The following is a 57671-nucleotide window of genomic DNA, read 5'->3' as shown; positions in this document are numbered from 1 at the left end:
CCAGCATCATAGGTAATGGCACGGATAAGGGCAGCACCGTCTAAAGTGACATTGGTGAGTAGGTTTTTCTTGGTTGCATCGTAGGTGTAAGCAAGCTTACGACCAGAAGGTAAGGTGAGGTTGCTTAACTTGTCACCAATGGTGTAGGCATAAGCTACAGCCAGAGTTGGTTTGGTTCCTGTCCATGTAGTAATAGTTTTATTGGTTTGTGATTTACCAACGATACGATCATAATCATCGTAAGTGTAAGAGGTGTCAACACCATAGGCACTATCGGCAGATGTAATCTTATCTAACCGACCAAAACGGGTCTGGTCATAACTGAAGGTGAGGTTGCTGACCAGTGTAGCTGGTGTAGTCGTTGCTGAGTTGGTACAAGCAGTTTGTCCTACACGCTCCAATGCATCGATACTAGTATTATCACATTTACGAGAGCCGTAAAGAGATTGAGTCAGCAGGTCTGCTTCGTCATAGGTATAAGATTTAGTCCCATAGTCAGTATTGATTTCTTTGGTTAAGACTTTACCGTTACGATAAGAATAAGGATTTGTACCAGCATTTAAAGCATCAAGCTCAGTTAAAGTACTATCTTGCAAATCATAAGTTTTAGTATCGATATTACCCAAGCCATCAGTATGAGATGTTACACGGTTTAGTGGGTCATAGGTCCATTTTTCTGTAATACCTAAAGCAGAAGCAGTTTGAGTGAGGTTGCCGTTAAGATCATAAGTATTGGTAACCCAGTTCTTGGTTGCATCGGTACCGCTGACGGTTTTTAGTGGACGGCCATTCGCATCTAAAGTTGTAGAGCTTTGAGTAAAGATGGTTGCACCAGTACTATCGGTTAATTTTTCTGATGAGATTATGCCATTACCATGATAGGTTTTATTGACCACACTGCCATTCGGTAAAGTAGTGCTAGTAACTTGGTCTTTAACATCATACGTATAGGAAGTGTTTTCACCATCTGGATTGGTTTCAGAGCTTAGACGTTTTAACGTGTCGTAAGTATAGGTTGTAGTTTTACCTGTAATAGTTGTTGTTGCAGTACCTTTGCCGGTAATTTTACTGGCGACAGTACCATCTTCATTATAATTGAATTTATCGACTAGACCTGTAGGGTAAACGACACGTTCGGGTTGACCAAAAGAGTTATAATCAACATAGCTGGTGGTACGCGTTGTAGCATTCACCACTTGAGCTTCGGATGCTTTATTACCAAAAGCATCGTAAGTATAGGTGACTTTGTCAGTTGTGCCGGTACGAGGTCCATCAACAGTTGAAAGTAGTCCATTCGCTAAATAGGTGTAATCAGTTGCTTTTGATGTACTGCCTGTTTGAGAGGACGTCTGTGTCGATTTGGTGATTTGCCCAAGTGTGTTAATGGTATTGGTCTGAGTAATGTTACCTCGTTGAACAGTACTTGGTATATCGAAATCCGTCGTGTAGGTTGCGGTCGTTGTACGGGCACTAGTTGAACCTACTGCTTCAGTACGACTAGTTAATCTATTTTTACTATCATATTGAAAATCCGTCCGGTTATTATTTTTATCAACTACACGTGCTAATTGACGTATGTCTTTTTTAAATAATAATGATTTAACTGGTTTTCCATCATAGCTTAAACAACTTGGGCCTGTCGATGTAGCTATATAAGCAACAGCTGGTCCCTCATTATTTGAACCATTTTCAACAGTAAATACTTCAGAAGCTAATGGACTAGTAGAAGGGGAAGGTGGTGTAAGAGTCAGAGTAGATTTTTGATAAAAAGGTTTATCATTTACAATTTGACTAAAATCTTCTGTAAACTTTAGAACACCAAAATCTTTTGTTTTGTCGGTATAACTTGAAATAGAATTATCATTTGCTTCCCATTTTCTTAATACTAATCCTTGTTTTGAGTATTCTGAAATGATGGGAATAGCTACGCCCCGAAGTGTTTGTTGGCTATCTGAATATAAACCTTTGTGTATATAATTTTTATTATAAGTATACTCTTCAGTTCCGTTTGCAGTTGATATCGCTTTGGTTAAAATAAAATTCTCTTTATCGCTACCCTGCTGACGATAATTAATAGGTTCATAAGTGTAAATGACAGTTTGTTTATTTAAATTGTTTGAGTTTGTACTAACGCTAGAAACTAGACCTCTTAATTTTTGACCTAATGCTGAAGTGTCTGAACCATCAAAATTTATATAATTAATCTTAAGCTTATTTCCTAAATTATCAGCGATATCTGTAAGCACTTGAACCGTTAAAGTTGATTTCTTATAAGAGCTATAGTTTAAGTCTATTGTTTTTCCACCTGGATATTTAATTTTGGTAAGATAAAACTGCTCGGTAATATTTCGAACTCCAGATAAGGCTTTAAATGTATATTCAATGCCTTTTCTCTTTATCGTAATATTAGTACTGTCATCATCAGTAACGCTAAACTCAGTATCAGGACTAGGGTTGGTATCATTCACATTACTGATAACTTTATAAGTGCCATCCGACTGTTTTCTAAGAGTGGTAGGATAGCTTTCACCTGGGAAACTTAAAATATATAAGCGATATATATTAAATTGTGGGTTACCAAAAGTGAGTAATCTATAATCAAAATTATGGCTCCACCCCATTCCTATAAATGCTCGATTTTCTAGGTATGATGTTGCAAATGCGCCATCTAAACTTTTACCTTCACTTGTTCTAAACTCAGGTTTATAATCTAATTGTAGAGTCGTATTATAAGTTCTTGAGAATGGAAGGGGACCTTTAATATCCTTGCTACTTAATGTTATCTGTTTAGAAGTTACATCAATTCCAGTCAAGCATGAGTTTATAGGTTTATTAGATGTAGATAAATATGATTGCTCATATGTTTCACCTGCACCTGTAGTGAGAGCATGTCCAGAGACAAAGTAACCCGTAGATAGTAGAGTTACTAGTATTTTATTAAGTTTCATAATTTCCTGTTACAGTAATTGTAAATTTGTAAGTTTTAGGTTAATTTCTTATTGCTTATGTATTTAATTTTTTTATTCTAGTATTTTATTTTTTTAAAAGGAAGTGGCTTTAAAAATATTTTTATATTTTAAATAAAGGCTTATTTTTTGTAATAACAGCTTTGGAAAGTTTTGAATGTTAAGAAAAACAAAATTTAGTAGAGGTTTTACTTTGCTTGAACTTATGATTGTTCTAGTTATTATTGGATTGTTGGCTGGTATTATTGGCCCCAATCTTTTTAAAAATTTAGAAAAATCAGAAAGTACTACTGCAAAAGCACAAGTAGATTCTTTTGTAAAAGCAATTGATCAATATCGTATAGATAATGGTGATTTTCCTAGTAATACAGAAGGATTACAAGCTTTAATCACTGCGCCAGCTAATGCAACAAGATGGAAAGGACCTTATATTAAGAAGATCCCTTTAGACCCTTGGGGAATGCCTTATCAATATCAATATCCTGGAGAGCATAATTCAAATAATTATGATGTTTTCTCTTTTGGTAAGGATAAAGTTGCTGGAGGTGAAAAAGATGAATTCCAAGATATCGGTAATTGGTAATGCAGTCTTTTAAGGTCCGCGTTCTTAACTCAAGCGGTCAACGTGAAATTCTTAATCTAACTGATGAAAGTTCTGAAAAGATAAAAAAAGATTTAGAGAGTCAGGGATTACACGTTTTATCAGTTGAGCAGCAGGGAAAGGGTTATTTTACCTTAAAAAAGAAAAAATCTATTAAATTTAATGTCGTGATATTTGTGCACGAATTAAGAACGTTACTCATATCTGGTTTATCTTTATCAGAAACATTAGATATCCTTAATGATCACCATGGTGCATCTCAAGACACTCAAGATAACCCGATTTATAAAATACGTAATGGATTACATTTAGGGTTACCTCTCTCTGAAGCAATGAGATCTTGTGAAAATATTTTTCCTGAAATATTAATCGCAACAGTAGCGGCAAGTGAGCGCAATGGGACATTAATTAAAGCATTAACGAGTTATATTAAATATGATGAACAAATCTCTGTAATCCGTTCCAAAGTTTATAATGCTTCTATGTATCCTCTTACGTTAATGATCGTAGCTTTTGGGGTCATTATGTTTCTACTCATGTACTTAGTTCCACGCTTTGGAGCAATTTATGAAGGTATTGACATGGATTTGCCATTAGCCTCAGAGTTGATGCTGAAATTTGGCGCTTGGTTAGGGGAATACCGATTATTATTTATAGGCATGGTTTCTATTATTATTTTTATATCTATTTATAAGGTCCAAAAGCAGGGTTTGGAACCAACTTTTATGGCGGTTTTGTCAAAAATTTCTCCTTTAAAAAGAAGATTAGAAGTGATGTATTTATCCCGATTTTATCGAGGACTTTCATTGTTGTTAGATAGTGGAGCTTCTGTGACACAAGCTTTTAATTTATCTCATTCATTACTTCTACCTATACAACAAAAAAAATTACTACAAGCAAAACAATTAATTTTAGAGGGGCGTGGTTTAAGTTTTTCCTTAGATCAGGCTCATTTAACTACGGCTGTATCGAGCAGGCTTTTGAATGCGGGCGATAAAAATGGTGAAATTGTTGCAATGCTTGATAAATCGGCAGAATTCCATGATTTAGATTTAACGCAGTTTGTAGAAAAGGTATCCAGATTACTAGAGCCTATCTTGATGCTGGCAATTGGATTATTTATTGGTGTAATCGTTGTGTTGTTATATATGCCAATTTTTGGGCTAGCAAGTGGATTACAGTCATGAATATTAAAAACAGTATAAAAGATGAAGTACTTGTCGAGTGCTGGTTCACAGCAGAAGAGTTAAAAAGATGGACAATCAGTTTTGATAAGCTCAATAAAACTTTAGCAAATAAAGAACAATGTATTCATATACAAATAGATCAAAGCGATTGGGTGATTTTTGCGCGCAAACCCATGCTCAAGGATTTATCTTGGCTTAGTTATAATTTTCCTCAAGGGTTTAAAGTTGGGCAAATTAAAACTGAATCAGTTGATTCTTTCGCCCATTTATTGCTTCTAGATACAGAAAACCCAAAATCAGAAATCTCTATTGAAAATCGAGAAACTGAGGTCATTAGTTTTGTAAGCCAAGTCTTAGCTAGTGCTTATGATAAAGGTGCGAGTGATATTCATTTTGAAAACACCGTTGATGGACTTATTATTAAGAACCGTATAGATGGGGTCTTAATTCTTGGTGAGTCGGTTAAACGTAAAAATTATGCAGAACAAGTGGTTTCAAGACTAAAAATTCTTGCAGATTTAGATATCTCTGAAAGACGTATTCCTCAAGACGGACGTTTGACTATTCATTTAGGGAAACAAGATATTGATTTACGTGTTTCAATTATGCCTGGGTTACATGGAGAAGATGCTGTTTTACGTATATTGGATAAGCAAGCTTTAACACAAGAGCATGAACCTTTATCACTTGAGTTACTAGGTTTTGATCAAAAAAGCATGATGCAGATTAGACATCTTGCTCAGCAACCTTATGGCATGGTACTGGTTACAGGGCCAACAGGTTCTGGTAAAACAACTACACTGTATGCACTTTTGCATGAACAACATTCAGAACAGCAAAAATTAATAACGATTGAAGATCCAGTTGAATACCAAATCAAAGGGACTTTACAGATCCCTGTAAATGAACGTAAAGGTTTAACTTTTGCAAAAGGACTAAGATCTATTCTTCGCCATGACCCAGATACAATTCTGGTTGGAGAGATTCGAGACCGAGAAACAGCAGAGATTGCAGTGCAGGCGGCATTAACGGGACATTTAGTATATAGCTCGGTACATGCGAATAATGCCTTAGATGTGATTGGCCGATTTCGTCATATGGAAATTGATTTATTTGGTTTTTTAAATAGTTTAAATGGGATTATTGCACAGCGTTTAATTCGTTTAAATTGTCCTAAATGTAGTGTAGATATTCCATTTGATGATAATGCACTACAAGAGGCTGGTATGATAAAAGTTAAAAGCCTATTTCATTTACAGAAAGGAAACGGGTGTGATTATTGTCAATGGACGGGATACAAAGGTCGTAAAGCTATTGCTGAAATCTTAATTATGACAGATGAGCTCCGAGAGCTATTACTTAATGGTACGCCAATGAGTCAAATTAGAAAAAAACTGCAACAAGAAAATATGATTTTTCTGCGCCAGCAAGCTTTGGCAATTGTTGCTCAAGGTCAGACAACTTTTCAGGAAATTAACCGTGTTACATTTATTGAAAGGTAATACCTTATCTATTACTTTAACCACCTATAAATGTTTATGGTTAAGTAAGTATAGCTCCGAAATCATAGCAGGAGATTTTTCATATAATTTGTTAGATCCAAATTGGATAGACCAATTTATTCATGAATTAAAAAAAATTGATATTAAATATAAATTTATAGAAATTACCTTAGACAATTCATTATGCCGTTTTGGTATTTTGCCTCGTCAGCAAGAGTGGCCTGATATAAACGTATTAGAGTTTTTGGCAATAGCTCATTTCAAGGAAAAATACCCAAACTTTTCATCGGGAGATTATAAGTTTTTATTTGATCAAGTAAAATTTAATCAGCCTATTTTTACAGTCACTCTACCTCACTATATTCATGAGGGATTGATGTTATTAAATGAATGTCAAAATATTAGTAATTTTAGTATTTCTTTGTTTAAAATCTTCAATATATTAGACATTAATGAACTTTGGTATGAAGAAGAAAATTTTTTCTATCACGTTGATTGCGTAGTGAATGGAGAGGAAGGAATTAATATTTTTCCTAAAAAGTTTATCAATCAAGAGTCAATAAATATTTGGAATCATCAAAAAGTTAGTGAAATCTTCTTTAAGGGAAAAGGTAAACAATTTAAACATTGGTCAAGTTTAGTAGCAAAAACTCCTGAACAAATTTTAAACTTAATTTGAAATGAAAAAAATTAATATCAATCTTTATGAGAAAAATAATGATAATTTGTTCCTTACAACTTTTGTTGTCATGGTTTGTTTAATTATCTTTTTAAGTATGATTCTTTTTTCTATAAGAAAAGAATATGCTTCTCAAAACCAGTTATGGACTGCAAATATTGAGCTGTATGAGCAACATCAAATTTCGGACCGTAATCTGGAGAAAAAAGAAGCTCCTTTTTCTCAGATGTCATTAAAAGATTTAGATCAATTGATGAGTGTTCGAAGTAACAAAATCAATTTTGATCGTTTGCGTTACTCTTTAGATGGTATTTTGGAGATTGAAGGCAGTTGTTCAGAACTGATGGATTTAACTGGCTTTATTGATGCAGCTCAAACATTGAAAATTAATTTACAAATAAAAAGAGTAGCTAGAGCTGAGAGTGGACTTATCGAATTTGAGTTGGAAAGAAAATGACAATCCAACAATTAATATTAAGACTTAAATGGTCTTTTAAAAAATATGCATCAACATTGAGCATAAGTAAATTGCTTGTTGTTGGTGTAATGGCTTGGGCATTAGGGGTAATTTTTTGGATTATCCCAGCTACATATGAACGAATTTCACAGTTAAAATCCCAAAATGAACAATTAAACCATTACTTAGCTAAGGTAAAAACTACCACTCTAGGTGCGCAGCCGGTTTCGACTAATATAAAACCAGAATTATTAACTAACATTCAATTATATAAAGAAGTTTTTGGATATGTTAAAGAAACGAATACGAATTTATTGGAATATCAGGAAATACATAATAAAAATTTGAATAAATTCCAGTTTTCCGTATCTGGTTCTTGGTTGGATACGCGATTGTTACTAGGAAAAATTCAAACAAATAGTGGTAGTTATATTATTAATTCCATCGATTTCCAAAGAAATAAAAAGGATAATAGTGTCAATATGACTGTCTTACTTCAAGGTAAGGAGTTGCAATGAAAAAAATAGATATAAATAACTTTTTAAATTTAAAAATTCCAGTACAAAAGATTAGAGTTTCAATCTTAGCAGTATTAGTTATAGTTATTGCATTATGGTGTTTAGTTGTACCACCAATACCAGTTGAACCACTTATGATAAATAATTATCAGGGAAAAAATACTGTTTCTATTCCAACTGCTCAAGAGCCATCAGTTATGGTTGAAAGCAATGCCATGCTTAATTATTGGGATTTACCAATATTTAAGGAAGAGCAGGTGGTAAAGCCTAAATTAATAAAACCAAAAGTTATTGAGAAAAAAAAAGAGTTAATGCCAATTCCACCAGAAGTTCCATCTATTCCTACGCAAGTATCTTTACCCTCGATACAGTATATGGGACAGATTCTAGATAAAGAGCAAAAAGTGAATATTTTCCTAAAAGTGGGTGAGGAAAATCTCATATTAGCCCCGAATGTACCTTACAACAATACATGGATAGTTTTGGAAAATACTCCATACCAAGTTGTGATCCAGTATATTCCTGATCAACGAACTATGACTATAAGTAAGTAAATATGGAAAAATCATTTATTTTTTTTAAACAAACATTTAATCTTTCAATGTTAAGCGCAAGTATTATTTTGGGTGGATGTAGTCTGCATAAAAATACAAGTGAGTATGAAATAAATAAGTTAAATAAATTGAAAGATTCGGCTGAAAATAACCCAGCAAAATATAAGTTAGATTATACTTATAAACAACGAGAATTGATTGATAAAAAACTTATTCTTGCACAACAAGCCTTTCTTAACGGTGATTTCAATACAGCATTATCATTGAATCAAGATGTTTTGAAAATTGATTCAGAGAATATGGTTGCAATTGATAATATAAATAAAATAGATAAAATTAAAGATCTTGATTTGCAATTTGAAGTGGCTCAAAAGGCAGCTGATCACGGTAATATTCCTGCTGCTTTGGTAACTCTTCGAGAAATTTTGCAAGTTTCTCCTAATTATTACAAAGCGAATAAGTTAAAAAATGAAATTGAACAGAATAAAAATAGAAATTTATTAAATCCACCAAGTTTAAATGAAAAGCTCGATCAGTTAGTTTCTTTAGACTTTAAAAATGCACCTGTTAGCTCAGTATTAGATTTCCTTGCTCAGTACTCTGGAATGAATTTTATTTTGGATAAAGATGCAAATTTGGATCAAGTGACAACAACTGTGTATGCTAAAAATACGACCGTTAGAGAAGCATTAAAAACAATACTGAGTACTTCTTCTTTGGCTTATAAAATTTTAAATTCAAACTCTTACTTAATTTATCAACAATCGCCAGAAAAAAAGAAAAAGTATGAGGAGTTGATGACAAAATCATTTTATCTGGGGTTTGCTGATGTACAAAAGACTCAAGATTTAATTACTAAACTATATGAACCTAAGGCTATTTTTTTTGATGACAGATTAAGATTACTAATTGTACGTGATAATCAAAATGTCATTGAGAGTATCGATAAGCTATTACAAGCATTTGATTTACCTTCACCTGAAGTAATACTAGATATCGAAGTGTTAGAGGTCAGTCGAGATAATCTTTTAGAATTAGGTATTGATTTTCCAAAGAAAGTTGATGTGAGTTTATTAAATGGTGTTGGTGGAGTAGGTTCATATACGATTAATCAGTTAAGAAATCTAACTTCAGACAGTCTTAAGCTGGTTACAGCAGATAGAATTGCAACAGTGAACTTTCAGCAAACAAGTAGCAAAGCGAATCTTCTTGCTAATCCTCGTATTCGAGTAAAGAGTAAAGAAAAGGCTGATTTTTTAATTGGTGAGAAAGTACCTGTTATCACTACAACAACGAGTGAGTTAGGAGGCTCAATTGCTGAGTCAATTAATTATCTTGATGTTGGTTTGAAACTTGAAGTCTTGCCAGAAGTTAAAGTAAATAAAGAAGTACAAATTGGCATAAAAATGGAAGTTAGCAATATTGCAAAAGAAATAACCTCAAAGAATGGACTTATTGCTTATCAGATAGGGACTCGCAACGCCTCTACAACTCTTCAGCTTAAAGATAATGAAACACAAATGTTAGCTGGTTTGATTCGAGATGATACTCAGACATCAGCTTCACATTTACCCGGTATTGGGAAAATTCCTTTATTAGGAAGGCTATTTTCAAGTACACGCGATACTAAAAATAAAAGTGAAATTGTTTTACTGATAACACCTCGGATTGTAAGACCATTTGAATTGCCAGCACCTTATGTACAAGAACACTTATCTGGTACTGGTGATGAGGTGACAACAACACCTTTAAGATTGATGGACCATTCAATTTATCAGGGTAAAGCTGATTTATCTCAATCAAATACCCCTGCATCAATTGGTGTTCCTAATACATCAGAATCCGTAAACCAATCTGAAGCTCAACAAGTTGGAACAAATACAAATAATATTGATTTCAAATTAGAATCTAACGATCAGGTAAAAGCTGGAGAGATTTTGAAAATTAAGATTCTTCAAAATGCTCCAAATGCACAAAAAATAAGTTTGGATATACAGCATTCTGATAAATTAGAGTTTTCTGAAATGGTATTAGGTATCGCAGCACAAAAAGTAGAGAAAGAGAAAATTGCAGGAGGAACTCGAATTATTTTCTTCCAAACCCCGAACCATCAGGGGGAAACTGCAACAATCAACTTTAGAGTATCAAAAGATTTAGAGGGAACTCAAAAAGTTACTATTAGTGATTATTCTATTGATACTGTTGCAGGTTCCACTGTTAAGAAGGACGCCAGTAAGCAAATTGATAAAGAATTTATCGTTATGAAGCCATAGTTGTTTAGGAATTATGAGTCATGAAGCGCAGCTTTATCTTTATTAAAAATAATACGCAAGGCTTTACCTATGTTGAACTTATGGTATCTCTGGTTTTAATAGGACTATTGGCTTCAATAATTATTCCTGTAACAAGTGTCGTTTCAAAACAGCAAAAAGAAAAAGAGCTAAAGATGGCCCTATTAGAGATTCGGACTGCGATTGATGCATATAAAGTTTCAAGTGATCGTAATGAAATTGCTGATGAGTTTAAAACTGAGTCAGGATATCCAGCAAATTTAAAGGTTTTGATGGGAGTGCCTAGTAAGTATGGTGAAAAAAGAATTATACGATTCATACGAAAAGTGCCTCATGATCCTTTTAATGATCAAATAAAAAATCCAGAACTCAGTTGGGGACTTCGAAGTTATGAAAGCGAAGCTTTGGACCCTAAAGAAGGTAAAGATGTCTATGATATTTATTCTTTATCAAAAGGAACGGGGTCGAATGGTATTGCGTATCGTTTATGGTAGAAATAATTGAAAGCTAATATGAATAAAAAAAATGGTTTCACTATTGTAGAGTTGCTCGTTGTTTTAGCAATTATTGCTTTATTGTTGTCAATTGTTGTCCCAAGATATATTGATAAAATTGATGAAAGTAAGGAAGTTACTTTACGCCAAAATTTGAGTTCGCTTCGTCATAGTATTGATAAATTCTATGCTGATAAAGGATATTATCCTGAAAAGCTAAATGATCTTGTTGAAAAGCGTTATCTTAGAGAAGTTCCTGTTGATCCTATAACAGGTGAGAGACAATGGAAAACAACTATAGACTCACAAGAAGGGCATGGTATATACGATGTTGCTTCATTTAGTAATAATGTGGGAAGTGATGATAAACGTTATTCTGAATGGTGATCAATCATTATGAAGCGAGGAAATCTTGGTTTTGCCTATATTTGGATGTTAGTTATCTTTTCTATTTTGGCTATGACTATAGGCCAATGGTCAGTGAATTATGCAACGCTATTACAGAGAGAAAAAGAACAAGAATTAATTCGTATCGGTAGTTTGTATCAGGCAGCTATCACCAGATACTATAACAACTCTCCACTTGGATATCCAAAATACCCAGTAAAACTTGAGGAATTACTGAGAGATGAAAGGCATTCTGAAATTTTTCGTTATTTACGAAAAATTGAGAAAGATCCAATAACTAATAAAAATTTTGAGGTGATTAGAAATAAAGAAAATGGAATTATAGGGGTTTACAGCCCATCATTTAAAAAGCCTATAAAAATTAAGAACTTTTCCAAAGAATTGGTTGGTTTTGAAAATGCTCACAGTTATAGAGATTGGAAATTTTATATAAATCAATAAAGTATTCCAGCTCTGCAGAGTATTGTTACTTCCTTAAAACTATTCAGAAAGATAATCATTTAATTGGATGAGATAAGAAGCCTAATAACTTTTCGGTTATTTACTAGGTATTTTTACAATAATTCTCAATAACCTGTTAAAAAATGACCAAAAAAGATAAGTTTTTTTTCATTTTCCCCTTGAAGCCTTTTTTTTCATCCCCACAAAAGTGACATCTAAATATTTTGTTATTGCTCTGGATTAAAGCAATAACGATTAATCAAAAAGACTTAGTCTGATGGAGTTAATTATGAGCAACATTCGTCCATTACATGATCGCGTTGTAATTCGTCGCGTAGAAGAAGAAACCAAAACCGCTGGTGGTATTTTACTTCCAGGTTCTGCTGCTGAAAAACCATCTCAAGGTGAAGTAATTGCAGTAGGTAATGGTCAAATCACTGAGAATGGCGTACGTGCTTTGGATGTTAAAGTTGGTGACAAAGTATTGTTTGGTACTTATGCAGGTACAACAGTGAAAGTAAGTGGTGAAGAACTCTTAATCATGAAAGAGTCAGACATTTTAGCTGTGTTGGAAGGCTAATCAATCCATAACTCAATTCATTATCAGATTCAGTATTTAAAAAGATTTGGAGTTTAATATGTCAGCTAAAGACGTAAAATTTGGTGATTCAGCTCGCTCAAAAATGATTGCAGGTGTAAACGTACTTGCAGATGCGGTTAAAGTGACTTTAGGTCCTAAAGGCCGTAATGTTGTGATCGACCGTTCTTTCGGTGCGCCGCACATCACTAAAGACGGTGTGACTGTTGCTAAAGAAATTTCATTAAAAGACAAGTTTGAAAACATGGGTGCTCAACTTGTTCGTGAAGTTTCAAGCAAAACTAATGACATCGCAGGTGACGGTACAACAACTGCGACTGTACTTGCTCAAGCAATTTTAAACGAAGGTATCAAATCAGTAACTGCTGGTATGAACCCAATGGATTTAAAACGCGGTATCGATATTGCAGTAAAAACTGTAGTTGAAAATATCCGTTCTATTGCTAAACCAGCTGATGATTTCAAAGCAATTGAACAAGTTGGTTCTATCTCTGCTAACTCTGATACTACTGTTGGTAAACTTATTGCTCAAGCAATGGAAAAAGTAGGTAAAGAAGGTGTAATCACTGTAGAAGAAGGTTCTGGCTTCGAAGACGCATTAGACGTTGTAGAAGGTATGCAGTTTGACCGTGGTTATATCTCTCCGTACTTTGCAAACAAGCAAGATACTTTGACTGCTGAACTTGAAAACCCATTCATCCTTCTTGTTGACAAAAAAATCAGCAACATTCGTGAATTGATTTCTGTTTTAGAAGCAGTTGCTAAAACTGGTAAACCACTTCTTATCATCGCTGAAGATGTTGAAGGTGAAGCGCTTGCAACTCTTGTTGTAAACAACATGCGCGGTATTATCAAAGTGTGTGCTGTTAAAGCTCCTGGTTTCGGTGACCGTCGTAAAGCTATGCTTCAAGACATCGCAATCTTGACTGGCGCAACTGTTATTTCTGAAGAAGTTGGTATGTCTTTAGAACAAGCAACTCTTCAAGATTTAGGTACAGCGCACAAAATCACTGTTTCTAAAGAAAACACAGTTATTGTTGACGGTGCTGGTGATGCTGCTGCTATCGCTGAGCGTGTTCAACAAATCCGTGCTCAAATCGAAGAGTCTACTTCAGAATATGACCGTGAAAAATTACAAGAACGCGTTGCTAAATTGGCAGGCGGTGTTGCTGTAATTAAAATCGGTGCAGCAACTGAAGTTGAAATGAAAGAGAAGAAAGACCGTGTAGACGACGCTCTTCACGCAACTCGTGCAGCAGTTGAAGAAGGTGTTGTTGCAGGTGGTGGTGTTGCGCTTGTACGTGCTGTAAACGTTCTTGACGGCTTAAAAGGTGCTAACGAAGACCAAACTGCAGGTATCAACATTTTACGTCGTGCGATCGAAGCTCCACTTCGTCAAATCGTTGCGAACGCTGGTGATGAGCCATCTGTAGTGATCAACGCTGTTAAAGGTGGTGAAGGTAACTTCGGTTATAACGCTGCAACTGGCGAATATGGCGATATGTTAGAAATGGGTATTCTTGACCCAGCTAAAGTAACTCGTTCTGCACTTGAGCACGCTGCTTCTGTTGCTGGCTTAATGTTGACTACAGAATGTATGATTACTGACATTCCTGAAGACAAACCAGCTGCTCCAGACATGGGCGGTATGGGTGGAATGGGCGGTATGATGTAATAAACATCAACGTCTAAATAAAAAAATCCCTGCATTTGCAGGGATTTTTTTATTTCTTATATAAATTAAGAAAAAGTTAAGTTGATATTCTTAAACTTATAGTCAGGAACAGTAGCTGTAGTTCCTCTTTTTTGTTACACCATGCTTATCCTTTTATAAGCATGGTTTTTTTTAGCCTAATAAAATGATAAGCCACGTCACTGCAATAATAGACAGTGCAACAAACTGTGCAGCACTTCCCATATCTTTGGCATTTTTAGAGAGTTGATGTTTTTCAAGTGATACGCGGTCAACTACTGCCTCAATCGCAGAATTGAATAGTTCTACAATAATTGCAAATAAACATACAACGACCATAAGTGCATGTTCGCCACGAGTCACATCTAGGAAAAAGCTAGTAGGGATAAGCACAACATTAATTAAAACAATTTGTCGGAAAGCGGCTTCATTTTTGTAAGCTGCCTTAAATCCTGAAATTGAATAACCTGTCGCATTCAAGATGCGCTTGAGTCCGCTTTTGCCTTTGTAGGGAGAATAACTATTCATTCACTTATATTTTTAACACTTTTCATGCATTATATATCGCGGCCCTCAAAAAAAATATTAAATCTTTTTTAAAGATTTTGACTTTATAACTTGATAGAGAAGAAGAGATGAAAAAACTATTTGTAGCATTAGGACTTGTCATGGGTGGCTTACATGTAAGCTATGCAGAGCCTGCTTCAGCTCAGCAAGTACCGGGATATTATAAGCATCAATTTGGTAATTACCGCATCACCTCTTTACTTGATGGCACCATTTATTTAGACCCTAAATTGTTCAAAAATTTGAGTCAGGCTGAGAAGACTAAAATTTTAACCAAGTATGCTGCTGTTAATGAGAAGGGCATTCAGACTTCTGTAAATGCATTTTTAGTAGATGACGGCAAAAGTTTGACGCTTGTTGATAGTGGAGCTTCAAGTTGTTTTGGCCCACAGTTGGGTTCAATTGCTAAAAATCTTGAATTGGCAGGTTATCAGCTTGCTAACGTGAAAACGGTTTTATTGACACATTTGCACCCAGACCATGTTTGTGGAATTGCTAAAGATGGAAAAGCAGTATTTCCTAATGCAACTATTTATGCGCATGAACGTGAAGCAGATTACTGGCTAAACCCAGCTTCTGAAAAAACAGTACCAGCAAATCAAAAAGAAAATTATTTAGGCACTGTTAAAAATATAAAAGCTGCACTTGCACCTTATGAAGCGAAAAAAGCATTCAAAACATTTAAAGATGGCGATGTCATTCAAGGTTTTGAAGTGATCAATACACAAGGGCACACACCGGGTCATCATAGTTTCCGTTTAAAGAGCAAGGGTCAACAAATTGTCTTTGTAGGGGACATTGTCCACTCACATTCTTTACAGTTTGATGCTCCAAAAACTGGTGTAGATTTTGATGTAAATTCTGAGCAGGCAATTAATACTCGTTTAAAAATGTTCGCTGAAATTTCAAATAAACAGCAATGGGTAGCTGCTCCACATTTGCCGTTCCCGGGGATTGGCCATGTATATAAAGTGAATGCAGAGCAATATCAGTGGATTCCTTTATATTTTAATAACAGTCTTGAGAAGTAAAAAAATGGGGCATTCAATGCCCCATTTTTTATTAAGTATTTAATTATTTTGTTGTTTTCTCAAAATTAGTCACAGCTTGACGGCCAAGTGCAGGATCATCGGTAAAGACACCATCTACACCTGCTTTAAAATATGCTTCGAACTCTTTTAAAGCACCTGTTGGACAACGTTCAGCAGGTTTATCGCTACATTTTAAAGGTTGTGGTAAAAAGTTGTTTTCTGGGCGGAAAGTATATGGGTGTACTTTTAAGCCAGCGGCATGTGCATCGCTAATAAATGAAGTGGTTTGTACTGAACCATCAGTATTGAAATTAAGAATATAGTTTTTGCTTGGGCCAACGCCATTTGCATATTTAGCAACATCTTTTAAGCTTTGTGCTGTGGCCAAATCACCATACGTCTTAGATACACCAGATTCAACAAAGTCGGCTGATCGAGATGTTTTTGCATCATATAACTGAATGATTTGTGCATGTTTAAGTGTCTTATGAAGGTCAAGTTGATCTTTTAAATATTTTAAATTGCTGACTTCAAAAGACTGCAAATAGATAGGTGCGATATCACGTGTATATTGATATTTGGCTAGAGTTTTAAGAAGTGTGTCCTCCATAGCCAAATTTTTATTTTTAAAATAAGTCGGATGTTTAGTTTCGATATATAAACCAATAATCTTGCCAGTTTTTTTATAATTTGCTTCGGCAAGTTCAATGACTTGTTCGAGCGTCGGAATTGAATAGAGGTCATTGTAAGCTGTATTTGCTGGTCGGAACTCAGGAATACGCTCACGTGCTTTAACTTGTTGTAATTCATTTAAGGTGAGGTCTTCAGTAAACCAACCCGTTAAATTAACACCATCAATATTTTTGGTGGTTTTGCGGTCCGCAAATTGGGTAAGAGTACTTATATTGGTAGTCCCACCAATTTCGTTTTCATGACGCGTAACCAATACACCATCTTTTGTTGACACCAGATCGGGTTCGATAAAGTCAGCACCATCATCAATCGCTTTTTGATATGAAGCCAAAGTATGTTCAGGACGTAAAGCGCTAGCGCCGCGGTGTCCTATAACTAAAATTTTAGGAAGTTGATATTCTGGTGTAGTTGGTGTCGTTTCAGTTTTATCATCGTCATTACAACCGACCAAGCTAACTAAACTTAAGCATAAAAGTGCTTTTCTAAACATAATTCTACTCATATTGTTTTAGTTGAAACGACTCAAGTATTAAGATTTAGTTTGACATGATCATGAAGAATTCATGAATTTTAAGTGACACTAGTTAACTGGTTCTTTATTGCTTTGTTGGAAATATTCAAACGCGCTTTGTTTTTGTCTTAATTACATTTATTGTTTTATTTCTACTTGTCTTTTTTACATTGCTCGTTGATGATCACATGGTCTCAAAGCGGCATTTACTTCTGTTAATTAACGACACTACACCGGGCAGCCATGCTATCTAAATTTTTTATTGAACGTCCTATTTTTGCCAATGTCCTGGCGATCATTGTTATGGCTTTCGGTATTTTTTCGGTCATGAATTTACCTGTAGAACGATATCCAGATATCGCGCCGCCGAAGATTACAGTGTCAGCCAACTATAGTGGCGCAGATGCGCAAACGGTTGAGCAAAGTGTGACTCAAATTTTAGAACAGCAAATACAAGGGATTGACCACTTACTCTATTTTAGTTCATCAAGTGATTCATCGGGACGTAGCCGAATTACCATTAGTTTTGATAATGGAACCAACCCAGACACTGCTCAGGTCCAAGTCCAAAACAGTATTAGCGGTGTCATACGCCGTTTACCCGATGAAGTTCAGCGCCAAGGTGTGACAGTCAGTAAGTCACTAGGTGATACTTTTATGGTAATTGGTTTATATGACTCGACAGGTAAAACGGGAAATATTGAGCTATCAGACTATTTAACTACGCACGTGGTAGATAACCTGAACCGTATTGAAGGGGTGGGTGAAACTGATGTATTTGGTTCGCAATATGCGATGCGTATTTGGTTAAATCCGGACAAGTTAAAACAATATAATTTAATGCCAAGTGACGTGGCAAATGCAATCACTGCCCAAAATACCCAAGTTGCTGCAGGTGCAATTGGTGATTTACCAGTCATTGATGGACAATATTTAAATACAAAAGTGACGGCTGGATCTCGATTAAAAACAGTCGATGATTTTAAAAATATTGTTGTAAAGTCGAATAAAACGGCGAGTTATGTTTACTTAAAAGATATTGCACGAGTAGAGCTTGGTGCAGAGAACTACCAGTCCTTTAATACGATTAATGGTTATCCTGCGGCAGGTTTAGGTATTTCGTTATCTTCTGGTGCAAATGCAATTCAGACCTCTAAGCTCATTCATCAAACCTTAGATCAGCTCGCAACTAAATTACCAGCCGGATATAAGATCGTTTATCCACGAGATAATACGCCATTTGTTCAAGAGTCAATTAAGGAAGTTGTTAAGACCCTTGTAGAAGCGATTATTCTGGTTATTTTGGTCATGTTCCTATTTTTACAAAGCTGGCGCGCCACTCTTATTCCGAGTATTACCGTGCCAGTTGTTATTCTAGGGACTTTTGCTGTCTTATATGTGCTCGGGTTTAGTATTAACACATTGACATTATTTGCATTGGTACTCGCCATAGGTTTGTTGGTTGATGATGCAATTGTGGTGGTTGAAAACGTTGAACGGCTCATGCATGAACAGCACTTAAGCCCTAAAGAAGCTGCGATTGAGTCAATGGGTGAAATTAGTGGGGCCTTGGTTGGGATTACTTTGGTTTTAACCGCAGTTTTTATTCCAATGTCTTTTTTAGGTGGCTCAATTGGGGTGATTTACCGCCAGTTTTCCATTACTTTAGTTGCCGCTATGGCACTATCGCTGGTTGTTGCACTTGTATTAACCCCCGCCTTATGTGCATTAATTTTAAAACCGAACTCTGAACCTAAGCGTTGGGCAATTTGGTTTAACCAAAAAATTGATCAACTTAAGAATAAATATATCAAGCTTGTTCAGACGAGTATTGATTACAGTAAATCAGTTATTGTGATTTTTGTTGCGCTCATAGTAGTTTTTACGCTGTTCTATAGTGGTTTAAAAAGTGGATTTATTCCTAAAGAAGACCAAGGTATTTTAAGCGTTCAAATTAAATTGGTAGATAGTGCTCCAATTTCTGAAAGTCAGAAAATCGGTGAGCAAGTACGCCAATACTTTCTGAAACAAGAAGATAAAAATGTTGATTTGGTTTTAATTCGTTACGGTCGAAATAATGCCGGTACCGGACAAAATTTAGCACAAGGCTTTGTTGCTTTAAAACCTTGGGATGTCCGTACTGCAAAAGAAAACTCCGCTGACGCTATACAAAAGCGTGCAATGAAATATTTTAGTCATTTAAATAATGCTCAAATTAATGTGACCTTACCACCTTCAGTAAATGGTTTAGGCCAAACGGATGGTCTAGATTTTTGGATTCAGGACTTAAATGGTCAAGGTCAAAACTTCTTAGATGGGATGTTCCGACAGTTACAAACTCAAAGTAAAAACTATTCAACTTTCGAAAATTTTGATAAGCAGTCTACCAATAGTAAAGCAAATCTGAATATCAAGATTGATCAGAAACAGGCTTTGGCAAATAGTTTGGAACTCTCAGCAATTAATAATACGTTATCGAGTGCATGGGGTGGAACTTACGTAAATGACTTTATTGATCGGGGCCGTATTAAACGCGTCATGATTCAAGGTGATGCCCAGTTTAGATCTAAACCTGAAGATTTATATAATTGGTCTGTGCGTAATAGCCAAAATGAAATGGTACCTTTTAGCTCATTTGCAAACTTCAGCTGGGGCGGGGCACCGGAAATTGTGAAACGCTATATGGGATATAGTGCTTTACAGCTACAGGCAGATGTTGCGAGTGGTAGCAGTTCTGGTCAAGCCATGAAGGATGTTGAACAACTCGTAAATCAACAAAAAGATATAGGTTTAGCTTGGACAGGCTTGTCTTTTGAAGAGCAGAAGTCGACGAATCAGGCTGTATGGTTATATCTGATTTCGGCTGGTTTTATTTTCTTATGTTTAGCTGCTTTGTATGAAAGCTTAAGTATTCCTGCTGCCGTAATGACTTCTATTCCGCTAGGTGTAGGGGGAAGTGTCATTTTCTCTTATATCTTTGGTTTGCCAAATGACGTGTATTTCCAAATTGCACTTTTAACTACGATTGGGTTGTCATGTAAAAACGCAATTTTAATTGTTGAGTTCGCTGCATTAGCTCAAGAGAAAGGAAAGAATGCTATTCAGGCTGCTCTAGAAGGCGCGAGCTTGCGTTTAAGACCGATTTTAATGACTTCTTTAGCCTTTGGTGCTGGTGTGATTCCACTTGTGTTTGCACAGGGTGCTGGTGCGGTGAGCCGTCAAGAAATTGGTATTAGTATTTTAGGTGGTGTGATGTTTGGTACTGTGCTGGTTTTATTCTTTATTCCAGTGATGTACGTGTTATTACGCTCACTGTTTAAATCGAAAGCTTCGAGTTAAAAGCAAACAATTTAAAATCAGGCATTAAATCAAGTATATTAAGTTTAACTTCTCTTCATATATTTGATTTAGATGCCTCAAGAAAAAAAACTAACACAGCAACAGGTCATCGCATTAGAACGAGATCTGGCTAAATTTGCAACCATGATGGATAGCGCAGTCCGTATTCCTTTTACAAAGCAGGGTATTGGTGCCGATGCGGCCCTAAGTACCATTCCTATTGCGGGCGATGTAGCGGGGTTTGTTCTGACTTGCTATGCCATATATAAAGCCAAGCAAATTGGTGTACCGCAGCATAAACTCACTCCAGTCATAAAATTGGCTGTAGTCGATGCTGTGGTGGGTTGTATTCCAGTTGCTGGGACTATTTTCGATATTTTTATACGTCCTAGCAGAAAAGCGTTAGACGTCGTCCATACCCACATTCGTGAAGAATATGCGATTCAAAGTGATATGCATGTTGTTCATCCATATTTACATGAAAAGCTTGAAAAGAAGCAGCAACAGTCAGCCTTCTGGCGTAACCCTGTTGTGAGTTGGCTATGGCTACATATACCCGATTTATTGGGGGTGTTTGTGCTTATTTTGATTGGTTTTGCAATGTGGTGGGGAATCAGTTTTCTTTGGGGACTTGCCCATTCAGCCTAATAAAAAAGCCTCCAACTGGAGGCTTTTCATTCACTGTGTTATGGGCAATCTAACTGATGTAGAGCTGCAACACGCTGTTCGATCGAAGGGTGAGTTTGGAACAATGCGGCCAAGCTAAAGCCTTGTTCTTTACCTTCCGCAATAGCGAACGCTTTCATTTCTTTTGGCATTTGGTCAGGTAACTCTGTTTCTGCCTGTAAACGTAATAAAGCAGAAATCATTGCTTGTTTACCAGCTAAACGTGCACCTGCTTCATCAGCACGGTATTCACGGTAGCGAGAGAACCACATCACAATAGCAGAAGCTAGAATACCGAACACGATATCTAAAACCATCGTAATGAGGAAATAACCCATACCAGGTGCTTCATTGTCTTGACGACCAAAAACATTACGGTCGATAAAGTCACCTACTACGCGAGCAAAGAACATAACAAAGGCGTTTACAACACCTTGGATGAGTGCCAATGTGACCATGTCACCATTTGCAACGTGACCAATCTCGTGCGCAAGCACTGCACGTAGCTCATCTTTGTTCATACGCTCAAGTAGACCGCTTGAAACGGCAACTAAGGCATCATTTTTATTCCAGCCTGTTGCGAAGGCATTAGACTGATATGAAGGAAAGATACCAACCTCTGGCATATTAATACCAGCACGTTGAGAAAGTTCAGCGACTGTTTGCAATAACCAGCTTTCAGCTTGGTTACGAGGAGCATTTGGGTCAATCAGTTCTGTACCAGTAGTTTTTTTAGCCATCCATTTGGACATAAATAGAGAGACTAACGAGCCCACCATACCAAACACAAAACAGATGACTAAAAGGTTGCCTAGATTCAAGCCACCCGCGCCATGGTAACTACCGACACCGAAGAGTGACAAAATAATGCCAGCTACAACCAGTACCGCGAGGTTGGTAAGCAAAAACAAACCAATCCGCATCATTGAGAAAATCCTCTTATAAATAAAATATTATCTGATTTATAAATTATAAATCACTCAGCTAATATGCGGCGCTTAGGGGAAAAATTCAAGAAAAAAATAAGGAATCAATACATTCTTTAGTGGATAAGAATATATTTAAATTAAACAAGTTATTTATACAGCCCATCTAAACACAGAGGTATGGGTAATAGATCATTACAATTTTTAGACAATGGGCCTCGTTAAAAGATTAACTGCAATGCATGAGTTGTTTCAATTTACTCGATTCTAATATGCGCAATTGCTGTTGCGTTATTGGTGACATAAGTTCCTGTAGGTGCATCGGTATAGGTACCATCAGCCAAAGTCACAATTTGGCGTGCAGAAGAATATTTAACAGGTTTAGCCGATACTTGTTGTGTTGTGGCGGCTTGAGGTAGCTCTGGGCGACTTACAGTCTGGGTAGAAATATTTGAGTTCGTAAAAGATGAAAGGCTTACCCCAGAAGAATATAAGTTTTGATATCGACTGGTTACTCGGCGAACATAATCTTGGGTTTCACGAAATGGGGGAATGCCGCCGTATTTATCAACGTTGCCTTCACCAGCATTATAGGCTGCGAGTGCCATTTGCGTATTGCCATTAAAACGCTTGAGCAACCAGCCTAGATATTTCGCACCAGCAAAGATATTTTGCTGAGGATCATAAGCGTTAGAAACGTTAAAGCGACGGGCAGTGGCTGGCATGAGTTGCATTAGGCCTTGGGCACCGACTGGAGAGTGGGCATTTACATTGAAACCCGATTCGGTATGCATGACTGCTTTAATTAAACCTTCAGATACACCGTGCTGTTGTGCTGCCTGCTTAATAATATGGTCAAACGCATTTTTATTTTTGCTATAGCTCGGTAGAACAGAAGCTTCTGAAGTGCCCCAGTTTGTATAACTATGAATATTACTATCAGGATAGTAAGTCACTTTTACTTTCTTAAGTGAATTATCATAGCTTTTACGGTTAGTCAGTAAAGTACTGCCATTTTTGTCTTGGTAAACGTACATCTGACCTGCAAAAGTCGACGTTACACCGACCGAAAAAGTGGTCATCCCCAGCAAACAAGAAAAAAGATATTGAACCGAATTTTTCATTTTATGTTATTCACAATTTTAAGGTATTCGAGACTTGTCAAAGAGTTTATCAAAAAATATTAAAGAAAGAAGTTTTGTGTAATTTTTTTTATTTTGGCTGTTTTAAAAAATCAAGCTGTTTTGTTCGAATGATCATCAAAAAAAATTAAAAAAAATTTTTAAAATGATTCTATTGACTTGAATAACTATTTGAAAATTAAAGGTAAAAATGATTGGTTAAAAAATGATCAATTTAAATAAAACCCTTAACAGAAGGTGAAAACAGTTTGTCAAGCACGAAGAAATCCACAATTTTATCCACAGGTTTTGTGGAAAACTGTGGAAAAGTCCAAAAAGTAAGCATTTTGCGCAAAAAATGAACTCATCGGTCAAAATGGAGCACTGCTTTTGCATCATGCCTGAGCATTATGACGACTTCAAGAATTGAAACTATTCTTTTGATGCGATTCCCGTCCGAATCATATAAAATTGCGCGGTATTTTTATTTATGGGTATATCTCGTCTATGTACGCGCCAGTTGAGTCCAACGAAGGATTTAATTTTAAGCCTGAACTTCCAACAAGCTCGGTCTATTATCGTTTGCTTAAGAAGCTTCGCCGTCAAGTTGGACATGCCATTCGTGACTTCAATATGATTGAAGATGGTGACAAGGTCATGGTGTGTGTGTCTGGTGGTAAAGACAGTTATACCTTGCTCGACATTTTGTTGCAGTTCAAACGTATTGCACCGATCAATTTTGACATTGTTGCGGTTAACCTTGACCAAAAGCAGCCGGGCTTTCCTGAAGATGTCTTACCCCGTTATATGGAAGAAAATAACATTCCATATTACATTTTGGAAAAAGACACTTACACCATTACCAAGCGTTTAACACCTGAAGGTAAAACATACTGTGCAGTGTGTTCACGTTTACGTCGTGGTTCGCTTTATGGCTTTGCTCAAGAAATTGGTGCCACTAAAGTTGCGTTAGGCCATCACCGTGATGACATCATTGCAACTTTCTTCTTGAACTTGTTCCATGGCGGCAGCTTAAAGGCAATGCCACCTAAGCTTTTGTCGTCAGATAAGAAGAATATTTTGATTCGTCCTTTGGCTTATGTTGAAGAAAAAGACATTATCAAATATGCCGAATTACGTAAGTTCCCAATTATTCCGTGTAACCTTTGTGGTTCACAAGAAAACTTACAACGTGCCATGCTTAATGAAATGCTACGTGAGTGGGATAAACAATATCCGAAACGTTTACACAGCATTTTTGGTGCTTTACAAAACGTTTCTCCGTCTCAGTTAGCGGACCGTGATTTGTTTGATTTTGAAGCGCTAGATTCTCAGCGCGAGATCGACTTTAAAGACCCTGAAGAACTTAAAAAACGTTTAGATGTAGTGAACTTAAGTTTTGCTGCTGAATAAAACGATTAAGTAAGTCAATTAAAGGCACTTTATAAACAAGTGCCTTTAATGTATCAAAACACTAAAAAATGAATGTTCCGTACAAAAAGTCATAGCCCAACCTTAAAATTACATGCTATAACAACGCACAAGCAGAAGTGCTTCATATGATGTTGTCTGGATAGACAACTAACTAGAGAAATTGAACAAATAAATTTGAGGAAGAATCATGCCTGCATTTTTAACTGATGATTGGTTTGCGACTGTCGAAAAATTAACTGCTGAAGCAGGTGATCTTAATTTGCCACCAGCTCTTGCGAATTTGGCAATTAATTTAGTAGTTACAGATGCTTCTGGAAATACCGAATTAGCTTTAGATGGGGGTAAAATCCAAAAAGGTTTGTCTTCAAATGCCAAAACAACTTTAAATATGGATGCTGAAACTTTACGTAAAGTATTCTTAGAGTTTGATATGGCTGCAGCTATGCAAGCATTTATGACTGGTAAAATTAAAGTTCAAGGCGATATGTCTCAGTTAATGGCTTTGCAAACAGCTAAACCAAGCCAAGAACAAAAAGATTTGTTCAAGAAAGTATTAGAACAAACAACAGTTTAAGTTAAAAAGAATTCATATAAAAAGCTTACCCCAAGAGGTAAGCTTTTTATTTGTACAAACACTGAATTTATCAACTTTTAAATAATAAAAATTAGATATTGATTCGAGGTTGTGCCGTTTTAATGTGCTCAAGATAAGCACGAATACGGGTCACATACTGTACCGCTTGTTTGTACCGACCATTTCGCATTTGATTACGCTGTAAGTACTCATAGAGGTTAACCCATTGGTTTGGATCTTTTCCTTGAGTCTGTAAGCGTTTCTGGATCTGGTTGACTGCACCCGGACCCATATTGTAAGCCACAAGGGCATACCAGTTACGATCTGGGAAAGGAATATCATCATACTCACTTAACATGAGATCATAATATTTCGCACCGCCCTGAATGCTTTGCGCTGGATCGCTACGGTTACTTACACCCATTGCCCGAGCTGTACTGTTGGTTAACATCATTAATCCACGTACGCCTGTTGGTGAAACAGACTCTGGCTTGAGATATGACTCTTGATAGCTCATTGCTGCAAGCAAATGCCAATCTAAATCATACTTCGCTGCGCTTTGTTTGAAGCTAGCTTTGTAAATGGGCAGACGTGTACTTAAATCACGTTGAATCGTAGACCAAGACTCAGGTTTTACAACGTTACGGTTATAAAATGAAGCCAGTTGTTGAGTCAGACCATTTTGCTTGCTTTGACAAACAAAACCACTGGCAGTTTGTGTAAGAGGATCATCTGCTTGTTTAAACACCCAGCTTAAATCAGGATTTAATCCATTTTTTTGCAAATTTACGATATCACCACAACTTGCAGAAAAAGACATTAAACCTTTGCTCTCGATTGAGCTTAAGCCTGCGGTCGTCATGGCAAGATTTGCTTTACCTTGCTGGACCCATTTGAGTGCAGTGGCATTATCTGCCACGATTTTGAAGTCTAGTTTTACATTTAAGCTTTGTGCATAGTTACGAGCGAGGTCATAACCAAAGCCATGCAAAAATTGATCTTCTTTAAAAACGGTAGTCGGGCTTTCTACAGCAACTACAGTTAATGTGTTTGTGTTAACTACAGTATTGTACTGTAGGGTTTTTCCTGCATTAATACTATGAAAGGGAAAAAACATAGTGCTGAGTGCAAGGACTTTCAATGGGAGAGAAGAAAATAAAGAGTTAAGGCAAAGCCTCGACCCAGAACTTGAATTACTGTGCATGTTGTCTCCGCTACAGATAATTTATGCCCTAAAAGCCAGACAAAAAGCTGCCATAACTTCTAAAAGTTGATAAATTCAATAAGGGGTGGGCAGTCATGACGTCATTCAAAATGACATGAAATGAAAAAAACAGACTGTGTAGAAAATCTACATAGTTTTAGGTTGGGTTAAAAAATACTCAACATTTAAGATGCGCGCATCATAATATTCAAAAAAAAGTTTGTCAAATTTTGAACAATTAAATATCGGATATATCAACATAACACCATGAATTTATTAAGGAAGAAAATTTATACACTTATGGTGTGAGAAAATCGGGTATGAAATGCTACATTTTGTAGCCATCATGTTATTACAACGTGAAATTTGATTTATATACTAGGTGACTGCTATAGCTTAAATAACTGAAAAAATAAAATAATTTAGTGATTTTTATTTCTATTTAATTTGTTTACATTTAAATTAAAGCTAAAAGATACCATTAGAAAAAGTATCTTTTAGCTAAAGTAATAACTTTATCAGTTATATCTTATTAAATCTTCCATAGCATTACACCGGTCTGGTAACCTGCTCCTAAAGACCAAAAAACAATAATATCACCTTTATTTATAAGTGATTTTTCTAACCGTTTTTTGTAGGCAATAAAAAAACTACTTACTCCTGTATATCCATATTGATCTCCAATGTATTCAATTTTTTCAGAGGGAATATTGATTTTATCTTGAAGAATATCAATATTTGATTTCGTAAATTGGGATAGTAAAAAACAAGATATATCTTCAATGTTTAAATTATTTTTCTTCAATAATTTATCTAGTGCATCTGCCGCGAATTCCACACTTTCCAAACCAGTAAATGGTGCCCAATGAATTTTTTGTTCCTTACTGTGATAATTCGTTAGGCCATGAGGAGGAAAAACAATAGTTTTACAAAAACTACTATCTGTTTGGTACATCCTGTCAATAATGCCCGAATCATCGGTATTTTTTTCTAGTATTATTGCTGCTGCTGCATCTCCGACAATTGTTGAAGGAATCACCTGTTTTTCATCTCCAAGCATTGTTAGATGATCAGACCCAATCACCAGTGCGCGTTTATAACTTTCTTTTGATGCGAGCAAAACGGATGCTTGTTCAAGAGCAACGAACATTCCTAAACAATTAGCATTTATATCAAAGCATATACAGTCAGTTTTAATATTTAATTCTGAATGAATCAGCAAAGCATTAGTTGGAGATAGATATTCTAATGTTGTAGAAGAAAATATAATAATATCAATGCTGTCATGTGAAATGTTATAATCTTTTAATAATTGTTTTGATGCATTAACTGCCATTGTGAGCGCATTTTCTTCATCATTAATAATGACATGTCTTTTATTTCTTCCTACTTTTTCAAAAATTCTATTTAAACTGTCTTTATCTTCAAATTTATTTAAAAAATATTCATTATTTCTAATTGTTCTTGGATGATAAGTAGATATTGCAGAAATTTTTATACCTTTCATGATTAATAATCTCTTTTTATATAAAAATATAATTGTGTTTTAATTTTGATCAATTAGCGATGGCATTTTATCTACTTTTTTAAATTTAATGATTTCTAATTTTATATAAAATAATATGTATAAATTTGGATATTAATATATTTTTAATATTATAATTTGGGTTGTAATAAAAAATAAAATGAATACTCTGAATTAATTACTGATAACTTATTTTTGTTATGTACCAAATCATTTTACCTTTAGGTGTTTGAACTTGTATTTCATCATCTACGGCTTTACCTAAACAGGCTTTTGCCATAGGTGACTGCAAAGAAATATAGTCTTTGCGACCATAAATTTCTTCATCGCCGACAATACGGAATTTAGTAGTTTCGCCTTCATCATTTTCTAATTCAACCCAAGCTCCAAAATAGGCTTTACCATCTTGTTCCGGCCGATATTCTACTTTTTGGGCAACTTCAAAAAGTTTGGTGAGGTATCTAATCCTACGATCAATTTCACGTAGCTTTCTTTTGTTGTAGTGATAATCTGCATTTTCTGAGCGATCGCCAAGACTGGCTGCCCATGACACAATTTTGGTAATTTCGGGGCGTTCTTTTCTTACAAGATCATTTAGCTCATCTTGCAATCGTTGATAGCCTTCAGCCGTTAATAGTTTGCGGTTCGTCATATAGCTCAAACTTTCTTCATATAGATAGTTTCGTTAGAAACCACATCAGGAATTAAAACTTATCTGTAATTGAAAAGGGGAGAATACCCTGAGTAAAGCGTAAAGCTTTTTTATCTTTGTGACTATGTTATCAAAAAGATAGACCAGTATCATATAGTTATGTGAAGCATGAAGGATAGTTAAAGATAATTAACACTTCCCAAATAAAAATAAGTTTAGGCATAAAAGTAGTAAGAGATAGATAAAAACTCAAAATTAAAGGGTTTTTGTCTTTATTTTGAGCGTTCAGATAAAAACTTAAATAAAAAGGTTTGCCAACTTGCATTTTTGTTTATATTATAGCGCTCGTTGGAAGCGTGGCAGAGCGGTTTAATGCACCGGTCTTGAAAACCGACGAGGGTGTGAATCCTCCGTGAGTTCGAATCTCACCGCTTCCGCCAAAATTCTTAAAAAGCCCTTGTTAATGACAAAGGCTTTTTTTTATACATATAAATTACTAAAAAACTATATCGCTCGATTTCATAAATCTCTAAGTATGGTCTCTCCCGTTCGTGGGTTTGTCAAAGTCACATTTTCAAGCGCCTGAATGGACCAAGAATTATTTTCCTTAATAAGTACAGTAAGAATGAGGGTATCAATTTGATGAGGACCCTGAGGGTGAGCTATGCCCGCAGTTAAGCGACTCCAAAAGTGTGAAATACAGATATCATCACTCATCGGTGTAATGTCTATGAGTTCATTCTCTAGTGTTGAGTCGCTATAGATGGTGTCATGAATAGGCTGATGAAGTGCAACAATTTCATCAACACCTTTAACGTAATGGCCAAAACGATTAACGAAAGTCGCATCTTGATGAAAAAGAGCAGCAAAGGCCTTCATATCATGATTATTCCAAGCAATTTGAAATGCTAAAGGAATGTCTTCTGGGTTTATTATGTGTTGACTCATATCATTCCCACTCTTTAAGTTTTAAGTCCATTTTGAATGTATTATAAATGAATGGGCTTTGACATGCTTAAACGGAACAGCTAGTCACAGCTGGGCATGCAAGTACTTATTCCTATAAACACACCATACTTTTAGCACAAAAACATTTTAGGGGTGAGCAGTATTAAACAACTATAAGTTTGAGCTACTCGATGGATAAGTTTTAGAAAAATAAAGATAAAAATATAAGATAAACAAAATTGACTCATAACGAGTTTAATATGATGAATAATCAAACATCGTCTAAAAATTTAAATAAAAATCTTTTTTTTAGACACTATTTAATTGTTCAGAGCAATACAATTAAGTTTAAAATATGGAGATGTTGTATACAGGATGCCATTTATTAGTTTAATTAAAATTAGAGTTATATAAATCTTGTGAATTATAGGTTTTTACTTGGCTATTTTTGTACGTTTTCTATCCTGAAGACAATGAAAAAATTAAAACATTGCAGCTAAAGGCTTAATTTTTTTAGAAAAGATGATACTAAAGAATCAAGAATTATATATTATTAAATAGACTTTGAAACTAAAACTTTAATCTTGATTTAAGTTCAATTATTTAATTTATGACACATCTAGATTTCTTTAATGAGTCAGAAAAACAAATTATGACTTCATTTGAGCCAAATCAGAAAATTAAAGAGAGTATAAAAATGAACCAGTTTGTAACAAACACGAATAATATTATTCGTGGAAAGTATCATCCGGAATTTTTGCAGTATGAAGTCTTGGCCGATATTTTTGTCCATACTGCACAAACTCTTCCTGATAAAACGGCTTTAATTGAAGCAGATAAAACGTTGACCTATGGTGAGTTGTACCAACAAGCCTTAGTCATGGCTCAGCACTTGACGATCAGAGGGGTGAAACCTGGTCATATTGTTGGGTTATGGTTGCCTCGTGGTATCGAGCTTTTAAAAGCTCAATTGGCGATTTGTTTAAGTGGTGCAGCATGGCTTCCTTTTGATATGGATACGCCAGCTGACCGTATAGCAGTGTGTCTTGAAGATGCTGAATCTGTGGGAATGATTACTACAGATGAATGGTATGCACATTTAGAAGAAGTGCCGCAAGCAAAATGGACAAACACTGAACTACAAAAGCCACTCAGTGAAAATATTCCTTTAGCTAAAACAACCCCAGAACAACCTGCGTATATTATTTATACGTCAGGTTCAACGGGTAAGCCAAAAGGGATTGTGATTACCCAAAGAAATATTTGTCACTTTTTACGCAGTGAAAATAATGTTTTAGGTATTCAAGAACAAGACAAAGTCTATCAAGGCTTTTCTGTCGCTTTTGACATGTCGTTTGAAGAAATTTGGCTTTCGTACTTGGTTGGTGCAACATTGTGGATTGCACCTAAGTCGCTTGTGAGTGACCCTGAGCGTTTATGCCAAACATTAAAGCAAGAAAACATTACCGTATTGCATGCTGTACCGACATTACTTGCTTTATTCCCTGAAGATGTACCTAACTTAAGAATTATTAACTTAGGTGGGGAAATGTGTCCGGATTCACTAGTTGACCGTTGGGCATTACCTCACCATCAAATGTTTAACACTTATGGTCCAACCGAGACTACAGTTACAGCAAGCCTTGAGTCTTTAGAGCGTGGCAAACTCGTTACCATTGGTAAGCCTTTACCAAACTATGGCATGCTGGTCATTAACGCTGAAAGAGAATTACTGCCGCAAGGTGAAACAGGTGAGCTCTGTATTTTTGGCCCAAGTGTGGCAGAAGGATATTTAGGTAGACCTGATTTAACGGCTGATAAGTTTATTGAAAACCCGTGGGCAGAAGGTCCAGACGAACAATCGCTCTATCGTACTGGTGACTTGGCTAAAATTGATGAGTTTGGCCAAGTACACTGTTTGGGGCGTGCGGACGATCAGGTAAAAATTCGTGGTTTCCGTGTTGAACTTGGTGAGATCGAAGCTGCGCTTTGCGATATTGAAGGTATTGGTACAGCGGCAGTTATTCTTCGTCCCGAAGATGGTATTGATCAGCTTATTGCGTTTATTGCACCAGAAATTGATGCGAAACAAGCAATCGAAATTAAAGTACTTCGTCAAAATTTAAGCCAACGCTTACCACCTTATATGGTGCCAAACCGTTTTGAGATTATTGAAGAAGTTCCGCGTTTATTGTCAGGAAAAATTGACCGTAAAGCTTTAAAAGCACGACCACTCACCAGTGTGATTGACCGTAGTGAATCGGACCAACCACAAAACCCGGCAGAAGAAATCTTATTTGGTATTTTGAATCGCTTGTTCCCAAACATGCCGATTAAACTCGATTCAGATTTCTTTGATGACTTAGGTGGTCATTCACTTTTAGCGGCTGTTTTAATTTCGAACTTACGTGAACATCCGGAATATAGCCACTTAACTATCCAAAACTTATATCAAGCAAGACGAGTTGGGGCCATTGCTGCGCTCATGCTAGAGCACCCAACGCCGACTGTATTTGATAGCCAGATTGGACAAGATAACCCTCGTAACCAGACTTATAAGTGGTTATGTGGTATTGCACAGCTAATTACTATTCCGGTTTTAATTTCGATTAATATCTTGCAGTGGTTAGCGCCATTCTTTACCTATCATTATTTTACTGGTGGATCACGAGACAGTATTCCGAATGCAATCGCGATGTCTTTATTGGTTTATATCAGCGTAATTATTGCCAGTTTTGTTGTTTCAATTTCTGTAAAACGACTATTAATGATGGGCGTTGGTGCTGGGCAATATCCATTATGGGGATTGACCTATTTCCGTTGGTGGTTAGCAGACCGTATAGGTAGTATTTCACCTGTCTATCTTTTGTCAGGTTCAACTTTACTTAACTTATATCTGAAAGCGCTTGGCGCCAAAATCGGTCATGATGTTACGATTAGTTCAGTACATATTCGTATGCCATCTTTACTTACTGTTGAAGATGGGGTGAGCATTGGCTCTCAAGTGAACTTGGAAAATGCTAAAGTTGAACATGGTCACTTGGTATTAGGTTCAATTCACTTAAAAGAAGACAGTTATGTGGGCTCTTATGCTGTATTAGAAGAAAATACAGTGTTAGAAAAACAAGCTCATGTAAATGCTTTAACTTCAATTGAATATGACACTGTTATTCCAGCCGGAGAAATCTGGGATGGTACACCTGCTAAAAAGATCGGACATGTGGATGATCACGATAAATTACCAGAGCGTCCAAAATTATCGTTTATTCGTAAAATTGCAGAATATGCATATTATGGAATTAGTGCGTTAATTATTGCGTGTTTGTTCTTTATTCCAATTTTCCCAAGCTTCCTGTTGGTCGACTGGTTAGATGCAAACGTATTTAATATTAACCCGAATGAACATTTACAAATCGCACTGTACTACTTCATTTTAGCGATTCCAGCTAGTGCAATGATGATGATGATTACTGCTGTGATTTCTTCAGTCATTCGTAAAGTTGCATTGCCTCGTCTTGAAACAGGAACCTATGCGGTTCATGGTGGTACGTATTACCGTAAATGGTTTGCTTCGCAAATCTTGGAAACGAGCTTACAAACCTTACATGGCTTGTTTGCGACCATTTATGCGCCAACATGGTTCCGTATGCTCGGTGCAAAAGTAGGTAAAAATACCGAAATCTCTACCGCAAATGGTGTTATTCCAGAAATGCTGGCTTTGGGTGAAGAAAGCTTTATTGCTGATGCTGTAATGCTAGGTGATGAAGAAATCAAAGGCGGCTGGATGACATTAAAATCGACCACCATTGGTAACCGTAGTTTTGTCGGAAACAGTGCTTATATTGCTGATGGTACCGTGTTACCAGACAACGTCTTGATTGGTGTGCAATCTAAAACACCTGATAACGTTGAAATGTACGATGGTCAAACTTGGTTTGGTTCACCACCGTTATTGTTACCTGCACGTGAAGCTGCTGAGAAATATCCAGATCATTTAACATTCTTGCCAAGTATCAAACGCCGTTTAATGCGTGGTTTTATTGAAGGCCTTCGTGTTGTATTACCTGCCGCTCTTGCGATTGGTGTGGGTTATATGATCGTGCTTGAGATTATTGACGTTATTAACAAATACAACATTCCAACTGGTTTGTTGGCTTTAACGCTTGCTGGTTTGCTCTATGGCGTAGGCTGCTTCGTTATTGTTGCGCTATTGAAGTGGATTTTGATTGGTCGTTATGAGCCACGTTCAGCTCCAATGTGGACTATGTTTGTATGGTTAAGTGAAGGGATCACGAGCTTATATGAGTCAGTTGCGATTCCTAACTTCTTAAACTACTTAAGAGGAACGCCAATGTTGCCATTCTTCTTGCGTATTTTAGGTGTTCGCATTGGTAAAGACGTTTATATGGACACTGCTGATATTACAGAGTTTGACTGTGTAAGCATCGGTGACCGTGCTGAGTTTAATAGCTTCTCAGGCCCACAAACTCACTTGTTTGAAGACCGTATTATGAAAATCGGACAAGTAAATGTTGGTAATGATGTCGTGGTAAATACACGCAGTATTATTTTATATAACGCCAACGTGAGCAACCATGCTGTATTAGGTCCATTAACATTGGTCATGAAAGGTGAAAATATTCCGGCTAAATCTGCTTGGATTGGTTCACCAGCCGTGCCTTGGGTTCATAAATAATTAATTGTTGAATTGAAAAAAAAGCCTCTGTAGAACAGGGGCTTTTTTATACTTTAGATAATGCTCATAATGTTAAATAATATTTATCTGAAATCCTCTGTAAGCATCAAATACATCTTCCAAATTTCACGAGATTTAAATTTTTGCATAGCATAAATTTCATAAAAACAATCTTCTATGTCTCCGTAACTTTGCAAAGATAAAAATATTTCGGGCCACTGAATATTATGCTGTTCTTGTCTATATATATTTACTTCTTGCACTAAAATTTTCATCGCTGCAAGATTATTGAAATATGTATAAAAACTATTAGGTTCAGGTCGAAAATTTTCATGTTCTAAAAGTGCTTCACACATATTTAAATAGGTTTTTATAGTTTTAGATGTTAAACCTTGTCGATCTAAAAGAGCACATGGAATATAGTTTTGAAGAATGCAGTGGTCATTGGTTTTATTTAAAAACTTTATAAATTGGTCTGTATACTTAGAATCTTCTACTATAAGGGAGAAGATTGCAAAACCATCCACTTCAACGTAGTTTTCACCATCTAAATCAGTATAAAAACCAGATCCCTTTTCTATTAAGCTAATATAAGTCTGAATTTCAGGATGTAAATTATGATATTGGGCCGCACTATTGAATAATCTATTTGCCCCACAGTCAATTAAACAAGGAATTCCAAGTATTGTTTGATCTTTAATTTCTTCAACTTCAAATTTTAACTTATGACTTTGAGGAAAACCATTTTTAAAAAGCTGATTTATATAATTTAAGACAGCCTTATATGTTTCTTCATTATGTTGGAATGCTAAAATATCTATACTTGCTAATAGATTATTACTAGTCGCTTTAAAATAAAGATTTTCAATCGTAATAACTTCAATTTCAAGTTCACTATTGCTATGGGACACCAATTCTTGATAAAGGTCAAAATTTAACTCTTTGATATAATTTAAATATTCTTTAAACTCATAATTGGGACTATGTGTATATGCCATACACCGTATACCAAACATGAAAATTTTCAAGATATCTTGATCGTGCTTTTTAAAACAAACTTCTGGCTTTTTAAGCCATTTTGAACTGAATCGATTAGGATCTTCTTTATAAAAATATACAGGGAAAATAAATTTTTCTATGAAAATACTTAAGCATGATTCAAAGCCGGTATAAGTCTTAGAGTAAATTGTATTTAACTGCTTAAAAAAATTAAGATACTGTGAAAAGTCAAAAGGATAGTTTGCACAAAAATATATAATCAACTTTCTCAAATCTGTGTGTAAGTTTAATTCGATTTGATAGTTAGGTAAATAAATTGCTCCGATTACGTTTGATTTAGGATTATTCGGATACTTTCTTACAAGTTCAAAGTGACCAATTAAAATATCATTAATCAGTAACTCTGGGTTTTTTTCAAGTAACATTCTTGCGCCTTAGTTTTTTATGGTTGGAATGAATAATATTTAATCGTCATCTATAAATTGACTTAGAAAATATTTAAATTCAACGTAATATGCTTTAAGTGATTTAAAAAATGGGAGCACTTAGCTCCCGTTTTTTATTTTTGCTCATGTTCTTTGTAATATTGGTGTGCTCTCTTAGAATTATGCTTCCAACTTTTAGCAACTTTGGCAACATATGTTGAAAGATCATCCCATGCATCAGCTAAACCAGAGCCACGGGCTACACGAAGCTTAAGGGGGAAATCTTTATATTCAATAAAATGCATTGAATAAAAGCTTTTCTCTTGCTTAGTACTGAATTTTTTATAGTACACACTTCTCATATTAGGAAAGTGGTTCAGGAAAAACTCATTAGAGCGTGGTTTTTTTACAGATTGTTGATACTGATATTTCAGTTTTTTCATTGTTCCTCCTAGGTAACATTACCTAGAAGGGATCCTCTGCAAAGTAGTACATCATCTTTAATCCTACATATTGAATATTTTGTCACATACGGACTGCATTGTTGATTTTTAAAAAGCTAAACTATGGTTATTCTGCTTAGTTTAAATCTATTTAAAACGGTATGCTTAAATTCGTATATATTATACATGAGTCAATTTTATATAATGTTCATGTGCTAAGTACATTGTAAAATATCAAAATTAAAAGGTATAGGAAGAATTTTAGGGATGTATTTAGTTCATATTTGGACAGTTAATTCTATGGAAAAAGGCGAGTCTATATCCGCCTATCAAATACAAAAGGAATTTGCAGATATTTTAGTTTCAATTTTTGATAAGGAAATACTTCCACTTATTTCAGATCTTTCATATGTAGATTACGATTTGTATAGTGGGAAACAGCTTCATCAATTAATTAACGAATTTAATAAACTCATCGAAATTTATACAGATTTTAAAGATGAAATTTCTAAAATAATAAGCTTTTTAGAAAAAGCTATTGAGTGTAAAGAAAAAATTCTTTTTGACCCTTTTAGGGAATCAATCTTGGGTTTAAATATTTAAATTTTCTCTAAAATACTAAAGCTTATATCAAATTTTTCAGCTCAATAAGTAAAAACCTAAGCTATTCCCAATATGCCCTTAGCTAAGTTTTACAGGCATTCATGTTCATTTAAAGCAATCAAAGCATGCGAAAGGGTTTTTTCCATTAATATTGGCTGAACTTTCAGCATGCTAAATCAGAAAAATACTCATATTATTTTACTGTTCAGTTGCACGTATAGCACCTAAAGCAGCTACTTTTTTCCCCGCTTTTACTTTTGATATATCGCAATTTTGCCAAAGCTCGGGAAGGCAGTTTTTTTTAGCAGCTTCTAAAGCGGCCTCTAAATAACCGGGTAACTCTATTGTTCCTCCTCCTATTACTAGTTGTGAAGGATTTAAAAGATTAATGACTGTAGCTATTCCAAGACCTAATGCTTGTCCAGCGTCTTTTATAACAGCTAAAGTAGATTGATCTCCATTGTTAGCCATTAATGCTAAATTAGATGGGCTTAGTGCGCATAGTTTGGTAATTGCAGCGCCACTGGCAAGTTCATCTAGACGTTTTATTCCTTCGTTACTTTTTACTGGTAAGTAACCTAGTTCACCAGCCCAGCCACTAGCTCCCAGTAAGGGTTTTCCATTTGTTATGAATGCAGCCCCAATACCTGTACCAATCATAATAATGCCGCTTGCAGCATGAGATGAAAAATCATTGAGTTCTGCATACATAGCAGCTTTTACATCATTTAAGATCATTGTTTTACTACATAATAATTTTAATGCGTCATTTCCTTGCCAACCTATGAATGCTGGCAGGACATCACAATTAACAACGTATCCCGATTCGTTAACTAGACCCGGCACTGCTAGGCTTATGCTTTCGGGTTTAATTCCATGTTTTAAAATAAAAGATTGCAGATGTGATATTAATTCTTCTGGAGTGAATGAAATTCCTGTACTAAATATTTCTTCAATTTCATCACATAATATCAATAACTTAGTGCCTCCAAGATCTACACCAATTTTCTGAGTTTTCATCAAAAGCCTTATCTCAAAATTATTTTATAAATTTTAACGTGTCTATATGATCAAGATTTTATAATTATCAGTATTTGTGTAATAAATTTTAAAATTGCTTCCAAATGGAGATCAATTATTTTCCATATATTTCAATCTTATATATAACGGATAGCCCTAATTTTCTGTTTACTTGCTCCATTCATAACCCACTTTTACCAGTAACTACCTGATTATTTATCCTTACTTTTTCATGATCTAATCTAAAAAAATTTCATCTTGCGGGTTGGACTGAAAAGGGAACCACTCTCAATTTTATTTGTAGAATTTAATAGAATTAATAATTATATAATTTTCAAAGTTTTAAATTAATACAAAGCCTCTATAAATAGAGGCTTTGTATTAGATGTTGTAAGCGAACTTATTTATTCAGTTGCTGTAAAAGCATCATGATAAGTAACTTCTCCTGAAGGAATATGATTGCTAAAACTTATAGCTTGAAAGTATTCATTTGGTACATCAGGTAAATTTAAATCTGGGTATGATTTAAAACCAAATCGACTGTAATAATTTGGATCACCTAATAGAACGCAACCTTTTCCGCCCAATTCTTTTAACTTTTGCAAAGCTGCATTCATTAAAAGAGAACCAATGCCAATTCCTTGTTTATTTGGACATACAGAAATAGGGCCTAGACCATACCAACCAGTTTCACCCGACGTAATCGTAACTGGTGAAATAGCCACATGACCTACAATTAAGCCATCTTCTGTAGCAACCAAAGAGATCGTGAGTTGTTTATGTTTCCGAAGGCTGTTCACAATAAATTGTTCAGTATGGCTAGAATGCTCTTCATTTAAGAACGCGGCTTTCGTCAACGCTTCGATATTTGTAATATCTTCGGGTTGTTCATCTCGAATTATAATATTCATATTTTTCTTTCTCTTAATAAATAGCAACTTATATTAACGATTGTCTAGTTGAGGGCGGACTGTCTGAAGCCCTAACAATGTAATTTGATAAGGTTGGCTATTTTTAGATTTGATTAAACGTTTTGCTTTTAGCTTTTTAAATACATCTAAGGAACAATCAGATAGCACGAAACCTTCTCGTGTATAGCATTCAACGAAATAAACTGTGCCTGATGCATCACGTTGGTATTGAATATGTCCGCCTTTGGCAAGGACATGGAGAGTTCGCTGTTCGAACTTTGAAAGATTCATGTTAGAGCCTTGATAATAATCAAACGTGCAAATAGAGGTGATCAGAAATATGACCACAGAAAAATTGCGACATTGATAATCAACTCAATAATAAAAATTGAGAGTGATTATCAGATGATTACTATCTCCAACATATAAACCTCTTTTAGAAGGGGGATACTTTTATTCAAAGGATATATTAACTGTATATATCACTTAATCACAAATGTTTTTTATATTCATAGACCATTCATTTATATAAAATCAGACAACAAAAAATTATGTATGAGTTTTAGTAAATGAAAAAAACAATTTTTAGCCTAATTTTCGCTACTTGTGCAGCTTTTTCAAATAGTATTCAAGCAGAAGAAGTCTATTATCAACAAGAAGATATCGCTTATGCTTTTGAACTAGATTCAATCGAATTTTATTTACCAAGTAAAAGTAAATTTAAAATTACTGCTACCAGAAAACTAGTTGGCGTACCTGAAACAAAGTTTTATACAGGTGATTTTGATAAAGATAATATCACACAATTTCATATGGCTTTTGACTGTTCACACAAGACGATACAGATTTTAGACTTTATGATTGGTGATAAAAATAATGGCGAACTTAAGTACAAGAGCGATAAAAAGGGCGAAGTAATGAAAGCCACGGGTGACAATGATTTAGCTATGCTTAATTTAGTGTGTGAAAATGCTAAGGCTATAAAATAGTGCCTGTGAATTATAAGGCTTGTTTTTTAATACACGTATATACAATTTTCTTGGCGACCCACCTTTGAAAAAATGAAGTTAAAGATTTAACAATTATGATACCCGTACAGACATTCTCGGTTTTTGCAATTTTTCTGTTGTTTATTGCGCCATTGATTGGTGTTGTATTAACACTCGGTTTATTGGTGAAAGCACTATTCTTTTGGCGAAAGAAGGCTCAAAAGCCAGTGAGTTTTTTTTCTAAAAAAACATTATTCATTATGCTACTGGCATTGATATGTGACTTGTGGGCAGGTTACTTATTTTATATGAGTGCATCGGTAGAGTATGAGATTGCACTTAAGGAGCATTACAAGGAAAGTCGTAGCCATTTCGTTTTATCTCAAGATGCACAATATGGCGAACTATTGATTCCCAAAGGGAGCTTAATTAGTCGTTATGATGCTTTTGACAACGGTGAGCCACAAGTACCCTTTAGCTTACGTGGATTACAGGCAGTACGTTTCCCTCATCCTGTACAGGTTGCAGGAATGTGGGTAACTGCAATAGAACCTCCTCGAATGGAGTTGGCATGGGATCAGCAAATAGGTCCCGTTATGCGCTTCGATCCTAAGGAAGAAAATGGTTATGGTAAATGGGTTTATGATACGAAACGTCCTACCATCGCTTGTTCTCGTGGAGACATCGTGCTACTTGAAATTCCACTCATTGATTATGATATTGCAAAAGAATTTGGTAAGCCTGAGCCTGATGGAGCTAATGCTCGTTTTCGACCGAGTGAGTGGGGTGTTCAAGAATGTGAAAAAGGTCAGGGGCCAATTAAAGTTAGTCCAGCATATACTGGGACTGCACCAAAGAAACCTTGGTTTCAATTTTGAGATAGTTTTAGTAAATTTTTAGTTCTACATCTATTACTCATATTTTATTAAGGATTCTCAAGAATCTTTTGAAAGATGATAATCTCAAAGAACCAAAATTAGTAAAAATAGAGAATCAAATGAGCCAATTTCCTAATGATGCAACAGGGGATGCTTTAAACGCATTTAAGAAAAATGGGTTTGATTTAACAAAGCCGATGGAAATAGATTTCTTTATTGCAATACCTTCAGAAGAGATTGGAGAAAAGATTTCTACAGAGGTTAAAAGATTAGGCTGTAAAGCCAGCGTTGAGCAAGATGAAATTACTAAGGAATGGACTTGTTATTGTACGAATACAATGATTCCATTTTATGATGACATTATAAAATTCGAAGAAGATCTAAATAATATTGCTAGTCAATATGGTGGTTATACTGATGGTTTTGGTTCGTATGGTAATGTTTGATTAATTTTTAATAAATCATAGGTTCAAAATTATGAAAATTAGTCAAAAGCAAATAGATGCTGTAATTGCATTAGAAGGTGCTAAAAGATATAAGCATTTCATAAAAGTTATTGCCGATACAGAAGAAGTTTGGGGCTTATACAAGGATGGATGGGCATTGGCTGGAACAGAGGATAATCAAAAAGTATTCCCTGTATGGCCCGCCAAAGAGTATGCCGAGTTATGTGCTGAGCATGAGTGGGAAGGATATGAAGCCGAGCTGATTTCTTTAGATGACTTTATGAATGAATTGTTGCCTGCATTAAAAGATGATGAGGTATTAATAGGCATTTTTTATACTCCTTTAAACAATGGTGTAACTCCAGAGATAGAACAGGTACTAAATGATTTAGAGCTTGAATTGGAAAATTATTAGAAAGATATGATCTAGCCTCCTTAAGTGAGACTAATTTCTAAGAGCAGTTATTCTATGAAAGAAGCTAACATTGTAATGAAAGCCAATTTTTAAGATCATTTAAGAAGGTAGGCCATATCTCTTCTAGCTCTAATTTAGCTATACCTTCTAAAGCCAGATATAACTCATCATCATAATAATTTATAAAATCGTATAGATCTCCATCTTCAGCAAATCTAGATATCTTTATTAATATTGCAAATAAATTAGAAATTAATTCTATTGAATATCCGATAGAGGGTGTTATCTCTGTATATTTTTTTAGTATTTCATAAAGAATTTTTTTCTTAAGAGTAGGCTCTATATTAGTTTCAGCAATACTAATATTATTACAATAATCTAAGACTTCCTCATCTTTAGAGAAAAAACAAATGTCCAAAGCGAATAGATCTGCTGGGTTTTTATCTAGTCTATTTATAGCCCATTTTTGAATATCTTTAGCAGATTTTAAATTTAGTAGTAACTCTAACTTGAACTGAAATTTGTCTACATCATTCATTTAATTTTATTCACCTTTTAGCATTCTATAAGATACCTTATATGAGCAACTTATTATCACTATGCTGCTTTATTTTATATAAAATAAGATTTTAATATTAAGAATGTTTTGCTTTTTTAGGCATTCCGCAAGTCTTACAATTTTTTCTAAATAAAAGACTTATTCCATCCATTCCAAAACTTTCTGTAAAAAAACTTTTTTTACACCAAGGACAAATATCTTTAGACAAGAAAAACAAGCTACTAAAAAGCAGGACGAATAAAGCTACTATAATTAAAATAAGTGTAATCACTGACATATTTACATTAAAGTAAGTTAAAAGCTGAAAGAGGCAAAATAAAAAAAAAGGTATCCCAAAGAGTGTAAAAACAACAAAGTACTTTCTAATTTTTAAAAGTTGTTTGTATTCTTGATACATTCAATGCCCACATTTAAAAAATATTCTAGAATTCATAAGATACACCTTATACGGATAACAAAATGGAAGCAATCAGCTCCCATTTTTTATTTTTGTTCATGTTCTCTGTAGTACTGGTGTGATCTTTTAGAATTATGCTTCCAACTTTTAGCAACTTTTGTGACATATGTTGGAAGATCATCCCATGCATCAGCTAAACCAGGGCCACGGGCTACACGAAGCTTAAGGGGGTAATCTTTATATTCAATACAATGAATTGAATATAAGCTTTTCTCTTGCTTAGTACTGAATTTTTTATAGTACACACTTCTCATATTAGGAAAGTGGTTCAGAAAAAACTCATTAGAGCGTGGTTTTTTTACAGATTGTTGATACTGATATTTCAGTTTTTTCATTGTTCCTCCTAGGTAACATTACCTAGAAGGGATCCTCTGCAAAGTAGTACATTTTCTTGAACTCTACCTATTGAATATTTTATCGATATAGCATGCTTATTTATTTTTCAAAGCTAAGTCATGGTTATTGGGCTTAGCTTCGGTTTATTTGAAGGCTATACTTAAATCACCATACGATGCGTAAAATTATAAATTATTCTTCATGTAAATTATATTAAAATCACATTAATTTACTGGAAAATTCAGCTATTTAAAATTTCTCATAAGAGATTTATGTTAAATCTAAATAAAAAGTTTCTGATAAAATTGATAGAGTTTCGGATAAAATTTTATCTTACCCTTTCTGATTTATATTTATAAAAGGATGATTTTTTGCCTAAATATCTCTTTGCTCGATTGCTTAACTTTACGAATTTCTTCATATCCATCAATATCAATCACTTTAATACTGTCACCAATACGGACAATTGTTTTCATAGATGTGAATAGTAAGTTATTCTGTTCACTAACATTTTCTAGTTCGATTTCTTCTTTTGTTTCAGAATCAATCTTGAAAAATTTCTTATTACTAGGCGATAGATTAATCATATAGTTACCTGATTTAATTTGATAAAATTAAAATAGATGTATGACAAAATTATAAGGTATTTATTTGGTTTTATTTGTTTTAGATTGTCTTTTTATATAGTGCATAATCTACATATATATCAGTAATTATCCTTGCATCATTAGGATCTATAAATCTTATTTTATCTAAAGATATTTTCCCATTTTTATACTTATCAATATCCATCTCAAAGATCATAGCTTGTGCCATAACTGTACTTGAGTAATGTGATATGGCGGTATCTTTTAATGATTCTCCTAACATAATGGCTGAATCATTAAGTAATTTGTGAATTTCTTTAAAATTTTCAATTTCTTTATTTGCACCATTGTATCCATTTGATTCATATATTATTTTATGAATTTCATTTTGTAATGACTGGAGTTTTGATAAATTAACTATAAATTTTTTAGCTTCATTCGCTATTACTTCACTTGCTTTTTGATTTTTCCATTGCCATGAAATAAATAAAGCTACTCCTGCACCTGAAAAAGTAGCAATTGCTCCCCAATCCAAACTCCACACGCTCATTTCTTACCACTCATATGAATAAAATTAAATTTTTCTAAAATTAACATACTACATCTTGTACGTAACCTTTCTAGGCTGTTTTTTACCCCTTTATAAACCCCCATTTAACAATAACTATCTCATTATTTATCCTTACTTTTTAATGATCTAAATTAAAACAAATGTCATTTTGTGTGCTTGACTGCAAAAGGGTTGGGCACTATTCTTTGCCTGCTGGCCACATTGCCAGTCGGTTTTAGCAGACCGTATATTATCTCCCGCATCAGAGCCATTCCTTCTGAGGAATACTCTTGTGTGGTAGCCACTCGTTCCTTTCCCGTAGCGGTAGGACGGGAAAGGGACACCTACGGGTGTGCTAGTTTGAGATAATACTAGTCTGCTAACCCTTTCTCGTTCTGCCACCATAATTCTATAAATGTCTGGCAGAACTCCCAATAAAAAGGAGTTGGCTTTGCACATTCTTAATTTCTTGGCAGCCTTTGCCAAAAGCTTTAACAACACAACTTAGTTATTTATGAGTCTGATCGCCATGCGGCTGATGAGGCTTTAAATCGTCACGACTAAAAACTTGCAGCAACAATAAAACTTGAGATGTGCCAAGCACAGTCTTTATGGCTTTGCTATGCCTTTTTTTCAGCTTTTAAAAAGCAAAGGCTTTTATATCTCATTTATATACAACAACAATTTATTTTATAACGGTAAAATTATGCCAAATTTAATTCTCTCAACACGCGCTTTAAAAGCTGTAGAAAATGGAATTGATTTGTTTCATCACAATGGTTTTCACACCGTCGGTGTCGACAAAATCGTGAGTGAAACAGAAATAACAAAAATGACGTTCTATAGTTATTTTCACTCTAAACAACGCTTCGTTGATATCTGTCTCATTGTGCAAAAAGAACGACTGCAAGACCAAGTGATGGCTATGATGGAATATGATTTGGAAACAACTGTATTGGATAAAATTAAGAAACTCTATTGGTTACATGCCGATATAGAAGGGCCGTATTACTTATTATTTAAAGCCATTTTCGAAACTAAAAATAGCTATCCAAACGCTTATCAAACTGCGGTGAGATACAGAAAATGGCTCATCAATGAACTTTATAGCCAGCTCAGATTACTAAAAATAGAGGCATCATTTAACGATGCCAAAATACTGCTATATATGATTGAAGGAGCAATTATTCAGCTTTTAAGCGCACAGCAAACCGAGGAAAAGGAGAGCTTACTAAACTATTTTCTAAATAGTTTAACCAAGATGAAAATGTTGAGATGAGTGAATAGAAAACAATACAAACCTTCAAGGCGAGTGATTAGTGTCACTGGCCTATAAATTTAGTTGGCAGTTTTAAAGCACTATCATTTTAATGAAAGAAGTTGAAATCAAACCAAATGACTTCAACTCTAAAATCATTAAAAATTAGTTTTTTAGAGCTTTTAAAGCTACTTCTACACTTTCGTATAGGTTTTGAACGGGCACGTTATCTTTTGCTTGAATCGTAATGCCAAACAGTATCATGCCAAAGTAATCTGCTAATACATCCAAGTTTAAGCTTTCAGCTACATCGCCATCTTTTTGACCTTGCTCAAGTCTCGCTTTGATGAGAGCAACAGTCTTTCTACGCTCATTGCTTAAGATCTCTTGCACATTTTTACTTTCAGATGAACCTGATAATGCTGCGGATACGACTAAACAACCGGTTTTATCAGGCTTGCTATAAAATTGGTCAATTGTTCTGATTAACAAATTTTTAATGCCTTCTTGAGCTGTTAAAGACTCTTTAAGTGCTTCAATTCGATAATTACCAAAGCTTTTTACATAATAATCAACAGCTTCAATAAACAACTTTTCTTTATTTCCAAAAGAAGCATAGAGACTTGGCGGATTGATTTCCATCGCTTTTGTCAGGTCATTAATCGATGTTGCTTCATAACCATTTCGCCAAAATAGATTCATCGCTTTGTCTAATGCAGCATCTCGATCGAAATTACGAGGACGGCCACGACCTGCGGTTTTGTTCATTTTGTTCTCCATTTTGTATCAATCACTACAAAAAATCGTTGACTGTATTTTAGCGTGATTATATAGTGATCACTACATAAATAATCTTATGCATATTTTAAGGGCTAAAAAATGAATCACAAATTATTTAATTCAGTGACTGTGGGCGATGTTGAACTCAATAATCGTATTGTTATGGCACCAATGACCAGATCAAGAGCAGCACAGCCTAACGATGTGCCGACCGAACTCAATGCACTTTATTATGGTCAACGTGCAAGTGCAGGTTTAATCATTACTGAAGGCACACAAGTTTCTGACGTAGGTAAAGGCTATTCTTTTACGCCTGGTATTTATTCAGAAGAACAAATCAAAGGTTGGGCACTAGCGACTCAAGCTGTACATGAAAAAGGCGGAAAAATTGCTGCTCAGTTATGGCATGTAGGGCGTATGTCGCACTCTTCATTGCATATTAATCACGAGCAACCGATAGCACCATCTGCAATTCAGGCCAAAGCATCTGTATTTATTGCCAATGAAAAAGGTGAAGGGGCAATGGTACCTGCCGAGATGCCAAGAGCAATGGATTTAGATGATATTCAAAACGTTAAACAGGAATTTATTCAAGCTGCTCAAAATGCTGTGAAAGCTGGCTTTGACCTAGTTGAAGTTCATGCTGCAAATGGTTATTTGTTTGACCAGTTCTTATCTACAGATGCGAACCAGCGTACTGATAACTATGGTGGTTCTGTCGAAAATCGTGCACGTTTCTTATTAGAAACAGTCGATGCATTGATTGATGCAATTGGTGCTGGCCGAGTAGGGGTGCGTTTATCACCTTGGGGAACCATTAATGGCATGACAGACCAACAACCCGAAGAAATTACGCTTTATTTAGCTGAACAATTACAAAAAAGAAATATTGCTTATATTCATTTGGCTGAGTGGGACATGCTTCCACATGGTGATACTTATCCTGTGGGTTTCAGAGAAAAACTCCGTTCACTATTCACAAACACATTAATTGTTTGTGGAAATTATTCACTCGAAAGAGCCGAATCTATTCTTGATAAAGGATTAGTAGATGCGGTGGCATTTGGTCGTCCTTTCATTTCTAACCCAGATTTAGTAGAGCGTTTACAGTCAGGTCATTCTTTAGCACCAGCAAAATCTGAATATTTCTATGGTGGTGATGCAACGGGTTATACCGACTATCCGACTGCTGAATAAGCTCACTCTATCAATCAAGGCTAAGAAAATGAATAAATTTTTTAAAGTAATGACTTTGTCCGCAGCAATTGGTGTATTGGGATTGAGTCAAGCAAATGCAGAATATGACCCAAACTTAAAGTCGATAGATACGCCACCAGCCGTTTCACAGCAAATGTTTAATAAAGTGAAATCTGAAGGGTTAGGACAATATGCTTATGCAAAGGGTTTATCTAGTAAGTTTATAGAGTTTGAAGGTGTAAAACTTCATTACGTTGAAGGTGGATCTAAAGGGACACCAATTGTATTTATTCATGGTTTTGGTTCGACATGGAAAATGTGGGAACCAGTCATGCTGTCTTATATGAAAGACCATAAAGTTATTGCAATTGATTTACCGGGTTTGGGTCAATCATCTCCAATACTTAACGATGATTATTCGGCAGAAAATACCTCAAAAATCTTGATTGGCGCAATTAAAAAAATTGCTGGTAAAGGGCCAATCTATTATGTCAGTCACGATTTAGGTAATTCGGCTTCTTATCCATTGGTTGCCAATAATCAGGGCTATATCAAAAAAGCTGTATTTATGGACTCGCCAATTCCTGACCGTGCCATGTTCGAATATCCCGGCTATACCCCAGATGGCCCGGGTTTAGGTTGGCACTTTGGTTATTTCAGCTTTGGTGATATTGCTGAAAAGCAAATTGCAAATGACCCAAATTTATTTTTCTCATACTTTATTAAAACCTATGCAGGGAAAAAAGAAATTTTTACACCTGAGCTACTTGCTGAGTTGATTGAACCATATTCGACTCGAGATAAATTAAAAGCAGCTTTTGGATATTACCGTTCGCATGCAGACTCAGTTCGTCAAAATGAAGCATTACTTGCTAGTGGCAAAAAGTTAACCATACCTTCTATGGCGCTTACAGGCCAAAAAGGCGTAAATGATGTTTTGGTTAAAGAGATGCGAGCAAGATTTGTAGCTGATCCAGCCCAATACTCAGCCATTATTTTGCCAGATACAGGCCACTGGATGGTGGAAGAAAACTCTGAAGGTGTCGAGAAAAGTTTATCCAATTTTCTATTTAAATAAATATGAAATTCATCGCACTCAGGCTTAAGGCTTGGGTGCAATGAATTATTTATTTTAAATGAGTCATTAATATGAATAGATATTTTAAAAATATATCCATTTCTACAGCTTTTATTTTGGTTAGTTCTTCATATGCAAATGCAGAATATGACCCAAACTTAAAGTCGATAGATACACCGCCAGCCATTTCACAGCAAATGTTTAATAAAGTGAAATCTGAAGGGTTAGGACAATATGCTTATGCAAAAGGTTTATCTAGTAAGTTTATCGAGTCTGAAGGCGTAAAACTTCATTACGTTGAAGGTGGATCTAAAGGCACACCAATTGTATTTATTCATGGTTTTGGTTCGACATGGAAAATGTGGGAACCAGTCATGCTTTCTTATATGAAAGACCATAAAGTGATTGCAATTGATTTACCGGGTTTAGGTCAATCATCTCCCATACTTAACAATGATTATTCGGCAGAAAATACATCAAAAATTTTGATTGGCGCGATAAAAAAAATTACCAAGAATGAGCCTATTTATTATGTGAGTCATGACATTGGAAATACGGCCTCTTACCCTCTAGTTGCAAATAATCAAGATTACGTTAAAAAAGTTGTCTTTATGGATTCTCCAATTCCAGATATGGAGACATTCAATCACCCGGGTTATTCACCGAAAGGGCCGGGTTTAGGCTGGCATTTTGGTTATTTTAGTTTTGGTGATATTGCTGAAAAGCAAATTGCGAATGACCCAAATTTATTTCTCTCGTACTTTATTAAAACTTATGCAGGTAAAAAAGACATTTTTACGCCTGAACTCCTTGCTGAGTTGATTGAGCCATATTCGACTCGAGATAAATTAAAAGCAGCCTTTGGCTATTACCGTTCAAAGAAAGACTCAGCCCTACAAAATGAAGCACTTTTAGCAAATAACAAAAAGTTACTTATTCCTGCAATGGCACTTAGTGGTGAAAAGGGAGTGAATGACGTATTGATTAAAGAAATGAGAGCGAAGTTTGTGGAAGATCCAGCTAAGTTAGAAGCGGTAATTTTACCTAACACAGGTCATTGGCTAATTGAAGAAAACCCTGAAGGCGTCGAGAAAAGTTTATCCAAATTTCTATTTAAATAATCCGTAAAACTTTTACATTCGAATCGATCTTGAACTCGGATGTAACTCAGCTAAAACATCCTTATTCCTATTTGTTCGAGAGAAATGAAAGATGAAAAATAAACTGCCATTCTTGTCTTTATTTTTTGCTTGTCTTACTGCAACAACAGTCAGTTCTGCAAATAATGTGTATGGAGAGCATTTAGAAGGATTTAAATATCCTTATCCGCTCCAATATTTTAACTTCTCATCCCAACAGCAAAATTTAAAAATGGGATATATGGATGTTCAACCCAAAAAACCTAATGGACAAACAGTGGTGGTTTTGCATGGCAAAAACTTTTGTGGTGCAACTTGGGAAGAAACCATTAGTTTTCTAACGCAAAATGGCTATCGGGTGATTGCTCCCGATCAAATCGGTTTTTGTACTTCTAGCAAACCAGATCATTATCAATATAGTTTCCAACAGCTTGCAGAGAACACACATGCTTTACTCGATAAATTAGGGGTTAAACAACCTATTTTATTGGCGCATTCAACAGGTGGTATGTTGGCAACCCGCTATGCTTTGATGTATCCACAAGAAACAAAATTATTAGGAATGGTCAATCCAATTGGTTTAGAGGACTGGAAAGCAAAAGGAGTTCCATATCGCAGTATTGATCAATGGTATCAGCGTGAACTGAAAGTGAGTGCTGAGTCTATTAAAGCTTATGAATTAAAAACTTATTATCAGGGGCAATGGAAGCCTGAATATGATAAATGGGTAGATATGTTAGCTGGATTAAATGCAGGGAAGGGACATGAAAAAGTCGCTTGGAACTCAGCACTTATTTACGACATGATTTTTACTCAACCTGTCTATTATGAATTCTCTCATCTTAAAGTGCCTACCGTGCTGTACATCGGTACAGGTGACACAACTGCAATTGGTAGTGATATAGCTCCACCTGAAGTTAAGCAAAAAATTGGTCAATACAGTGTTCTAGGTAAAGAGGCTGCAAAATTAATTCCAAACGCTGAATTAATTGAATTTGCAGGTATGGGACATTCACCACAAATGCAAAACCCGAAACTATTTCATGAGGCTTTGATCAAAACTTTAAAGAAATACGATTAATGATTTGAAGCAATAAAAGCCCCTCTAAACACGGAGCTTTTATTGCTTATACAATTATTCTTTATACTGCCATGCCTTTAAAAACATTGAACAAACTTCTTGATTGAGTTTTTTCAATTCTTGAGAAGTTGGTAGTGCACCACCTAACATTGTTGCAGGATAAGAATATCCCATCACAGCACCCAAAAAGGCTTTAGCAGCTTCATCAGGATGTTCAACTTGAATTAAGCCTGCATTGTGTGCAGTTTCAAGAATATGACTTAAAGACCTCTTAATATTGCCTTGAGTACGATTCTGAATTTTAGGAAGAATCTCTTTCATTTCAACTAAAGCAATAATCATTAATCGTTGCAGACGAATCGCATCAACATTATAAAAATGAGTTTGCACAGCGTGCCCAATATCAAATAAACGTTGATCTAATCGTTTGTTACTATCCACGTGATGCTCAATAAAAGGAGCTTCCATTTCTGCTTTTAAATGGTCGAAGACTTCAATCAGCAGCGCTGTTTTGGTTGGAAAATGGTTATATAAAGTTTGTCGATTTGTACCAGCTTTAGTGGCAATAGCCTCTAAACGGACTTCTAAACCTTGTTCAAGAAAGAGTTCACGTGCTGCTGCTATAAGAGTTGGGCGGATTCGAGAGGGACGTCCTGGAGATTTTTTTAACATATGGTGTTTTCTTGCACATCTTATTTATTTACTTTACAGTAAAGTAAATAAATTGTCTATATTTCTCGGGTTCCCGATATGCCTGATATTCATTTTTTTAGTCGTAAAACCTTGTATTTATTGCCTGTGCTCTTGTTTCTAAGTGGATGTGATTCTGAAAAACCTATTGTTAAAAATGACCAAAAGGTTGGTGTTATCACCATAAAAAAAGAGACGATTGAATCTTCTTACCAGTTAGCTGGAAGAACAGTGGCCTCTGAAATTTCACAAGTGCGTCCACAAGTAAACGGAGTAGTCGTTGAGCAGTTGTTTAAAGAAGGCTCTCAGGTGAATAAAGGACAACCGCTTTATAAAATTGATTCGTCACTCTATCGCGATAGTGTTGATGAGGCTGCTGGTAATCTTTCTCTTGCTAAAGCAACAGTGAACTCAACTCGTCTGCAAGCTGAGCGCTATAAGGAGCTCATTAAGGTAAATGGCGTGAGTCAGCAAGAACTTGATAATGCGTTAAGTGCGTATGAACAGGCAAAAGCTACCGTTGCGGTAAATGAAGCTATATTAAAAACAGCACGAACCAATTTACGTTATACACAAGTTACTGCGCCTATTTCAGGGCGAATAGGACGCTCTTCAATTACACGCGGAGCTTTAGTCACGTCGGCTCAAACAGACCCTTTAGCAACCATTCAAAAACTTGACCCGATGTATGTCGATTTAACCCAGTCGAGTGATGAATATATGGCGCTGCGTAAACAGCTTACTGAAAATGGAATAAAACCAACTCAACTTTCAGTCCGTTTACAGCTTGAAAATGGTACTACTTATTCGCAGCAAGGTACCTTTAAGTTTAGTGATATTGCAGTGGATGAAGCGACAGGAAGTATCACGTTGCGTGCAGCATTTTCAAATCCAAATCATGGTTTATTGCCGGGAATATATGTGCGCGCAGAACTTGGAACGGGTACGCGGCCTAACAGCATTTTGATTCCCCAAGGCGCTCTTTTCAGAGATGCTGATGGAAACGCGCTTGTATGGGTGGTCGGAAAAGATAATAAAGCTGAACAACGAAAAATTAAGCTAGGAAATGCAATGGATAACCGTTGGTTAGTGATATCTGGCTTGAACGAAGGAGATCAAGTCATTGTTGATGGCCTGCAAGGTTTAAGTGCCGGTATGGCGATTGAACCCACACCAATGAGCTGAGGATGCGCTATGTTGTCGAGTTTTTTTATTGCACGGCCTATTTTTGCTTGGGTTCTTTCTATTTGTATTATGGCCTTGGGTACAATTTCTATTTTGACCTTGCCCATTGAACAATATCCAGATATTGCACCACCGGGTGTAAACGTCACTGCAAATTATCCCGGAGCATCTGCCAAAACTGTTGAAGACAGTGTGACCCAGATTTTGGAACAGCAAATTAAGGGTATTGATGGTTTACTTTATTTTTCATCGAGTAGTAGTTCGGCTGGTCAGGCACGTATAAGCTTAAGTTTTAATCAAAAAACAAACCCTGACACAGCGCAGGTTCAGGTACAAAACGCCGTCAATCAGGCGCTTAGCCGACTTCCTCAAGAGGTTCAGCAACAAGGCATTACCGTAACAAAGTCACAGGGTGACAGTTTATTGGTCTTTGCACTTTACGATGAAAGTAACACAAGAACATCTGTCGATATATCCGACTACATGGTGAGCACACTTCAAGACCCATTAAGTCGTGTTGATGGTGTAGGTGAAATCACAGTATTTGGTGCTCAATATGCAATGCGCATATGGCTCGATCCGCATAAACTAAATAGCTATGGCCTTATGCCTTCAGATGTCAGAACTGCAATTGAAGCTCAAAATGCACAAATTACAGCAGGTGAGTTAGGTGCATTACCTACTCGTGACGGACAGGCTTTAAATGCAACAGTAACCGCATTATCCCGTCTACAGACTGTCAACCAATTTGAAAATATTATTTTACGGACTCAAACAAACGGTGCTGTTGTTTTACTTAAAGATGTGGCCCGTGTAGAGCGCGGTGCAGAAAGCTATCAAACCTCTACACGTTTGAATGGAAAGCCAGCTTCAGGTATGTCTATTCAACTTGCTTCGGGTGCTAATGCTTTAGAAACCGCTGAAAGGGTGAAAGCTGAGGTCACGCGTTTAATCGGCTCAATGCCATCGGGGTTAAAAGTTGCATATCCACGTGACAGTACGCCATTTGTCGAAGCATCTGTAAAAGGGGTGATTAAAACTTTAGCTGAGGCAATTGTTCTCGTCATTATTGTTATGTTCTTATTTTTGCAGAGCTGGCGTGCGACTTTAATTCCAGCTATTGCGGTTCCTGTCGTATTGTTAGGAACATTTGGCGTACTCAGTATATTGGGCTATAGCATTAATACGCTGACTTTATTTGCGATGGTCCTTGCAATTGGCTTGCTGGTAGATGATGCAATTGTTGTTGTAGAAAATGTTGAGCGGGTTATGCATGAGCAAAATCTTGATGCTCGGCAAGCCACCCTAATTTCGATGAAAGAAATATCGGGTGCGCTGGTTGGTATTGCGATGGTCCTTGCTGCGGTATTTTTACCGATGGCTTTTTTTGGTGGTTCTGTCGGCATTATTTATCGCCAATTTTCGGTAACACTCGTATCGGCTATGGTGCTTTCAGCCATTGTTGCTTTAACCCTTTCACCTGCGTTATGTGCAACCTTACTCAAACCTGCAAATGAAAAACATGAGCAGAGAAAATTCTTTACTTGGTTCAATCGTAAAGTCGAACAAGGGCAGTCAGGCTATCGTACAAAGCTGCTCGCTGTTTTAGGTAAGCCCAAAATATTTATGATCATATTCTTAGGTATTACAGCTTTGTTAGGCTGGCAATATACGCGTATGAATACTGGGTTTTTACCACAAGAAGACCAAGGCTCGGTTATGGTCCAGTTTAGTACACCTGTAGGCACGACACTCGCTGAAACAGAACGGGTAGGTAATCAGATAGCAGATTATTTCCTGACGAAAGAAAAGGATAATCTCAATGTGATTTTCATGGTGATGGGTAGAAATAACGCAGGCAGTGGGCAAAATGTGGGAATGGCATTTGCTGGACTCAAACATTGGGATGACCGAGAAGGGAGTGAAAACACAGCAGAAGCAGTGATTGCTCGGGCAAACTCATATTTCAAGTCACTGCGTAACGCACGTGTTCAGGTACTTTCACCAGCCGCAGTGAGGGGGCTTGGACAATCAAGTGGTTTCGAGCTTTGGTTACAAGATGCTGAAAATAAAGGACGTGATGCTTTACTGGCGGCACAAAACACTGTGTTAAAAGCAGCAAGTGCTGATTCTGGCTTAGCAGCAGTCCGTCTAAATAGTTTAGAAGATAAAGCTCAGTTACAAGTCGACATCGATCAAAGAAAAGCCAGTGCACTTGGTTTGGCTCAAGCCGATATCAGTAATACGCTGTCGTCGGCATGGGGTGGATCTTATATTAATGATTTCATCGATCAGGGACGTGTTAAGCGAGTTTATATGCAAGGAGACGCGATTTATCGTTCCTTACCTCAAGATATTGGGCAATGGTATGTTCGCGGTGCGACAGGTCAGATGACGCCATTTTCTAGTTTCTCTTCTGTAAAATGGCAAATGGGACCCCAAATGCTGCAACGCTTTAATGGTCTTTCAGCTGTACAAATACAAGGTTCTGCGGCAACTGGTGAAAGTTCTGGTGGAGCTATGGATAAGATGCAGCAGTTAGTTGATCAGCAACAAGGCTTTAACCTTCAGTGGAGCGGGTTGTCTTATCAAGAGAAGTTAGCTGGTGGTCAAACCATTTGGTTATATTTAGCCTCAATTATCTTTATCTTTTTATGTTTGGCAGCACTTTATGAAAGTTGGTCTATTCCTGTTTCTGTCATGCTAGTGATTCCTTTAGGCCTGATTGGAGCTGTAGTGGCTGCAAGTCTAGCTGGTTTTGTGAATGATATTTACTTTCAGGTGGCTATGCTTACTACCATTGGACTTTCTGCCAAAAATGCTATCTTAATTGTTGAATTCGCGGCAGCTAAGTTAGAGGCAGGGCAAGCATTAATGGAAGCGATTATTGAAGGTGCAGGTCAGCGATTACGCCCCATTATTATGACATCTCTGGCATTTGTGGCAGGTGTTCTTCCATTGGCCGTATCTACAGGAGCAGGGGCTGTAAGCCGTAAAGAAATTGGTATAGCCGTAACGGGCGGTATGATTTCTGGTACCTTACTTTCTATTTTCTTTGTGCCTTTATTTTTTCTTTTAGTTCGTCGTTTAACCAATAAATTAAACGCTAAAAAGGCAAAATAATGTCGCAAAAATAACATTCCAGTTAAAAGTTAGCTCCTCATGCTATTTATAGTATGAGGGGCTAAAATTTTAGTGCTTAGAATGTATTTTGAATAATCACATCGTCGTAAGGAAGTTTACCCACACGTGGGTAAGGTTCAGAAGCCGACTTACCAACGGCAATCATTAAACACACTACATGGTCTTCAGGCAAGTTAACAAGCTTCGCCATTGCGTCAAAGTCAAAACCGTCCATAGGGCAGCTATCTAAACCATGTTCTTGAGCAAGTAACATGAGGGTTTGCGCAAAAATGCCCGCACTACGCATCACTTCGTCACGTTGAGTTTGTGGACGATCACGGTAATATTGGTCAATCGCGCCAGCCATAATATTTTGAACTTCTGGAGTCGCGCCATCCCATACACGTTTAGCATCAACTTCCCATGTATTTACTTTTGCACATAACACAATCAGTAAAGATGCTTCTGTAACTTGTGGTTGGTCCCAAGCAATGGCACGAATTTTTTGTCTTAACTCAGTGTCTTCAATAATCACTGGACGCCAATGTTGCAAGTTAAAAGCACTTGGTGCATTTGCTAAAACTTCTTGTAATAACTCTTTCTTGTTATCTTCAGATAACTGAAAAGAAGGGTCGAAGCGTTTAATTGCACGGCGCTTACGGAGAGCATCAATAACATTCATAAGTTTTTCCTACTTAAGAGTTGGGTAGCGGTACTTGTTAGTTTTTATAACGTTGAGCTACTTCAGCCGAAGAAAAGTTTGGTAGTAAAGTGATACGTGATTTTTCAAAATTATTCCATTGATTTTCATCTTTCAGCACAGGAATTGTAATTATTTCTTTGCGATCAAAACCGATAAGAGCAGCATCGACCAAATCATTCACATCCATTAATGGTGGTACTTGGTTTAAATCCATACCTGAACGTTCCCAAATTTCAGTTTTAGTTGCCGAAGGCAATACTGCTTGTACATACACGCCATGATCTTTTAACTCTAAATGTAAACCTTGGCTAAAAAATTGGATGAAGGATTTACTTGCGCCATAAATGGTAGAACCAAATTCAGGCGCTAAGCCAAGTACAGAGCCTAAATTAATAATGGCACCTTTACCTTTACGCACAAGTTGCTCGGAAACTGCATGAGATAATCGAACCACCGCAGTCATATTTAAAGTCAGAAGTTTTTCAATCTCATTACGATCTTGAGTTAAAAAGTTTCCATTAAGTGCAATACCTGCGTTATTTACCAAAATTTCAATATCAGCATCGTTTTTGAGTACATCTTCAATTTTACTAATATCCTGATCTTTTGATAGATCGGCTTGAATGAACTCGACCTGTACACCGTATTTTTCTTGGAGGTCCTTCGAGATTTTATCTAAGCGGTTGGTGTCTCGTGCCACCAGAATTAAGTTATGGCCACGTTGAGCAAATCGGTCTGCATAGACAGAACCAATCCCTGACGAAGCTCCTGTAATAAGTACTTTTGATTGAGCTGACATGTGATGTCTCCACGCTTTAATTTTTAGATGATGATTATAATCTAAAATAACTAATTTTTGATGTCAATCATAATCAATGTATAATTATGACGAGTAGGGTGAATAAAAGTGGGTGCGTCAACATGAAAGTCAGTAAAACTCAGGTAAAAGAAAACCGAGATAAAATTGTTGAAAAGGCAACTCAACTGTTTCGTAGCAAAGGCTACGATGGGGTCGGAATTGCCGAGTTAATGTCTAGCGCAGGTTTTACCCACGGCGGCTTTTATAAACATTTCAGTTCGAAAACAGACCTTGTCTCAATTACTGTTAAACATGGACTTGAGCAGGTTTTGAAAAGAATAGAAGGTTTAAACTTAACTCAATTTATTCAGCTTTATGTGTCTCGTACTCATCGAGATAATCGAGATGTGGGCTGCACGCTAACGGCGCTATCTTGTGATGCTGCACGACAGCCCGACGAGGTAAAAGTAGAATTTGAAGAGGGCATTGAGCAACTTATTCGCTTCATTATGAGTGAACGAGCAAAACAAGTTTCTTTGGAAACGCCAGAGTTGAGAAAGCAAGCCATTAATATTCTTGCTCAATCCGTAGGGGCAATTGCCTTGTCTCGCGCATGCCCAGACCAATCAAACCTTAGCGATGAAATATTAGAAAGCTGTAAAGAGAGCCTTTTAAAATTAGCCGATTAAGCTTTTTCATCTTTGAAGCTGGTTTGGCTAAACTGAATTAATTTCGCAATATCGA

At 35.9% G+C, this 57671-nt stretch carries 56 protein-coding genes and 1 tRNA gene (2 of these 57 running past the window's edge); 33 read left to right on the top strand and 24 right to left on the bottom strand.

From position 1 onward, the window contains the following. A protein-coding gene (locus tag ABFY81_RS09950) for an RHS repeat-associated core domain-containing protein (protein WP_347913678.1) crosses the window boundary here: on the bottom strand, positions 1-2948 show its 5' portion. 1639 nt of this gene lie to the left of the window's left edge; 2948 of the gene's 4587 nt are visible here — the first part of the coding sequence; the start codon lies at positions 2946-2948; its stop codon lies beyond the left edge, outside the window. A gap of 175 nt (positions 2949-3123) precedes the next feature. Between ABFY81_RS09950 and gspG the strand changes: the two genes are divergently transcribed. The 13 genes from gspG to groL all read left to right on the top strand — a co-directional run bounded on the left by gspG (position 3124) and on the right by groL (position 14371). Continuing rightward, complete coding sequence (gene gspG, locus ABFY81_RS09945) at positions 3124-3549, top strand: type II secretion system major pseudopilin GspG (RefSeq protein ID WP_347913677.1); 426 nt, start codon at positions 3124-3126, stop codon at positions 3547-3549. Continuing rightward, positions 3549-4754 carry a type II secretion system F family protein gene (locus ABFY81_RS09940; protein ID WP_347913676.1) on the top strand — a complete coding sequence of 402 codons (1206 nt, stop codon included), beginning with the start codon at positions 3549-3551 and terminating at the stop codon, positions 4752-4754. The genes gspG and ABFY81_RS09940 overlap by 1 nt, the downstream gene beginning before the upstream one ends. Beyond that, on the top strand, positions 4751-6256 hold the full coding sequence (locus ABFY81_RS09935; protein ID WP_347913675.1) for a GspE/PulE family protein: 1506 nt from the start codon (positions 4751-4753) through the stop codon (positions 6254-6256). The genes ABFY81_RS09940 and ABFY81_RS09935 overlap by 4 nt, the downstream gene beginning before the upstream one ends. Then, positions 6234-6935: a hypothetical protein gene (locus ABFY81_RS09930; RefSeq protein ID WP_347913674.1), complete on the top strand. Its 702-nt coding sequence runs from the start codon at positions 6234-6236 to the stop codon at positions 6933-6935. The genes ABFY81_RS09935 and ABFY81_RS09930 overlap by 23 nt, the downstream gene beginning before the upstream one ends. Position 6936: 1 nt before the next feature. Beyond that, a complete protein-coding gene (locus tag ABFY81_RS09925) occupies positions 6937-7392 on the top strand; it encodes a hypothetical protein (RefSeq protein WP_347913673.1) in 456 nt (151 codons plus the stop codon). Further along, positions 7389-7910: a hypothetical protein gene (locus ABFY81_RS09920; protein ID WP_347913672.1), complete on the top strand. Its 522-nt coding sequence runs from the start codon at positions 7389-7391 to the stop codon at positions 7908-7910. The genes ABFY81_RS09925 and ABFY81_RS09920 overlap by 4 nt, the downstream gene beginning before the upstream one ends. Beyond that, entirely contained in the window at positions 7907-8464 is a 558-nt protein-coding gene (locus ABFY81_RS09915) for a hypothetical protein (protein WP_347913671.1), read from the top strand. Before ABFY81_RS09920 ends, ABFY81_RS09915 begins: the two co-directional genes overlap by 4 nt. Positions 8465-8466: 2 nt before the next feature. Then, entirely contained in the window at positions 8467-10737 is a 2271-nt protein-coding gene (locus ABFY81_RS09910; RefSeq protein ID WP_347913670.1) for a hypothetical protein, read from the top strand. 20 nt (positions 10738-10757) lie between these two features. Further along, positions 10758-11249, top strand: coding sequence for a prepilin-type N-terminal cleavage/methylation domain-containing protein (locus ABFY81_RS09905; protein ID WP_347913669.1), 492 nt, complete (start codon positions 10758-10760; stop codon positions 11247-11249). An 18-nt stretch (positions 11250-11267) separates the two neighbouring features. Further along, positions 11268-11636, top strand: coding sequence for a prepilin-type N-terminal cleavage/methylation domain-containing protein (locus ABFY81_RS09900; protein WP_347913668.1), 369 nt, complete (start codon positions 11268-11270; stop codon positions 11634-11636). A 9-nt stretch (positions 11637-11645) separates the two neighbouring features. Further along, on the top strand, positions 11646-12098 hold the full coding sequence (locus ABFY81_RS09895; RefSeq protein ID WP_347913667.1) for a type II secretion system protein: 453 nt from the start codon (positions 11646-11648) through the stop codon (positions 12096-12098). A gap of 289 nt (positions 12099-12387) precedes the next feature. After that, positions 12388-12678: a co-chaperone GroES gene (locus ABFY81_RS09890; protein ID WP_002120604.1), complete on the top strand. Its 291-nt coding sequence runs from the start codon at positions 12388-12390 to the stop codon at positions 12676-12678. Positions 12679-12736: 58 nt separating this feature from the next. Beyond that, positions 12737-14371 (top strand): chaperonin GroEL, encoded by a 1635-nt coding sequence (gene groL / locus ABFY81_RS09885; protein WP_077170277.1) that lies wholly within the window; start codon positions 12737-12739, stop codon positions 14369-14371. A 171-nt stretch (positions 14372-14542) separates the two neighbouring features. Here groL and ABFY81_RS09880 read toward each other — a convergent pair whose 3' ends face one another. Further along, a complete protein-coding gene (locus tag ABFY81_RS09880) occupies positions 14543-14917 on the bottom strand; it encodes a diacylglycerol kinase (RefSeq protein WP_004699662.1) in 375 nt (124 codons plus the stop codon). A gap of 107 nt (positions 14918-15024) precedes the next feature. On the opposite strand from ABFY81_RS09880, the gene ABFY81_RS09875 reads away from it, so the two are divergent. After that, the gene (locus tag ABFY81_RS09875; RefSeq protein ID WP_191001206.1) at positions 15025-15987 is read left to right on the top strand and encodes an MBL fold metallo-hydrolase; all 963 of its coding nucleotides are present in this window, start codon (positions 15025-15027) and stop codon (positions 15985-15987) included. A 43-nt stretch (positions 15988-16030) separates the two neighbouring features. Here the strand turns inward: ABFY81_RS09875 and ABFY81_RS09870 are convergent, their stop codons facing one another. Next, positions 16031-17170, bottom strand: coding sequence for a glycerophosphodiester phosphodiesterase (locus tag ABFY81_RS09870; RefSeq protein ID WP_347913666.1), 1140 nt, complete (start codon positions 17168-17170; stop codon positions 16031-16033). Positions 17171-17434: 264 nt separating this feature from the next. Here ABFY81_RS09870 and ABFY81_RS09865 point away from each other — a divergent pair, with 264 nt between their 5' ends. After that, positions 17435-20530: a multidrug efflux RND transporter permease subunit gene (locus tag ABFY81_RS09865; protein WP_347913665.1), complete on the top strand. Its 3096-nt coding sequence runs from the start codon at positions 17435-17437 to the stop codon at positions 20528-20530. 72 nt (positions 20531-20602) lie between these two features. Continuing rightward, positions 20603-21178 carry a DUF4112 domain-containing protein gene (locus tag ABFY81_RS09860; RefSeq protein WP_240061258.1) on the top strand — a complete coding sequence of 192 codons (576 nt, stop codon included), beginning with the start codon at positions 20603-20605 and terminating at the stop codon, positions 21176-21178. A gap of 38 nt (positions 21179-21216) precedes the next feature. Here the strand turns inward: ABFY81_RS09860 and htpX are convergent, their stop codons facing one another. Continuing rightward, positions 21217-22122 carry a protease HtpX gene (gene htpX / locus ABFY81_RS09855; RefSeq protein ID WP_004699673.1) on the bottom strand — a complete coding sequence of 302 codons (906 nt, stop codon included), beginning with the start codon at positions 22120-22122 and terminating at the stop codon, positions 21217-21219. Between the two features lie 257 nt (positions 22123-22379). Continuing rightward, a complete protein-coding gene (locus ABFY81_RS09850) occupies positions 22380-23246 on the bottom strand; it encodes a lytic transglycosylase domain-containing protein (protein WP_347913664.1) in 867 nt (288 codons plus the stop codon). Positions 23247-23750: 504 nt separating this feature from the next. On the opposite strand from ABFY81_RS09850, the gene ttcA reads away from it, so the two are divergent. Both ttcA and ABFY81_RS09840 read left to right on the top strand, forming a co-directional pair. After that, positions 23751-24656, top strand: coding sequence for a tRNA 2-thiocytidine(32) synthetase TtcA (gene ttcA / locus ABFY81_RS09845; protein WP_107972573.1), 906 nt, complete (start codon positions 23751-23753; stop codon positions 24654-24656). A 208-nt stretch (positions 24657-24864) separates the two neighbouring features. After that, the gene (locus ABFY81_RS09840) at positions 24865-25251 is read left to right on the top strand and encodes an SCP2 sterol-binding domain-containing protein (protein ID WP_347913663.1); all 387 of its coding nucleotides are present in this window, start codon (positions 24865-24867) and stop codon (positions 25249-25251) included. Between the two features lie 91 nt (positions 25252-25342). Here ABFY81_RS09840 and ABFY81_RS09835 read toward each other — a convergent pair whose 3' ends face one another. From ABFY81_RS09835 to greB, 3 genes are all read right to left on the bottom strand, one after another. Then, positions 25343-26455: a transglycosylase SLT domain-containing protein gene (locus ABFY81_RS09835; RefSeq protein ID WP_004699682.1), complete on the bottom strand. Its 1113-nt coding sequence runs from the start codon at positions 26453-26455 to the stop codon at positions 25343-25345. Positions 26456-26987: 532 nt separating this feature from the next. After that, positions 26988-27962, bottom strand: coding sequence for a 3-oxoacyl-[acyl-carrier-protein] synthase III C-terminal domain-containing protein (locus tag ABFY81_RS09830; protein ID WP_019456589.1), 975 nt, complete (start codon positions 27960-27962; stop codon positions 26988-26990). A gap of 196 nt (positions 27963-28158) precedes the next feature. After that, positions 28159-28632, bottom strand: coding sequence for a transcription elongation factor GreB (gene greB / locus ABFY81_RS09825; protein WP_004699685.1), 474 nt, complete (start codon positions 28630-28632; stop codon positions 28159-28161). A 350-nt stretch (positions 28633-28982) separates the two neighbouring features. On the opposite strand from greB, the gene ABFY81_RS09820 reads away from it, so the two are divergent. Further along, a tRNA-Ser gene (locus ABFY81_RS09820) sits at positions 28983-29072 on the top strand. A 79-nt stretch (positions 29073-29151) separates the two neighbouring features. On the opposite strand, the gene ABFY81_RS09815 is transcribed toward ABFY81_RS09820, so the two are convergent. After that, positions 29152-29580, bottom strand: coding sequence for an SgcJ/EcaC family oxidoreductase (locus ABFY81_RS09815; protein WP_347913662.1), 429 nt, complete (start codon positions 29578-29580; stop codon positions 29152-29154). Positions 29581-30277: 697 nt separating this feature from the next. Between ABFY81_RS09815 and posA the strand changes: the two genes are divergently transcribed. Beyond that, entirely contained in the window at positions 30278-34276 is a 3999-nt protein-coding gene (gene posA / locus ABFY81_RS09810) for a delta-poly-L-ornithine synthetase PosA (RefSeq protein WP_347913661.1), read from the top strand. A gap of 83 nt (positions 34277-34359) precedes the next feature. On the opposite strand, the gene ABFY81_RS09805 is transcribed toward posA, so the two are convergent. Together ABFY81_RS09805 and ABFY81_RS09800 are read right to left on the bottom strand one after the other, a co-directional pair. Next, entirely contained in the window at positions 34360-35700 is a 1341-nt protein-coding gene (locus tag ABFY81_RS09805) for a DUF6138 family protein (protein ID WP_347913660.1), read from the bottom strand. A gap of 134 nt (positions 35701-35834) precedes the next feature. Then, complete coding sequence (locus ABFY81_RS09800; protein ID WP_347913659.1) at positions 35835-36143, bottom strand: hypothetical protein; 309 nt, start codon at positions 36141-36143, stop codon at positions 35835-35837. A 267-nt stretch (positions 36144-36410) separates the two neighbouring features. Here ABFY81_RS09800 and ABFY81_RS09795 point away from each other — a divergent pair, with 267 nt between their 5' ends. Then, complete coding sequence (locus tag ABFY81_RS09795; RefSeq protein WP_191001216.1) at positions 36411-36746, top strand: hypothetical protein; 336 nt, start codon at positions 36411-36413, stop codon at positions 36744-36746. A 198-nt stretch (positions 36747-36944) separates the two neighbouring features. Here the strand turns inward: ABFY81_RS09795 and ABFY81_RS09790 are convergent, their stop codons facing one another. The 3 genes from ABFY81_RS09790 to ABFY81_RS09780 all read right to left on the bottom strand — a co-directional run bounded on the left by ABFY81_RS09790 (position 36945) and on the right by ABFY81_RS09780 (position 38968). Next, positions 36945-37766, bottom strand: a complete 822-nt coding sequence (locus ABFY81_RS09790) for an ROK family protein (protein WP_347913658.1) — start codon at positions 37764-37766, stop codon at positions 36945-36947. Between the two features lie 404 nt (positions 37767-38170). Then, positions 38171-38677 carry an N-acetyltransferase gene (locus tag ABFY81_RS09785; protein WP_347913657.1) on the bottom strand — a complete coding sequence of 169 codons (507 nt, stop codon included), beginning with the start codon at positions 38675-38677 and terminating at the stop codon, positions 38171-38173. A gap of 33 nt (positions 38678-38710) precedes the next feature. Further along, complete coding sequence (locus ABFY81_RS09780; RefSeq protein ID WP_039246697.1) at positions 38711-38968, bottom strand: YjhX family toxin; 258 nt, start codon at positions 38966-38968, stop codon at positions 38711-38713. 278 nt (positions 38969-39246) lie between these two features. Here ABFY81_RS09780 and ABFY81_RS09775 point away from each other — a divergent pair, with 278 nt between their 5' ends. The 4 genes from ABFY81_RS09775 (at position 39247) to ABFY81_RS09760 (ending at position 41405) form a co-directional block, all read left to right on the top strand. Next, positions 39247-39666: a hypothetical protein gene (locus ABFY81_RS09775; RefSeq protein WP_347913656.1), complete on the top strand. Its 420-nt coding sequence runs from the start codon at positions 39247-39249 to the stop codon at positions 39664-39666. 137 nt (positions 39667-39803) lie between these two features. Further along, on the top strand, positions 39804-40544 hold the full coding sequence (locus ABFY81_RS09770) for a hypothetical protein (RefSeq protein ID WP_347913707.1): 741 nt from the start codon (positions 39804-39806) through the stop codon (positions 40542-40544). 119 nt (positions 40545-40663) lie between these two features. Further along, positions 40664-40990 (top strand): ribonuclease E inhibitor RraB, encoded by a 327-nt coding sequence (locus ABFY81_RS09765; RefSeq protein ID WP_171304559.1) that lies wholly within the window; start codon positions 40664-40666, stop codon positions 40988-40990. Positions 40991-41021: 31 nt separating this feature from the next. Beyond that, complete coding sequence (locus ABFY81_RS09760; RefSeq protein WP_347913655.1) at positions 41022-41405, top strand: DUF2750 domain-containing protein; 384 nt, start codon at positions 41022-41024, stop codon at positions 41403-41405. 64 nt (positions 41406-41469) lie between these two features. On the opposite strand, the gene ABFY81_RS09755 is transcribed toward ABFY81_RS09760, so the two are convergent. From ABFY81_RS09755 to ABFY81_RS09735, 5 genes are all read right to left on the bottom strand, one after another. Beyond that, positions 41470-41943, bottom strand: a complete 474-nt coding sequence (locus ABFY81_RS09755; protein WP_347913654.1) for a hypothetical protein — start codon at positions 41941-41943, stop codon at positions 41470-41472. Positions 41944-42040: 97 nt separating this feature from the next. Beyond that, positions 42041-42361, bottom strand: coding sequence for a hypothetical protein (locus tag ABFY81_RS09750; protein ID WP_347913653.1), 321 nt, complete (start codon positions 42359-42361; stop codon positions 42041-42043). An 86-nt stretch (positions 42362-42447) separates the two neighbouring features. Then, on the bottom strand, positions 42448-42756 hold the full coding sequence (locus tag ABFY81_RS09745; RefSeq protein WP_347913652.1) for a hypothetical protein: 309 nt from the start codon (positions 42754-42756) through the stop codon (positions 42448-42450). A gap of 354 nt (positions 42757-43110) precedes the next feature. Next, positions 43111-43344, bottom strand: a complete 234-nt coding sequence (locus ABFY81_RS09740) for a hypothetical protein (protein WP_347913651.1) — start codon at positions 43342-43344, stop codon at positions 43111-43113. 79 nt (positions 43345-43423) lie between these two features. Beyond that, positions 43424-43894, bottom strand: a complete 471-nt coding sequence (locus ABFY81_RS09735) for a hypothetical protein (protein WP_347913650.1) — start codon at positions 43892-43894, stop codon at positions 43424-43426. 706 nt (positions 43895-44600) lie between these two features. On the opposite strand from ABFY81_RS09735, the gene ABFY81_RS09730 reads away from it, so the two are divergent. Further along, on the top strand, positions 44601-45173 hold the full coding sequence (locus ABFY81_RS09730) for a TetR/AcrR family transcriptional regulator (protein WP_151761338.1): 573 nt from the start codon (positions 44601-44603) through the stop codon (positions 45171-45173). Between the two features lie 144 nt (positions 45174-45317). On the opposite strand, the gene ABFY81_RS09725 is transcribed toward ABFY81_RS09730, so the two are convergent. Continuing rightward, entirely contained in the window at positions 45318-45920 is a 603-nt protein-coding gene (locus ABFY81_RS09725) for a TetR/AcrR family transcriptional regulator (RefSeq protein ID WP_347913649.1), read from the bottom strand. 111 nt (positions 45921-46031) lie between these two features. On the opposite strand from ABFY81_RS09725, the gene ABFY81_RS09720 reads away from it, so the two are divergent. The 4 genes from ABFY81_RS09720 (at position 46032) to ABFY81_RS09705 (ending at position 50427) form a co-directional block, all read left to right on the top strand. Continuing rightward, entirely contained in the window at positions 46032-47129 is a 1098-nt protein-coding gene (locus ABFY81_RS09720; RefSeq protein ID WP_347913648.1) for an alkene reductase, read from the top strand. A 28-nt stretch (positions 47130-47157) separates the two neighbouring features. Beyond that, positions 47158-48207, top strand: coding sequence for an alpha/beta hydrolase (locus ABFY81_RS09715; protein WP_347913647.1), 1050 nt, complete (start codon positions 47158-47160; stop codon positions 48205-48207). Between the two features lie 71 nt (positions 48208-48278). After that, a complete protein-coding gene (locus ABFY81_RS09710) occupies positions 48279-49328 on the top strand; it encodes an alpha/beta hydrolase (RefSeq protein ID WP_347913646.1) in 1050 nt (349 codons plus the stop codon). A 91-nt stretch (positions 49329-49419) separates the two neighbouring features. Further along, positions 49420-50427 (top strand): alpha/beta hydrolase, encoded by a 1008-nt coding sequence (locus ABFY81_RS09705; RefSeq protein ID WP_198072202.1) that lies wholly within the window; start codon positions 49420-49422, stop codon positions 50425-50427. A gap of 54 nt (positions 50428-50481) precedes the next feature. On the opposite strand, the gene ABFY81_RS09700 is transcribed toward ABFY81_RS09705, so the two are convergent. Next, entirely contained in the window at positions 50482-51099 is a 618-nt protein-coding gene (locus ABFY81_RS09700; protein ID WP_216134911.1) for a TetR/AcrR family transcriptional regulator, read from the bottom strand. Positions 51100-51177: 78 nt separating this feature from the next. On the opposite strand from ABFY81_RS09700, the gene adeD reads away from it, so the two are divergent. Beyond that, positions 51178-52302, top strand: coding sequence for a multidrug efflux RND transporter periplasmic adaptor subunit AdeD (gene adeD, locus ABFY81_RS09695; RefSeq protein ID WP_347913645.1), 1125 nt, complete (start codon positions 51178-51180; stop codon positions 52300-52302). Positions 52303-52311: 9 nt separating this feature from the next. Beyond that, positions 52312-55425 (top strand): multidrug efflux RND transporter permease subunit AdeE, encoded by a 3114-nt coding sequence (gene adeE, locus ABFY81_RS09690; protein WP_347913644.1) that lies wholly within the window; start codon positions 52312-52314, stop codon positions 55423-55425. 76 nt (positions 55426-55501) lie between these two features. Here adeE and ABFY81_RS09685 read toward each other — a convergent pair whose 3' ends face one another. Then, positions 55502-56107: a nitroreductase family protein gene (locus ABFY81_RS09685; protein WP_100290253.1), complete on the bottom strand. Its 606-nt coding sequence runs from the start codon at positions 56105-56107 to the stop codon at positions 55502-55504. 37 nt (positions 56108-56144) lie between these two features. Further along, the gene (locus ABFY81_RS09680) at positions 56145-56927 is read right to left on the bottom strand and encodes an SDR family oxidoreductase (RefSeq protein WP_347913643.1); all 783 of its coding nucleotides are present in this window, start codon (positions 56925-56927) and stop codon (positions 56145-56147) included. A 122-nt stretch (positions 56928-57049) separates the two neighbouring features. On the opposite strand from ABFY81_RS09680, the gene ABFY81_RS09675 reads away from it, so the two are divergent. Continuing rightward, positions 57050-57616, top strand: a complete 567-nt coding sequence (locus tag ABFY81_RS09675; protein ID WP_347913642.1) for a TetR/AcrR family transcriptional regulator — start codon at positions 57050-57052, stop codon at positions 57614-57616. Here the strand turns inward: ABFY81_RS09675 and ABFY81_RS09670 are convergent. Beyond that, positions 57613-57671: the 3' portion of a glycerate kinase gene (locus ABFY81_RS09670; protein ID WP_347913641.1), read on the bottom strand. It continues 1099 nt past the right edge of the window; the window shows 59 of its 1158 coding nt (coding positions 1100-1158); its start codon lies beyond the right edge, outside the window; it ends in the stop codon at positions 57613-57615. The genes ABFY81_RS09675 and ABFY81_RS09670 overlap by 4 nt on opposite strands.

The sequence above is a fragment of the Acinetobacter sp. WA-87 genome, from assembly GCF_039938935.1.
GTDB lineage: Bacteria > Pseudomonadota > Gammaproteobacteria > Pseudomonadales > Moraxellaceae > Acinetobacter > Acinetobacter seifertii.
Note: the sequence above shows the minus strand (reverse complement) of the source record. Positions and strands in the feature narration are given on the sequence as shown.

Excerpts from the sequence above, each read along its gene's own strand:
- ABFY81_RS09790 (WP_347913658.1), bottom strand. The coding sequence starts at position 37,766 with ATGAAAACTCAGAAAATTGGTGTAGATCTTGGAGGCACTAAGTTATTG.
- ABFY81_RS09830 (WP_019456589.1), bottom strand. The coding sequence starts at position 27,962 with ATGAAAGGTATAAAAATTTCTGCAATATCTACTTATCATCCAAGAACA.
- ABFY81_RS09775 (WP_347913656.1), top strand. The coding sequence starts at position 39,247 with ATGAAAAAAACAATTTTTAGCCTAATTTTCGCTACTTGTGCAGCTTTT.
- ABFY81_RS09895 (WP_347913667.1), top strand. The coding sequence starts at position 11,646 with ATGAAGCGAGGAAATCTTGGTTTTGCCTATATTTGGATGTTAGTTATC.
- ABFY81_RS09805 (WP_347913660.1), bottom strand. The coding sequence starts at position 35,700 with ATGTTACTTGAAAAAAACCCAGAGTTACTGATTAATGATATTTTAATT.
- ABFY81_RS09870 (WP_347913666.1), bottom strand. The coding sequence starts at position 17,170 with ATGTTTAGAAAAGCACTTTTATGCTTAAGTTTAGTTAGCTTGGTCGGT.
- ABFY81_RS09795 (WP_191001216.1), top strand. The coding sequence starts at position 36,411 with ATGTATTTAGTTCATATTTGGACAGTTAATTCTATGGAAAAAGGCGAG.
- ABFY81_RS09910 (WP_347913670.1), top strand. The coding sequence starts at position 8,467 with ATGGAAAAATCATTTATTTTTTTTAAACAAACATTTAATCTTTCAATG.
- ABFY81_RS09800 (WP_347913659.1), bottom strand. The coding sequence starts at position 36,143 with ATGAAAAAACTGAAATATCAGTATCAACAATCTGTAAAAAAACCACGC.
- ABFY81_RS09760 (WP_347913655.1), top strand. The coding sequence starts at position 41,022 with ATGAAAATTAGTCAAAAGCAAATAGATGCTGTAATTGCATTAGAAGGT.
- greB (WP_004699685.1), bottom strand. The coding sequence starts at position 28,632 with ATGACGAACCGCAAACTATTAACGGCTGAAGGCTATCAACGATTGCAA.
- ABFY81_RS09700 (WP_216134911.1), bottom strand. The coding sequence starts at position 51,099 with ATGTTAAAAAAATCTCCAGGACGTCCCTCTCGAATCCGCCCAACTCTT.
- ABFY81_RS09675 (WP_347913642.1), top strand. The coding sequence starts at position 57,050 with ATGAAAGTCAGTAAAACTCAGGTAAAAGAAAACCGAGATAAAATTGTT.
- htpX (WP_004699673.1), bottom strand. The coding sequence starts at position 22,122 with ATGATGCGGATTGGTTTGTTTTTGCTTACCAACCTCGCGGTACTGGTT.
- ABFY81_RS09875 (WP_191001206.1), top strand. The coding sequence starts at position 15,025 with ATGAAAAAACTATTTGTAGCATTAGGACTTGTCATGGGTGGCTTACAT.
- ABFY81_RS09750 (WP_347913653.1), bottom strand. The coding sequence starts at position 42,361 with ATGTATCAAGAATACAAACAACTTTTAAAAATTAGAAAGTACTTTGTT.
- ttcA (WP_107972573.1), top strand. The coding sequence starts at position 23,751 with ATGTACGCGCCAGTTGAGTCCAACGAAGGATTTAATTTTAAGCCTGAA.
- ABFY81_RS09720 (WP_347913648.1), top strand. The coding sequence starts at position 46,032 with ATGAATCACAAATTATTTAATTCAGTGACTGTGGGCGATGTTGAACTC.
- ABFY81_RS09765 (WP_171304559.1), top strand. The coding sequence starts at position 40,664 with ATGAGCCAATTTCCTAATGATGCAACAGGGGATGCTTTAAACGCATTT.
- ABFY81_RS09725 (WP_347913649.1), bottom strand. The coding sequence starts at position 45,920 with ATGAACAAAACCGCAGGTCGTGGCCGTCCTCGTAATTTCGATCGAGAT.
- ABFY81_RS09815 (WP_347913662.1), bottom strand. The coding sequence starts at position 29,580 with ATGAGTCAACACATAATAAACCCAGAAGACATTCCTTTAGCATTTCAA.
- ABFY81_RS09940 (WP_347913676.1), top strand. The coding sequence starts at position 3,549 with ATGCAGTCTTTTAAGGTCCGCGTTCTTAACTCAAGCGGTCAACGTGAA.
- ABFY81_RS09925 (WP_347913673.1), top strand. The coding sequence starts at position 6,937 with ATGAAAAAAATTAATATCAATCTTTATGAGAAAAATAATGATAATTTG.
- posA (WP_347913661.1), top strand. The coding sequence starts at position 30,278 with ATGAACCAGTTTGTAACAAACACGAATAATATTATTCGTGGAAAGTAT.
- ABFY81_RS09705 (WP_198072202.1), top strand. The coding sequence starts at position 49,420 with ATGAAAAATAAACTGCCATTCTTGTCTTTATTTTTTGCTTGTCTTACT.
- ABFY81_RS09785 (WP_347913657.1), bottom strand. The coding sequence starts at position 38,677 with ATGAATATTATAATTCGAGATGAACAACCCGAAGATATTACAAATATC.
- ABFY81_RS09920 (WP_347913672.1), top strand. The coding sequence starts at position 7,389 with ATGACAATCCAACAATTAATATTAAGACTTAAATGGTCTTTTAAAAAA.
- adeD (WP_347913645.1), top strand. The coding sequence starts at position 51,178 with ATGCCTGATATTCATTTTTTTAGTCGTAAAACCTTGTATTTATTGCCT.
- ABFY81_RS09850 (WP_347913664.1), bottom strand. The coding sequence starts at position 23,246 with ATGAAAAATTCGGTTCAATATCTTTTTTCTTGTTTGCTGGGGATGACC.
- ABFY81_RS09745 (WP_347913652.1), bottom strand. The coding sequence starts at position 42,756 with ATGAAAAAACTGAAATATCAGTATCAACAATCTGTAAAAAAACCACGC.
- ABFY81_RS09680 (WP_347913643.1), bottom strand. The coding sequence starts at position 56,927 with ATGTCAGCTCAATCAAAAGTACTTATTACAGGAGCTTCGTCAGGGATT.
- ABFY81_RS09840 (WP_347913663.1), top strand. The coding sequence starts at position 24,865 with ATGCCTGCATTTTTAACTGATGATTGGTTTGCGACTGTCGAAAAATTA.
- ABFY81_RS09905 (WP_347913669.1), top strand. The coding sequence starts at position 10,758 with ATGAAGCGCAGCTTTATCTTTATTAAAAATAATACGCAAGGCTTTACC.
- ABFY81_RS09740 (WP_347913651.1), bottom strand. The coding sequence starts at position 43,344 with ATGATTAATCTATCGCCTAGTAATAAGAAATTTTTCAAGATTGATTCT.
- ABFY81_RS09890 (WP_002120604.1), top strand. The coding sequence starts at position 12,388 with ATGAGCAACATTCGTCCATTACATGATCGCGTTGTAATTCGTCGCGTA.
- adeE (WP_347913644.1), top strand. The coding sequence starts at position 52,312 with ATGTTGTCGAGTTTTTTTATTGCACGGCCTATTTTTGCTTGGGTTCTT.
- ABFY81_RS09780 (WP_039246697.1), bottom strand. The coding sequence starts at position 38,968 with ATGAATCTTTCAAAGTTCGAACAGCGAACTCTCCATGTCCTTGCCAAA.
- ABFY81_RS09710 (WP_347913646.1), top strand. The coding sequence starts at position 48,279 with ATGAATAGATATTTTAAAAATATATCCATTTCTACAGCTTTTATTTTG.
- ABFY81_RS09935 (WP_347913675.1), top strand. The coding sequence starts at position 4,751 with ATGAATATTAAAAACAGTATAAAAGATGAAGTACTTGTCGAGTGCTGG.
- ABFY81_RS09860 (WP_240061258.1), top strand. The coding sequence starts at position 20,603 with ATGCCTCAAGAAAAAAAACTAACACAGCAACAGGTCATCGCATTAGAA.
- ABFY81_RS09915 (WP_347913671.1), top strand. The coding sequence starts at position 7,907 with ATGAAAAAAATAGATATAAATAACTTTTTAAATTTAAAAATTCCAGTA.
- ABFY81_RS09835 (WP_004699682.1), bottom strand. The coding sequence starts at position 26,455 with ATGCACAGTAATTCAAGTTCTGGGTCGAGGCTTTGCCTTAACTCTTTA.
- groL (WP_077170277.1), top strand. The coding sequence starts at position 12,737 with ATGTCAGCTAAAGACGTAAAATTTGGTGATTCAGCTCGCTCAAAAATG.
- ABFY81_RS09735 (WP_347913650.1), bottom strand. The coding sequence starts at position 43,894 with ATGAGCGTGTGGAGTTTGGATTGGGGAGCAATTGCTACTTTTTCAGGT.
- ABFY81_RS09715 (WP_347913647.1), top strand. The coding sequence starts at position 47,158 with ATGAATAAATTTTTTAAAGTAATGACTTTGTCCGCAGCAATTGGTGTA.
- ABFY81_RS09880 (WP_004699662.1), bottom strand. The coding sequence starts at position 14,917 with ATGAATAGTTATTCTCCCTACAAAGGCAAAAGCGGACTCAAGCGCATC.
- ABFY81_RS09685 (WP_100290253.1), bottom strand. The coding sequence starts at position 56,107 with ATGAATGTTATTGATGCTCTCCGTAAGCGCCGTGCAATTAAACGCTTC.
- ABFY81_RS09755 (WP_347913654.1), bottom strand. The coding sequence starts at position 41,943 with ATGAATGATGTAGACAAATTTCAGTTCAAGTTAGAGTTACTACTAAAT.
- ABFY81_RS09865 (WP_347913665.1), top strand. The coding sequence starts at position 17,435 with ATGCTATCTAAATTTTTTATTGAACGTCCTATTTTTGCCAATGTCCTG.
- gspG (WP_347913677.1), top strand. The coding sequence starts at position 3,124 with ATGTTAAGAAAAACAAAATTTAGTAGAGGTTTTACTTTGCTTGAACTT.
- ABFY81_RS09730 (WP_151761338.1), top strand. The coding sequence starts at position 44,601 with ATGCCAAATTTAATTCTCTCAACACGCGCTTTAAAAGCTGTAGAAAAT.
- ABFY81_RS09900 (WP_347913668.1), top strand. The coding sequence starts at position 11,268 with ATGAATAAAAAAAATGGTTTCACTATTGTAGAGTTGCTCGTTGTTTTA.